Annotated in this window: 49 protein-coding genes (1 of these 49 only partly in view); 27 read left to right on the forward strand and 22 right to left on the reverse strand. The window is 60.5% G+C overall.

The genetic code is table 11. From position 1 onward, the window contains the following. A partial coding sequence (locus AC24GY_RS27020; RefSeq protein ID WP_487689371.1) for a hypothetical protein occupies window positions 1–314 on the forward strand: 314 nt, incomplete at its 5' end. Window positions 315–951: 637 nt separating this feature from the next. Here AC24GY_RS27020 and AC24GY_RS27025 read toward each other — a convergent pair. The 5 genes from AC24GY_RS27025 to AC24GY_RS27045 all read right to left on the reverse strand — a co-directional run bounded on the left by AC24GY_RS27025 (window position 952) and on the right by AC24GY_RS27045 (window position 5,276). After that, complete coding sequence (locus AC24GY_RS27025; RefSeq protein WP_487689373.1) at window positions 952–1,488, reverse strand: glycerophosphodiester phosphodiesterase; 537 nt, start codon at window positions 1,486–1,488, stop codon at window positions 952–954. Between the two features lie 721 nt (window positions 1,489–2,209). Further along, window positions 2,210–2,569, reverse strand: a complete 360-nt coding sequence (locus AC24GY_RS27030; RefSeq protein WP_487689375.1) for a DUF2200 domain-containing protein — start codon at window positions 2,567–2,569, stop codon at window positions 2,210–2,212. A 153-nt stretch (window positions 2,570–2,722) separates the two neighbouring features. After that, entirely contained in the window at window positions 2,723–3,427 is a 705-nt protein-coding gene (locus tag AC24GY_RS27035; protein ID WP_487689377.1) for a hypothetical protein, read from the reverse strand. Window positions 3,428–3,564: 137 nt separating this feature from the next. Next, window positions 3,565–4,428, reverse strand: a complete 864-nt coding sequence (locus AC24GY_RS27040) for a sugar phosphate isomerase/epimerase family protein (protein WP_487689379.1) — start codon at window positions 4,426–4,428, stop codon at window positions 3,565–3,567. Window positions 4,429–4,652: 224 nt separating this feature from the next. Further along, window positions 4,653–5,276 carry a hypothetical protein gene (locus AC24GY_RS27045; protein WP_487689381.1) on the reverse strand — a complete coding sequence of 208 codons (624 nt, stop codon included), beginning with the start codon at window positions 5,274–5,276 and terminating at the stop codon, window positions 4,653–4,655. 124 nt (window positions 5,277–5,400) lie between these two features. Here AC24GY_RS27045 and AC24GY_RS27050 point away from each other — a divergent pair, with 124 nt between their 5' ends. From AC24GY_RS27050 to AC24GY_RS27070, 5 genes are all read left to right on the forward strand, one after another. Continuing rightward, window positions 5,401–6,030 carry a PEP-CTERM sorting domain-containing protein gene (locus AC24GY_RS27050; RefSeq protein ID WP_487689383.1) on the forward strand — a complete coding sequence of 210 codons (630 nt, stop codon included), beginning with the start codon at window positions 5,401–5,403 and terminating at the stop codon, window positions 6,028–6,030. A gap of 43 nt (window positions 6,031–6,073) precedes the next feature. After that, window positions 6,074–7,570 (forward strand): NUDIX domain-containing protein, encoded by a 1,497-nt coding sequence (locus AC24GY_RS27055; protein ID WP_487689385.1) that lies wholly within the window; start codon window positions 6,074–6,076, stop codon window positions 7,568–7,570. Window positions 7,571–7,667: 97 nt separating this feature from the next. Continuing rightward, the gene (locus AC24GY_RS27060) at window positions 7,668–7,916 is read left to right on the forward strand and encodes a hypothetical protein (RefSeq protein ID WP_487689387.1); all 249 of its coding nucleotides are present in this window, start codon (window positions 7,668–7,670) and stop codon (window positions 7,914–7,916) included. A gap of 209 nt (window positions 7,917–8,125) precedes the next feature. Beyond that, entirely contained in the window at window positions 8,126–8,443 is a 318-nt protein-coding gene (locus AC24GY_RS27065; protein WP_487689389.1) for a hypothetical protein, read from the forward strand. A gap of 46 nt (window positions 8,444–8,489) precedes the next feature. Next, on the forward strand, window positions 8,490–9,434 hold the full coding sequence (locus AC24GY_RS27070) for a peptidylprolyl isomerase (RefSeq protein WP_487689391.1): 945 nt from the start codon (window positions 8,490–8,492) through the stop codon (window positions 9,432–9,434). 346 nt (window positions 9,435–9,780) lie between these two features. On the opposite strand, the gene AC24GY_RS27075 is transcribed toward AC24GY_RS27070, so the two are convergent. After that, window positions 9,781–11,310, reverse strand: a complete 1,530-nt coding sequence (locus AC24GY_RS27075) for an outer membrane protein assembly factor BamB family protein (protein WP_487689393.1) — start codon at window positions 11,308–11,310, stop codon at window positions 9,781–9,783. A 101-nt stretch (window positions 11,311–11,411) separates the two neighbouring features. On the opposite strand from AC24GY_RS27075, the gene AC24GY_RS27080 reads away from it, so the two are divergent. Then, on the forward strand, window positions 11,412–12,410 hold the full coding sequence (locus AC24GY_RS27080) for a hypothetical protein (protein ID WP_487689395.1): 999 nt from the start codon (window positions 11,412–11,414) through the stop codon (window positions 12,408–12,410). A gap of 244 nt (window positions 12,411–12,654) precedes the next feature. Next, entirely contained in the window at window positions 12,655–12,894 is a 240-nt protein-coding gene (locus AC24GY_RS27085) for a pilus assembly protein HicB (RefSeq protein ID WP_487689397.1), read from the forward strand. Window positions 12,895–13,144: 250 nt separating this feature from the next. Here the strand turns inward: AC24GY_RS27085 and AC24GY_RS27090 are convergent, their stop codons facing one another. The 6 genes from AC24GY_RS27090 to AC24GY_RS27115 form a co-directional block, all read right to left on the reverse strand. Beyond that, entirely contained in the window at window positions 13,145–13,921 is a 777-nt protein-coding gene (locus AC24GY_RS27090; protein ID WP_487689399.1) for a transporter substrate-binding domain-containing protein, read from the reverse strand. Between the two features lie 8 nt (window positions 13,922–13,929). After that, window positions 13,930–15,882 (reverse strand): NAD(+) synthase, encoded by a 1,953-nt coding sequence (locus AC24GY_RS27095; RefSeq protein ID WP_487689401.1) that lies wholly within the window; start codon window positions 15,880–15,882, stop codon window positions 13,930–13,932. Window positions 15,883–16,097: 215 nt separating this feature from the next. After that, on the reverse strand, window positions 16,098–16,514 hold the full coding sequence (locus tag AC24GY_RS27100) for a thiol-disulfide oxidoreductase DCC family protein (protein ID WP_487689403.1): 417 nt from the start codon (window positions 16,512–16,514) through the stop codon (window positions 16,098–16,100). Window positions 16,515–16,516: 2 nt separating this feature from the next. After that, window positions 16,517–17,167 carry a DUF1361 domain-containing protein gene (locus AC24GY_RS27105; RefSeq protein ID WP_487689405.1) on the reverse strand — a complete coding sequence of 217 codons (651 nt, stop codon included), beginning with the start codon at window positions 17,165–17,167 and terminating at the stop codon, window positions 16,517–16,519. Window positions 17,168–17,411: 244 nt separating this feature from the next. Then, entirely contained in the window at window positions 17,412–18,485 is a 1,074-nt protein-coding gene (gene rlmN, locus AC24GY_RS27110) for a dual-specificity RNA methyltransferase RlmN (protein ID WP_487689407.1), read from the reverse strand. Then, window positions 18,485–19,135, reverse strand: coding sequence for an MBL fold metallo-hydrolase (locus AC24GY_RS27115; protein ID WP_487689409.1), 651 nt, complete (start codon window positions 19,133–19,135; stop codon window positions 18,485–18,487). The genes rlmN and AC24GY_RS27115 overlap by 1 nt, the downstream gene beginning before the upstream one ends. 74 nt (window positions 19,136–19,209) lie before the next feature. Here AC24GY_RS27115 and AC24GY_RS27120 point away from each other — a divergent pair, with 74 nt between their 5' ends. From AC24GY_RS27120 to AC24GY_RS27130, 3 genes are all read left to right on the forward strand, one after another. Further along, a complete protein-coding gene (locus AC24GY_RS27120) occupies window positions 19,210–21,582 on the forward strand; it encodes a carboxy terminal-processing peptidase (RefSeq protein WP_487689411.1) in 2,373 nt (790 codons plus the stop codon). 53 nt (window positions 21,583–21,635) lie between these two features. Beyond that, window positions 21,636–22,112, forward strand: coding sequence for a MogA/MoaB family molybdenum cofactor biosynthesis protein (locus AC24GY_RS27125; protein ID WP_487689413.1), 477 nt, complete (start codon window positions 21,636–21,638; stop codon window positions 22,110–22,112). A 261-nt stretch (window positions 22,113–22,373) separates the two neighbouring features. Then, window positions 22,374–23,753 (forward strand): Gfo/Idh/MocA family protein, encoded by a 1,380-nt coding sequence (locus AC24GY_RS27130; RefSeq protein WP_422320966.1) that lies wholly within the window; start codon window positions 22,374–22,376, stop codon window positions 23,751–23,753. 138 nt (window positions 23,754–23,891) lie between these two features. Here the strand turns inward: AC24GY_RS27130 and AC24GY_RS27135 are convergent, their stop codons facing one another. Next, complete coding sequence (locus AC24GY_RS27135) at window positions 23,892–25,310, reverse strand: DUF1501 domain-containing protein (RefSeq protein WP_487689414.1); 1,419 nt, start codon at window positions 25,308–25,310, stop codon at window positions 23,892–23,894. Between the two features lie 140 nt (window positions 25,311–25,450). Between AC24GY_RS27135 and AC24GY_RS27140 the strand changes: the two genes are divergently transcribed. After that, window positions 25,451–25,846: a Uma2 family endonuclease gene (locus AC24GY_RS27140; protein ID WP_487689416.1), complete on the forward strand. Its 396-nt coding sequence runs from the start codon at window positions 25,451–25,453 to the stop codon at window positions 25,844–25,846. Between the two features lie 47 nt (window positions 25,847–25,893). On the opposite strand, the gene AC24GY_RS27145 is transcribed toward AC24GY_RS27140, so the two are convergent. Together AC24GY_RS27145 and AC24GY_RS27150 are read right to left on the reverse strand one after the other, a co-directional pair. Then, the gene (locus AC24GY_RS27145; RefSeq protein WP_487689418.1) at window positions 25,894–29,598 is read right to left on the reverse strand and encodes a DUF1553 domain-containing protein; all 3,705 of its coding nucleotides are present in this window, start codon (window positions 29,596–29,598) and stop codon (window positions 25,894–25,896) included. After that, complete coding sequence (locus AC24GY_RS27150) at window positions 29,595–30,380, reverse strand: IclR family transcriptional regulator (protein WP_487689420.1); 786 nt, start codon at window positions 30,378–30,380, stop codon at window positions 29,595–29,597. Before AC24GY_RS27150 ends, AC24GY_RS27145 begins: the two co-directional genes overlap by 4 nt. Before the next feature lie 103 nt (window positions 30,381–30,483). Here AC24GY_RS27150 and queF point away from each other — a divergent pair, with 103 nt between their 5' ends. Together queF and queC are read left to right on the forward strand one after the other, a co-directional pair. Beyond that, complete coding sequence (gene queF, locus AC24GY_RS27155; RefSeq protein WP_487689422.1) at window positions 30,484–30,915, forward strand: preQ(1) synthase; 432 nt, start codon at window positions 30,484–30,486, stop codon at window positions 30,913–30,915. After that, window positions 30,912–31,574 carry a 7-cyano-7-deazaguanine synthase QueC gene (gene queC / locus AC24GY_RS27160; RefSeq protein ID WP_487689424.1) on the forward strand — a complete coding sequence of 221 codons (663 nt, stop codon included), beginning with the start codon at window positions 30,912–30,914 and terminating at the stop codon, window positions 31,572–31,574. The genes queF and queC overlap by 4 nt, the downstream gene beginning before the upstream one ends. Here the strand turns inward: queC and AC24GY_RS27165 are convergent. Continuing rightward, the gene (locus AC24GY_RS27165; RefSeq protein WP_487689426.1) at window positions 31,556–33,028 is read right to left on the reverse strand and encodes a sigma-54-dependent transcriptional regulator; all 1,473 of its coding nucleotides are present in this window, start codon (window positions 33,026–33,028) and stop codon (window positions 31,556–31,558) included. The two genes, queC and AC24GY_RS27165, sit on opposite strands and share 19 nt — an antisense overlap. Window positions 33,029–33,145: 117 nt before the next feature. On the opposite strand from AC24GY_RS27165, the gene AC24GY_RS27170 reads away from it, so the two are divergent. The 4 genes from AC24GY_RS27170 (at window position 33,146) to AC24GY_RS27185 (ending at window position 39,697) form a co-directional block, all read left to right on the forward strand. Then, complete coding sequence (locus AC24GY_RS27170) at window positions 33,146–33,742, forward strand: TetR/AcrR family transcriptional regulator (protein ID WP_422320973.1); 597 nt, start codon at window positions 33,146–33,148, stop codon at window positions 33,740–33,742. 69 nt (window positions 33,743–33,811) lie between these two features. After that, window positions 33,812–34,966: an efflux RND transporter periplasmic adaptor subunit gene (locus tag AC24GY_RS27175; RefSeq protein WP_487689428.1), complete on the forward strand. Its 1,155-nt coding sequence runs from the start codon at window positions 33,812–33,814 to the stop codon at window positions 34,964–34,966. 31 nt (window positions 34,967–34,997) lie between these two features. Further along, window positions 34,998–38,177 (forward strand): efflux RND transporter permease subunit, encoded by a 3,180-nt coding sequence (locus tag AC24GY_RS27180; RefSeq protein ID WP_487689430.1) that lies wholly within the window; start codon window positions 34,998–35,000, stop codon window positions 38,175–38,177. A gap of 8 nt (window positions 38,178–38,185) precedes the next feature. After that, complete coding sequence (locus AC24GY_RS27185; RefSeq protein ID WP_422320976.1) at window positions 38,186–39,697, forward strand: efflux transporter outer membrane subunit; 1,512 nt, start codon at window positions 38,186–38,188, stop codon at window positions 39,695–39,697. 82 nt (window positions 39,698–39,779) lie between these two features. Here AC24GY_RS27185 and AC24GY_RS27190 read toward each other — a convergent pair whose 3' ends face one another. Genes AC24GY_RS27190 through AC24GY_RS27205 form a run of 4 tightly spaced genes read right to left on the reverse strand, consistent with a single transcriptional unit; the run spans window position 39,780 to window position 44,867 of the window. Continuing rightward, complete coding sequence (locus tag AC24GY_RS27190) at window positions 39,780–41,615, reverse strand: DUF4340 domain-containing protein (RefSeq protein WP_487689433.1); 1,836 nt, start codon at window positions 41,613–41,615, stop codon at window positions 39,780–39,782. Window positions 41,616–41,631: 16 nt separating this feature from the next. After that, window positions 41,632–43,128, reverse strand: a complete 1,497-nt coding sequence (locus AC24GY_RS27195) for a DUF7088 domain-containing protein (protein WP_487689435.1) — start codon at window positions 43,126–43,128, stop codon at window positions 41,632–41,634. Window positions 43,129–43,146: 18 nt separating this feature from the next. Continuing rightward, window positions 43,147–43,905 (reverse strand): ABC transporter permease, encoded by a 759-nt coding sequence (locus tag AC24GY_RS27200; protein ID WP_487689437.1) that lies wholly within the window; start codon window positions 43,903–43,905, stop codon window positions 43,147–43,149. Further along, the gene (locus AC24GY_RS27205; RefSeq protein WP_487689439.1) at window positions 43,902–44,867 is read right to left on the reverse strand and encodes an ABC transporter ATP-binding protein; all 966 of its coding nucleotides are present in this window, start codon (window positions 44,865–44,867) and stop codon (window positions 43,902–43,904) included. Before AC24GY_RS27205 ends, AC24GY_RS27200 begins: the two co-directional genes overlap by 4 nt. Window positions 44,868–45,123: 256 nt before the next feature. Between AC24GY_RS27205 and AC24GY_RS27210 the strand changes: the two genes are divergently transcribed. After that, complete coding sequence (locus AC24GY_RS27210) at window positions 45,124–45,381, forward strand: hypothetical protein (RefSeq protein ID WP_487689441.1); 258 nt, start codon at window positions 45,124–45,126, stop codon at window positions 45,379–45,381. 341 nt (window positions 45,382–45,722) lie between these two features. Further along, window positions 45,723–46,130 (forward strand): type II toxin-antitoxin system VapC family toxin, encoded by a 408-nt coding sequence (locus AC24GY_RS27215; protein WP_487689443.1) that lies wholly within the window; start codon window positions 45,723–45,725, stop codon window positions 46,128–46,130. A gap of 97 nt (window positions 46,131–46,227) precedes the next feature. Here the strand turns inward: AC24GY_RS27215 and AC24GY_RS27220 are convergent, their stop codons facing one another. Next, complete coding sequence (locus AC24GY_RS27220; protein ID WP_487689445.1) at window positions 46,228–47,652, reverse strand: sulfatase family protein; 1,425 nt, start codon at window positions 47,650–47,652, stop codon at window positions 46,228–46,230. Between the two features lie 210 nt (window positions 47,653–47,862). Between AC24GY_RS27220 and nusA the strand changes: the two genes are divergently transcribed. From nusA to rbfA, 3 genes are all read left to right on the forward strand, one after another. Continuing rightward, entirely contained in the window at window positions 47,863–49,128 is a 1,266-nt protein-coding gene (nusA, locus tag AC24GY_RS27225; protein WP_422321583.1) for a transcription termination factor NusA, read from the forward strand. A gap of 89 nt (window positions 49,129–49,217) precedes the next feature. Then, window positions 49,218–51,464: a translation initiation factor IF-2 gene (infB, locus tag AC24GY_RS27230; RefSeq protein ID WP_487689447.1), complete on the forward strand. Its 2,247-nt coding sequence runs from the start codon at window positions 49,218–49,220 to the stop codon at window positions 51,462–51,464. An 89-nt stretch (window positions 51,465–51,553) separates the two neighbouring features. After that, window positions 51,554–51,952, forward strand: coding sequence for a 30S ribosome-binding factor RbfA (gene rbfA, locus AC24GY_RS27235; RefSeq protein WP_487689449.1), 399 nt, complete (start codon window positions 51,554–51,556; stop codon window positions 51,950–51,952). A gap of 459 nt (window positions 51,953–52,411) precedes the next feature. Here rbfA and AC24GY_RS27240 read toward each other — a convergent pair whose 3' ends face one another. Continuing rightward, window positions 52,412–53,365: a hypothetical protein gene (locus AC24GY_RS27240; protein ID WP_487689451.1), complete on the reverse strand. Its 954-nt coding sequence runs from the start codon at window positions 53,363–53,365 to the stop codon at window positions 52,412–52,414. A gap of 211 nt (window positions 53,366–53,576) precedes the next feature. On the opposite strand from AC24GY_RS27240, the gene AC24GY_RS27245 reads away from it, so the two are divergent. From AC24GY_RS27245 to AC24GY_RS27260, 4 genes are all read left to right on the forward strand, one after another. Beyond that, a complete protein-coding gene (locus AC24GY_RS27245) occupies window positions 53,577–53,990 on the forward strand; it encodes a hypothetical protein (RefSeq protein ID WP_487689453.1) in 414 nt (137 codons plus the stop codon). Between the two features lie 173 nt (window positions 53,991–54,163). Beyond that, window positions 54,164–55,300 (forward strand): hypothetical protein, encoded by a 1,137-nt coding sequence (locus AC24GY_RS27250; RefSeq protein WP_487689455.1) that lies wholly within the window; start codon window positions 54,164–54,166, stop codon window positions 55,298–55,300. 342 nt (window positions 55,301–55,642) lie between these two features. Then, complete coding sequence (locus tag AC24GY_RS27255; RefSeq protein ID WP_487689459.1) at window positions 55,643–56,416, forward strand: SDR family NAD(P)-dependent oxidoreductase; 774 nt, start codon at window positions 55,643–55,645, stop codon at window positions 56,414–56,416. A 112-nt stretch (window positions 56,417–56,528) separates the two neighbouring features. Beyond that, window positions 56,529–56,844: the 5' end (the start) of a sialidase family protein gene (locus AC24GY_RS27260; protein ID WP_487689462.1), read on the forward strand. 749 nt of this gene lie beyond the right edge of the window; the window shows 316 of its 1,065 coding nt (coding positions 1–316); the start codon lies at window positions 56,529–56,531; its stop codon lies beyond the right edge, outside the window.

Below are 56,844 nucleotides of genomic sequence, written 5' to 3' on the forward strand. Positions count from 1 at the left end.
GTGCTCTCCGAAGCTATCTTAAACAAGGTTGGGGTGTCCAACCTTTTTGGAACGCGATGGAAAATCGCGAAAACAGGAGCGGGAAGCCGGCCCCCCACGTGGAGAAAATGCAACAAACTCCACTAAAACAACGCCTGGGTATACGCGCGCGGTGGGAGGCGGTGGTCTGGGCGGGCTGGCCAGCCTCAGGAGATATTGAATGGCTCTGGACGCTGTGCGCGCATCATGGTTCCAGACTCACTCATTGGAAAGAGGTGCTGTGGCGCTTTTTGTTTCATCAACAGCAGGCTGGGCTGGCAAATTCTTTTTCGTGAGAACGTTCATGAACTGTTCGCCGCCTTCATCGGTGAGGTTGAGTTCCGATGTGAGCTTGCGCATCACTTCAACGGCTTCCTCAGGCAACCCCAAGTCCACGTATCCCTCCATCGCGTCACACTTCCTTTGGAATTCTCCGAGAGTTATTGGGGGGGAGAGACTGTTGCTTGGCTGGTTGGGGCTTATCATGAATAAGCCTTCGGATTACGCCCAAAGAACGGTCGTATCATTTAGCTTAAGTGCGGGCTAAATTACTGTTAAGTCCACATAAAGATCTGCACTTCGCTGCTGGAGAGCCTTCACGAGCCAGCGTGTCAGCACCGCATGGTTGATTATGCAGTGAGAAGAGCGGCGGCGGGGCTGGGAGCCGATGCTCCGACGCCGCTTTCGCAGGCCGGAGGGCAGGGTAAGGCCGGAGAATACTCTACAGCCCGCGAAAGCGGTAGCTCCGATGCAGGCTGGCGCCGTGCATCTGCGCGACCGCATTGATTGATTCGCTGCGCTCACCCTTCGGGCAGCCTGCGGCTGTCTGCCTCCGCTGCGCTTCGGTTCCAAAACGCTGCCGCGCGGCACAAGAGGCCGACCGTCTAAACCCGCGAAACTCCGCCTTCCCCTTCATGCCCTGCCTTGTTGATCCTATCGCAAATTCATGAAGGCCCCGTCCACCCCCAGCTCCTGCACGCTTCGCCTGGAGCGCAGCTCCCACACACAGCTTGCGAAGACTTCATAGCCTCGCTGCTGCAAGGCTTTCACGAGCCAGCGTGTCAGCACCACTTGGTTGATCATGCAGCAGTCCCAAGGCTGCTGCTTCCACAAAGCTCCAAGGGCCGGGAGCAGCCCAAAGCGAGCCATGCGCACGTCCGGCATCAACTGCCGCATCCTTCGCAAAACGCCGCTCCGGTGCGAAGCAAAGACCACCTTCTCCCAAGGGAGATGAGGTGCCAGATACTCGGCCACGCAGATGAGATCTGCCTCGGTATAATTGCCCTTGAGGTGGGCGATGAGTCGCATGTGGGGTCCGAGTTCCGCCAGGCACTCGCGCAGCTCGGATTTCGAGTTCCACCCATGATGCGCGCAGTGGAATTCGCCGTTCGGAGTGCGGACTACGTCCAGTTCCACAAAGTCTGCTTGATGCTGTGCGGCGAGGCGCACCCCGGCAGGGGTGTTTTGCATTCCCTTTCCCATGCCTCCTCGGTGCGCGATGGTTTTCATGGGTCAGTGTGAATGGTGGTGTGTCTCATCGGTCTCGCCTTGAGAGCACCCCCCAAAGAAAGGCAATGCTTAGATTCAAACGATGGACTGCTTTTGTAGCGCTAGTACCACATTCTCATGTTTGCAAAAATCAGATGGTAAGCCACCGTCAAAGCCAGCGGAATCGCAATCCCGCCAGCAATCAAGACATTGTACGACCTCCAGCCACGAAGTGTTCCGAGACTGACAAGAGCCATGGCGACAGCCACCAGTTGAACAGGAATCAACTGCTCCGTGGAATGCCGCGGGGAGCAATGGAAAATGCCTAGTGACACTATTGGAATGGCAAGCGACACCGACGATAGAACATGGACGCCAAGGGATGAGTGATGCGGAGGTGTCATCACCTGCCTGCACAACCACCAGCGAAGCATCCCCACCATGACTGCACTCGCGGGTATGATCAGCCACCATCTCTGCACAGCCCATGAAATCCAGATGCTGAAAGCAAAACCGATCAACGAACTCACGAGCCACACAGCAGCGGACTTGCGACTAAGGGGGAGGCTTGGTGCTGAATCGCTCATTGGTGCTGTTGGTTGGGCAAACAGGCGATTTATAGGCAGAAGAGTTTTGATGTCAGCACCTTTGTCTCTGACCGGAATGTTGCTTTAAGGCTGGTGCCTGCAGCCCCTGGCATCTTTTACTCTGCTTTCCTCATGATGGTGGTCAGGGATTTGCCTTTTGCCAGTTCATCGATCAACTTGTCCAGGTAGCGGATCTCGCGCATTGTCGGATCTTCGATGTTCTCCACTCGGATTCCGCAAATGCTTCCCGTGATCAAGGATCTGGCGGGATTGAGCCGGGGGGCTTCCGTGAAGAAGGTCTCGTAATCAGTTCCCTTCGTCACGAGGCCCTGCAACGATTTGGGATCGTAGCCGGTCAGCCAGTGGATGATCGAATCAACTTCCGCCTGGGTTCTTCCCTTCCTCTCTGCTTTGGCAACGAGGCAGGCATAGACCTTTGCGAAGCTCATGGTGAAGACTTTGGGTTTCTGGGTCATGGGGCTGGAGGGAAATGAGCCGAGGAAAGGAGGGCGGATTTGTTGCTCATGGTTATGATTTAGATCGAAAGGTCCCATGGCTTGTCAAAATGACCGGAACTTTTTCTGACTGGCGAGACAGCCGGTGGCATTTATGACTGAGCACTTTTTTGACTAGCGCAGTAGTTCAAGACGTTTCCTCGCCTCGGGATCAAGCGGAGGCGGTGAGAGCCGAATTTTAGGTGGATCCTCGTGAAGCGGTTCAGGCTTGGCTGCTGTCCACTGTGAAGGATTGATGAAGCCCTCAAACTCGTTGGAATAAGTCACGTCTGACTGTTTGCTGACTAATTTATAACGCATTTTGGTCTTGAGGGATCCTGCAAAGGCAGGAGCTGCAAATGTCCAACAGTGTTTGTCTGGCAAGAAGACCTGATGATAACTGTTGCCACAGTCGCTGTGAGACAGGCGCTCAATTGGTTTCCAAACACGTTCGGGTGTTTGCGCTTCGCAGATAATGTTAACTCGGGAATCCTGAGCCCTGAATGACATTTCTTTGCCAGTACGATTGACGAGCACAAGCTGGAACCCCCGAAGCATAGGCCCCGCTTGGTACTGCCGATATGGAACCTGCTTATCCGTCAGGGCGATGAGAGACAGAGCGTTTGGAGCGCCCAAGTTTTCTTTCTCAATACCTTTAGGCATGTTGTCAGACTTATAAAAGCCCCCCAAGTCTGACGGATCTGTTCTGCTTCCTGCCAAATATACGCTTTCGCCAATCCAGAAAACCGACAGCGGTTTCAGGTCCTCCGCGCGGCAGCCAACTGAAATAAACAGGAATGCAAATGCAACGCACTTGAGTTTGAAGGAAGTTCGGCTCATTGCTGGATTGCTTTATGCACAAGTAGTTTAGCAAACCTGGCCATCGATGTGCAAGAGCATAAACATGCACAATGAAAAACGCCTTCTCCTTTCCAGGAGAAGGCGTCGAGTGAATCGAAAGATTCGTGCGGCCTAACTTACGCCACGATCGGCTGCAGATTGGCTTTGCACCATTCGCCGTTCTGCTTGGTCACGCCATCGGGGTCATCGACGGCGACGTGGGCTTCGTCTTCGCAGATGATCCAGCCGGAGTAATTGCGGGAGACGAGCCACTCGGTGATCTTGTGGAAGTCGAGCTTGCCGGTGCCCATCTGGGCCCAGGGCTCGGCGCCGTTGCCGGAGAAGTCCTTGTAATGGATGTGGTTCACGAGGTGCTGCCACTTGTTGAGGGTGGCGATGACGTCCATGCCGCCACGGATGATGTGGCCCACGTCAGGAGTCCAGCCGGTGACTTTGGGGTCGAGGCTGCTGAGGACGACGTCGTAGTCTTCCTGGGTGCGAACGAGGGAAGCGGGCGGGGAGTTCGGGTGGTAGGAGCACTTGAGGCCGAGATCGGCGGCGCGTTTGGAGACGGCGTTGACGTTCTTGGCGATGTTGAGGCGGCGGCTCTGGAGGTTGTCTTTGCGGCCGCTTGGGAGCGTGACCGTGCCGAGCATGGAGCCGGGGAAGTGCTTGAGGAAATTGAGGGTGAAGTCGGCGGCTTCCTTTTCATTCGGGGCTTCGGTTTCACCGTCCCAGGCGCAGACGAGGGCGAGGCCGGCGAGCTGGACGTTGTACTTCTGCAGCACGTCCTTGAGCTTGATGGGGTCGATGAAGTCGCCTAGCCAGTACTTGGAGCAGCCGAGGGCGCTCTGGGAGATCTCCAGCACCATCGGCTCGATGCCGGTGAAGCCTGCTTCTGAGGCGACCTTGATCATGTGGTCGAGCTTGTTGTCGTAGCCTTTGCCGGTGCCCTGCATGAACCAGGTGTAGACTTCGGAACCGAATTGGATTTTGCCCATGGTGTGAGTGTGGTTGTGGGTTTGCTGTGGAGAAATCACGACGGCCAGTGCGACCGGTGGAGCGGCATTGGAGCGAACGAGCGTGAACTGTAAAGCGGCAAAATGCTGTGGGAGTCTACAGATCAGATCAACACCGCAGAGATGGGAACGCCGCAGAGTTCTTCTGAAACAACCTCTGCGGCGTTCCAGCCTTTGCGGTGTAAATCTCAATGTTTTCCAGGGAGCTACGGCTTCTCCGGTGGCGGTGGCAGGCCGGCGGGAATGGTGGGCTTGTCGCGGTCGCGGATGTCGTTGGAGATCTCGGCGATGACGTTGGTACTTTCGCGGCGTTTGGTTTTGGTGAGCGAGAGCGGGATGCGCAGGCTGCTGCGTGTGAGGCCGCTGCGGCGGCTGACGACGACTTCGGCGTCCAGGACGATGTCGTGCTGCTTTTGGGCATCGAGGCTGACGTAGGGGCCCAGGAGCAGGCTGGCGCGGGTGGAGCCGGGGGTTTGGGTGGGCTGGAATTCGGCCCGGCCGGCAAAGCCACGGGGCTCCATGGGGGCATTGAAGCCGTCCGCAGAGCTGAGGCGCATGCTTTTGACTTCAAACCACTGCTGATCCCCGGGCTGACCAAAGGCGTGCAGGCGCATCTGGTAGGGGCTCACTTCGGACACCAGGGCACCGCCGACGACCATGGCGCTGAGGGCCACGCCGGATTCTGTGGCCTTGGGGATGAACTCCACCCTGAAGGCGCTGCCGCCTGCCGTGGGTGCCGGGGCGCTGGACTGGTAGTCGTAATGCGTGGTGAAAACGTGGACGCAGGAGGTCTGCCAGAGAAGGGTCAGCAAGGAGAGCAGGGGACGCATGCTGTCCAAAATGCAGGGGCGGGAGGCGGGAAGCGAGCCTGAAATGGGAGGGCGGAAACTTCACGTTAGGAAAACAATCACTAGAATTGACAATATTAACAATGTTTAATATAATTACAATAACATGCCGGTTTCTCGCATTCTCGCCCTCCTTGCTGCTCTTGCCCTGCCATTCGGCTCGGTGCAGGCGCTGACTTGGGACGAGACGATCGATGGGGAGCTTTCTGGCGATGGCAATGCGCCGACGCTCATTGGCACCCTGGACTCGGGGGTCAATTTGTTTTCCGGCACCATGGGGTCGTTGGGAGGCACTGGGCCGCTGGATGCGGACGTCTGGAACTTTACCATCGCCGCAGGCTACTACCTGACGGGGATCAATCTGGTGGATTATTCGGCCCAGAGCGGCAGCCCAAGCAACGCATCCTTCATGGCGATCGCCAATGGCGGATCGATCAACATGAGCGATCCATCGAACCACCTGAGCAATGCGCTGTGGGGCTACGGGCAGGATGGCTTTGGGAACACCTACGTCGATCTGCTGGCATTGTTGGATGCGGGGCCGGACTTCGGCGGCATCGGCTTCGATGGGCCGCTGCCTTCGGGAAACTACACCTTTTGGATCCAGGAAGGGTCTGACCAGATCAACTACGGCATTGAATTTGTGACCTCACCTGTGCCGGTGCCGGAGCCGGGCAGCCTGCTCCTGCTGGGGGTGGCTGGGTTGTGGTCGCTGCGTCGCCGTCGGCTGCGGTGAATGGTTTGCAAAGAGGCGTGGCCGCAGCTAAGGCGGGCGGCACATGATTCGGAATCTCTTGTTCGACTGGTCCGGGACGCTGGTGGATGACCTGCCTGGCGTGGTGGGTGCTGTGAATGGCATGCTGCGTGCCGCTGGTGCTGTGGAAATGACGCGGGAGGAGTTCAAGGGGCGCTTTCGCCTGCCGTACACCGAGTTTTTCGCGGAGGTGCTGCCCGGTCTGGAGGTGGAGCGTCTGCAGGAGCTCTATCTGGAACATTTCACCCATGCGCATGCGGACATCGAGATCCTGCCTCATGCGCGGGAGTTCATCCAGTTCGCCGCTGCCACGGGCCGGCGACTGGTGGTGCTGAGCAGTGCGCCGCTGCCGCATGTGATGGCTCAGGCGGAGGCGCTGGGCGTACGGGATGCCTTTGAAGTCATGCGTTGTGGCGTCATCGACAAGCGCACGGAAATCCACACGCTGCTGGCAGAGCTGGACATGGCTGCCGCAGAGACGGCCTTCATCGGCGACATGCGGCATGACATTGATGCCGGCCATGCCGCCGGGGTGGTGACCATCGCTACCTGCACGGGGTATGAGAGCGCCGAGACGCTCATGACCGCCGCGCCGGACATGCTGGTGCCGGATCTCTCGCGCCTGCCAGCGCTGCTGGGGCCTCTGACGGGGGGAGATGGCGCCTACCCGGTGTCCACCGTGGGCGCGCTCATTTTGAACTCGAAAGAGGAGATGCTGCTCATCCGCACGCACAAGTGGAGTCACCGCTGGGGCATCCCCGGGGGGAAGATCAAACGCGGTGAGTCCTGCGAAGAGGCGCTGGTGCGCGAGATCCTGGAGGAAACGGCGCTCACGTTAAAAGACATCGAATTCGTCATGGTGCAGGACTGCATCGAGCCCGTGGAGTTTCAGCGTTCTGCGCACTTTCTGCTGCTGAACTACATCGCCCGCTGTGCGGAGGCGGAGCCGCAGGTGGTGCTGAACGAGGAGGCGCAGGCCTTTCAGTGGCTGCCGCTGGCCGAGGCCCTGCAGATGGACCTGAACATTCCCACCCGCATCCTGCTGGATGAATGCCTGCGCAAGGGGCTGCTGGGTGGAGCGACGAAGGAAGCGCCCAAGACTCCCACACCTGCGGGGACTTCCGCATTGTCAGATCCCAAGCCCCGGCTAAAAACTCCCCACCTCATGCTTCCCCCTGACGAAATCCGCATTGCCGCCCTGCGACTGACCACGCACATCGGTGTTCCCGAAGCTGAGCGGGCTGAGGCGCAGGTGCTGGTGGCGGACGTCACCCTGCGCATCCGCAGGCGGTTCGAGGCGATGAACGACGACATCGCTTCCACGATCGACTACGCCGCCGTCGCCGCACGGCTGCAGGCCCTGGCGGCGGAGCGGCCCCGCAGGCTGATCGAAACCCTCGCTGCGGAGATGGCGGCCTGCGTGCTGGAGGAGTTTCAGGCCATCGGGGTGACTCTGGAATTGCGCAAACGCATCCTGCCTGACACCGACCATGTGGCCGTGCGCCTGGTGCGTGGCGAGTGAACGAAATGGCGGGGGCGGCGTCCAAGACTCCCGATCTCGCCGGTCAGGGCCAGCCTGTCCGGTGCATGTGCTGTGAAGCATTCCATCCTGCCAACCCATGAAATATCTGCGCCTCCTCGTTGCCGCTTTGCTTGCCACCACGCTGCTCAGCTCCTGTAGTTTTGAGCATGCAGATTCACGTCTGCCCACGGTTTCCCAGCAGGATGCCTATGATGTGAGCTGGGGCCTGACACCACGCAAAGCACGGGGGAACCCGAAGATGCGCTACCAATACAATGCCCGTGCCGAGCAGTCCGCCGCGACCCTGAGCGTGGATCCGGCGGCAGCTGCGGCCGACAGGGGCTAGTCGCGGAGAACATGGAAATCATTGCGGCCTCGACGGCTGCGAGCGAACTGCGCCAACACGTCTTGCATGGCACCGATCCGTGGGGGAGGGAGGTATGCGCCTGGAGACTGAACGAAATGCAGGGTGTCAGCGTCGAAGACTTCGATCTTGCCAGCTAGAGACAGCCCGCCTAGTATCGGATCCCGTTAAGAATTCAATTTCGCCAAACAATGACATCTCTGCGCTACCTCTTTGCCGCTCTGCTTGCCTCAACCCTTCTCGTCTCCTGCGGTTCCTTTGAGCATGTTGACTCCCGTCATCCCACGGTGGCGCAGCAGGATGCCTTCGATGTGAGCTGGGGGCTGCCTCCCCGCAAATCGCGCGGCAATCCGAAGATGCGCTACCAGTACAATGCGAACGCCCGGTCCGAACAGCCCGCCGCGCCCATGAGTCTTGAGCCCGCAGCACCTGCACCGGCACTGGCCCCCGCGCCTGCGCCAAGCCGCGCCGCACCTGCCAGCCCTGCGGTTCCCTCCACTCTTCGCTAGTCGCGGCATGGCAATTGCTTTTTCCTGTTTTAAAACCGCACGACACGTGAAGACCCCGCTTCTGACCTTCCTCCTGGCCTTTGGATGCCACGCCGCATTGACTGCCCAGCAGATCAAGGCCCCCGACTCCCTCCGGTCCAGTACGGTCCCGGTGGTGCCGGCCCCTGCCAAGACTCCCTCCACCGAGGAAATCGACAAGCTGGCCGAGGAAGCCCAGAAGGCGCTCTTCAAGTCTGTGGACAAGTCTGGCGGCGGCGCCACCGCCACCCCTGGCAAAACGGACGTCACTCAATACACCCCCTACGCAACCTCCACCCCGACGCGTCTTCCTGCCCAGCGGCTGGAAGACCCTGCGCTGTGGGCCAAGGATTCCGTGCGCAAGATCGCAGTCATGGAAGTGTCTTTCGGCGGCACACGTGAAACGGTCATGATCGAGCTGTTTCCGAACGACGCGCCGCAGACGGTGAACAATTTCATCGACCACTGTGACAGTGGCGTCTACAACGGCCTGGCCTTCCACCGTGCCATCGAAGGCTTTCTGGTGCAGACCGGTGATCCGCTGACTTCAGATGAGTCCTCACGTGCCAAGTGGGGTACGGGAGGCGAGGAAAAAACGATTCCCGCCGAGATCAAACGGCCGCACCGTGTCGGAGCCGTGGCGATGGCCCGCCGCTCTGACAAGGTCAATCCTGAGCGCCGTTCGAATGGCTCGCAGTTCTACGTGACCCTGGGCAATTACGGCGTGCTGGAAGGCAAATACACCGTCTTTGGCCAGGTGGTGTCCGGCTTGGAGACCCTCAAGCGCATCTCCCTCATGCCGGTGGATGCCAACGACTGCCCGGTGGCCCGAATCGAGATCAAATCCATGAAGGTCATCACGCAAAAGGGCCCCATGCAGGTGCCGGCCATCGCTTCGGGTGAAGGCACTCGCTACGTCAAGCCGGATGCGGCGCGCGGCATGGTGAGCCGTTTCTTCCACCGCGTGTGGTGAGAGCTGGGTGGTGTTTTTGATGTGTGGCTGGTGGCGCGGAGGTGCGCAGCGCTTTTGGACTGCGGCTGCGCAACCCTGAAAGGGTGAAACTGCCGCTTTCGAACGTCTCGTGGCGCGCGTGCGCTGATCAGTTGGCGGAAGTTCACCGGCTCCCGCCTTTGGATAAGCAGTGGTATAGCGTGTGCCGGTCTGCACGTCGAAAGCGGTAGCTGCGTTCGTGCCTCACTTCGCGACCGCAGTCCATATGGGAGGCGAAGTGGGGCGCTTGGTCCGCCAAGCGCCGTTGAGTGTCGCCGCGCGCTGCCTTTTGGAAATTCGTTTTGGGAAACGTTATGAAGCCGCGGCTCTACTTCGCAGGCAGCTCAAAGCAGACCGCTTCACGGTCGTTGCGCAGCAGCAGCCAGCGGCCTGCCAGGGTCGGTGGGTTCCAGGTCTTGGCTTTCAGGGCTTCCAGGCGTGACACTTCCTCCAGCTTGGCAGGGTTGGCTTTGACCAGGGCGACGAAACCCTTCTCCGCCTGCACGAGCATGAGGCTCTCACCTAGGCGAATCTGCTGGCCGAAGCCGTAGCGCCCCTCGCGCCAGCCGCGCTCACCGGTGGACAGATCCACGCAGCAGAAGGTGCCTTCATCCAGCGCGTAGGCATGGGTGCCGAACACGCTGGCGCTGCTGAACTTCGTGCGCGGCGCGCTGGCGGCCCAGATGGAGGACACGGTGAGCTTGCCATCGGCAGCAGCCTTGATCTCCAGCAGGTTGCTTTTCAGGCCATAGCTGGTGGTGACCAAGATGCGCTCCGGCGTCACCTGCACAGGCTGGCAGACTTTGGGGAAAAAGCCCGGCCAGTCAAACTTCCACAGCACGGTGCCGCTGGCGGGATCATGCCCGGTCACGGAGTTGCTGTTCACGCTGGCGATCTGCTCTCGTCCGGCCAGCGTCATCAGCACCAGAGAGCTGTAGCTGCCGCCGTCATCTCCGGCCTTCCATGCCAATTGTCCGTCCTTGCTTTTGTAAGCGATGAGCGTGGCACCGTTGTCGCCGCCGCTGCAGACGATGGTGTCTCCGACGATCAAGGGCGCGGCACTCTTGCCCCACTCCGGGTTTTTGGTGGTGCCACCGTCCTTGAGGACGTCTTTGCTCCAGCGGAGTTTTCCAGTGGTGAGGTCCAGGCAGTTGAGCAAGCCCTTGGAGCCCATGGTGAAGACCAAATTTTGTGCCGCATCCACGGTGGGGGTGGAGCGCGGGCCGATGCCGCCCATCGGCTCATCAAAGCGTGTCTTGTCGGCATGCGCCCACAGCAGCTTGCCGGTGGCGAGGTCATAGCAGGTCACGTATTCTTCTTCCCCCCGCTGCTCCTGCGTCAGTGCGCGTCCGCCTGCCACAGAAAAGCCCGCCCAGCCGTCTCCCACCTTGATGCGCCAGACTTCGCGCGGCGGGTGCGCTTTCCAGTCGGTCTGCCAGTCTGGTTCCGGCAGCACGCCATCGCCTTTGGTCCCGAGGAAGCGCGGCATGTCCGCCACTCCTGCGGGTGTGGCTGAGGGAACCGCTGCGGCGTCTGCACCGCTGTGGAGTTCCGGCAGCACCTCCGCCTTCTGCCAGCGCCAGGCCAGGCTTGGAAAGGCGGAGCCGTCGGCAGAGCCATCGTAGCGGATCAGATACTTAAACGCCGCCATGACGGCAAGGACTCCCAGGATGAACACGCCCAGCCGCTTCAGCCGCACCCTGCGCAGGTGCAGCGCCCACCAGAGACCGAAGAGGATCAGCCACAGCGGGATGAGAATCATGAGGCCGCCCGAGCGAAAGACGTGATCCGTGGCCCAGAGCCAGGCCAGCAATCCGCCAAACAGCAGGGTGAGAAAAAGAGGGAATTTGGGGATCATGGGAGTGAGAGTCGCGTCATTCTACGTCTGGCGCAGGTCATTGGAAATGGCTGGCGTTATTTGGCGTATGTCTCATCCTCCGTCAGTTCCAACCAACTCTCATGAAACAGTTTCTCCTCTCTTTGCTTGCCGCTTCCGGCCTGATGGCCGCCGATCACGTCGTCTATGAACCCGCCGGTGCGGCGAAAGGAAAGCACATCGTGCTCCTTTCCGGAGATGAGGAGTACCGCAGCGAGGAGTCCATGCCCATGCTCGGCAAGATTCTCAGCCAGCGCCACGGCTTCAAATGCACGGTGCTCTTCAGCCTTGGCGAGGACGGCACGATCGTCCCCACCAACGGTGCCAGCCTGAGCCATCCTGAGGCGCTGGATTCCGCCGATGCCATCGTGATGCTGCTGCGCTTCCGCCACTGGGATGAGGCCACCAGCAAGAAGTTTGAGGCCGCCGTGAACCGTGGCGTGCCGATCATCGCCCTGCGCACCAGCACCCATGCCTTCAGCGGCTACGCGAAGGACAGCCCTTTTGCCGTGTGGAACTGGAACAATGCCACGGGAGGATGGGGCAAGAAATTCCTCGGCGAGACCTGGGTGAGCCACTGGGGCAAGCACAAGTTTGAAGCCACCAAGGGCATCATCGAAGCCGCGAACGCGAACCATCCCGTGCTGCGCGGTGTGAGCGATCTCTTCGGCAACACCGACGTCTATGAAGCCGCCCCGCCTGCCGATGCCGTCATTCTCGCCCGTGGTCAGATCCTGCAGGGCATGACCGCTGACACGCCACCGGCGAGCTACAAGAAAGCCACTGCCGCCAAGGTGGAGCAGGACGTAAACACCCCCATGATGCCCGTGGCCTGGCTGCGCGTGGTGAAGAATGATGCCGGCACCGAAAACAAAATCCTCGCCACCACCATGGGCGCCGCAACTGACCTCACCAACGAAGGCCTGCGCCGTCTCGTCGTGAACGGCGTCTTCTGGGGCCTCGGACAGGAAGTGCCGGAGAAGGCGGATGTTTCCATCGTCGGCGACTACCAGCCCACGATGTACGGCTTCGGCGGATTCAAAAAGGGCGTGAAGCCGGAGAACTTTGAGCTGGCGAAGTAGCTGTGTGGCAGGTTCAATTCGGCGCACCTTAGGGCATATTAAATCATTTTGTATCCAAGCAACCTGGGCGGCCAAAGCGGTTCTCCCTCTCCCCCAAGGGCACCTTGGTTTTTGTCATAATTTCGACGGGGAGAGGGGATTCGATTTGGGGCCGCGCGATGTTATGAGCTTGAAAGGCAATAACCAGTTTCGTTGGTTGCCCACACGATTGCACCAGGTCTCAAGAAGTGATTTACTGTTCTATATGAAAGCCGCAGACCGCTATCATCACTTCGTCCGCTGGTCGGAGGAGGATCAGCTTTATATTGGCTATTGTCCGGATCTCTATGTGGGCGGTGTTTGTCACGGCGCAAACGATGAGCAGGTCTATGCCGAACTGTGCCGCATCCTGCGTGATGAAGTGGCGCACCGTCAGGAGCAGGGAGAGGCTTTGCCTGCGCCATCGGTGCGTATCACGCGCGACGTGGAACTGGTGGCGGCTTGATTCAATTCTGCCCGGGCTTCGATTAAGCCCGGTGGTTTTTGGAGTGCGGCTGCGATTAGCTGCCGCTTTCGAGCGTCTCGTGACATGCGTATGCAGAAGAGCCTGCGAGTAACCACCGGCTCCCGCTTTCAAATGTCTCGCGGGGCGCGCAAGTCATCCATCCCGTCGAAAGCGGTAGCTGCGTTCGTTCCTCACTGCGCGACCGCACTCCAAAAAAGGCTGCGATGCGCTATGGGCCGGCTGGTCACAGTCACTTCAGCTCAAACACAAACGGCAGGCCCTGCGCGTTCATCATGGCTTTTTCCTTGGCCATGAAGCGCTCGGCCAGCTGGGTGAAGCTGCCGTCGCTGCGCATGCGGGCGAGGACTTCGTTGACCTTGGTCTTCAGTTCCTCATTGCCCTTCTTCAGGCCCACAGCCCAGACTTCCTCACGCAGCGGAGCGAGCAGTGCTCGCGTGGTTTCAGGGTGCTTGGCGTGATGGTTCATGATGGAGAGCTGATCGTAGATCCACGCATCGACGCTCGCGTTCACCACCTCCATCACGCAGGACACATCCGCATCCAGGGCGATGATTTTGGCGTCCTTGAGATTTTCCCGCGCCCAGGTTTCACCGGTGGTCCCGAGGCGGACGACGATCTTGCGGTCCGGAGTTTTCAGATCGGCGGCGCTTTGCACCGTGGAACCTTTGGCGACCAGAATCGCCAGGCCCGTCTTCACATACGGCTCGGAGAAATCGATGGACTGGCGTCGCTCCGGCGTGGCGGTCATGGACGAAAGCACGAGGTCGACGGAGCCAGTGCGCAGAGCGGTGATGAGGCCGTCGAAGTTGATGTTGCGAAACTCCACCTCTTTGCCCAAGGCCTTGCCGATCTCGCGCCCCACCTCGATGTCCACGCCACTGATCTGGCCGGCGGCATCGACGAACTCAAACGGCGGGTAGGTGGCGTCCGTGCCGATGATGAGCTTGTTGCTGCGCGTGCAGGCGCAGAGGGTGAGAAGCAGACTGAGGGCGAGGTAGCGAAGCATGGGATCAATCAGGAGTTTAAATCACCGGCGTAATCGCTCGGCATGCGCCAGTCGCCGCGCGGAGAGAGGGCCACGGAGCCGACCTTGGGGCCGTCCGGAACGCTGGAGCGCTTGAACTGGTTTTGGGCGAAACGTTTGAAGAAGACAGCGAGCCATTTGGCGATGGTTTCATCGTCGTATTTGCCCGCAAAGGCCTGGGCTGCCAGCCAGCGGATTTTTTCGGCGTTGCTGCCATGCCGCACGAAGTGAAACAGGAAGAAGTCATGCAGCTCATAAGGCCCGACGGTGTCCTCGGTCTTCTGCTGCAGCGATTCATCCGCCGCGAGGGGCAGCAGCTCGGGGGAGATGGGCGTGTCGGCGATGTCCAGGAGGATGGTGCCTGCTTTCTCGGCAAAGGGGCCGGCGGCGCACCATTCGATGAGGTAACGAACCAGCGTCTTCGGCACGCCTGAGTTCACGTGATACATGGACATGTGGTCGCCATTGAAGGTGCACCAGCCCAGTGCGGCTTCGGAGAGATCTCCCGTGCCGACAACGATGCCGCCGGTCTTGTTGGCGAGGTCCATGAGGATTTGAGTGCGCTCGCGGGCCTGCGAGTTCTCGTAAGTCGCGTCGTGCTGGGTGGCCGAATGACCGATGTCGGCGAAGTGCTGATGCACGGCGTCGTTGATGGAAATGGTGCGCAGTTCGATGTTCAGCGCCTCGGCCAGTTGCTCGGCATTGCCCTTGGTTCGGGTGGTGGTGCCAAAGCCGGGCATCGTGACTGTCAGTGCGGCAGTCGTCGGCATGCCCGCGCGTTTCAGCGCTTCCAGCATGACCAGCAGCGCGAGGGTGGAATCGAGGCCGCCGGAGAGTCCGAGCACCGCTGTTTTGGCGTGTGCTTGTTTCAATCGACGAGCGAGGCCTGTGGCCTGAATAGCAAAAATTTCCTCGCACACTGCGGCACGATCCACTTTGGCCGAAGGCACGAAGGGATGTGCCGAGACGGGGCGGAGAAGTCTGTCATCGCCACCGAGGGCTGCGCCGAGACTGAAGGTCAGGCGGCGGAAGCCGACGCTGCCGGCTTCATCGCGGAAGGCGGAACTCTTCAGACGGTCATGCGCCAGATGCTGCAGATCGACATCGGTAACGATGGCGCGCGTCTCGAAGGAGAAGCGTTCGGTTTCACCGAGGAGGACACCGTTTTCAGCCACGATGCCGTGACCCGAATAAACCACATCTGTGGTCGATTCACCTGCGCCTGCTCCGGCGTAGACATACGCCGCCAGGCAGCGTGCCGCCTGCTGCGCCACGAGGTGGCGGCGGTAGGGGGCCTTGCCGAGAACTTCGGTGCTGGCGGAGGGATTGGCCAGCAGCGTGGCTCCTGCGAGCGCCAGAGGGCCCGAGGGCGGACTCACCGTCCACAAGTCCTCGCAGATTTCGATGCCGAGGACGAAGCCCGGAACATCCAGCACCTCAAACACCAGTTTCGTGCCGATGGCCACTTCCTCGTCATTCAAGCGCAGCGTGGAAACGTTCAGCGTGTGCGCAGGTGAGAACCAGCGGCGTTCGTAAAACTCGGACGAATTGGGCAGGAAGGTCTTGGGGACCAGTCCGAGGAGTCGGCCTTTGGCTAGCACTGCGGCCATGTTGTAGAGGCGGTCCTGCACGCGGAGAGGCAGGCCCACGACCAATACGCAGGGCAGATCCAGTGTGGCGTGAACCAGTTCGGCGAGACCCTTCACGCTCGCATCCAGCAGGGCGGTGGTGTGAAACAGATCCGCGCAGGAGTAGCCGGTGAGGCTCAGCTCAGGAAAGACGGCGAGACGGCAGCCGCGCTGCGCCAGCGTACGTGCTTCATGGGCGATGATCGCGACGTTCTTCGCCACATCTCCCAGCACCAGTTCCGGGGACACGGCGGCGACACGTACAAAGCCTAGACGTTCGCGGGTGGTGATCGGGGTAGGGGATGCTTGCGGCATGGTGGAACCTAGCACGGAGGGTTTGGGGTGTGCGAGGAGTAAGTGCGACAGACACTCTTGTCTGTCGATGCCCAGCGCTTTGTTGAAATTCATCGGTTGCAAGTTGTCCTGCCGTGTCGCTCCAGCAGGCTAACGCTTTCGTCGATAGATTTCGATTGGGTGCAGGCCTGGGGGATTGCGAGAGCGCTGATCGACAGGCAGGAGTGCCTGTCGTACTACTCCAGCATGCGCGCCTTCAGCTCCGGCGTGGGCATCATGCAGGAGTCATCTTTGCCGAACCAGCGGTAGCGGTTGCGGGCGATGAAGTAGTAGGAGGCGTCGCGGAGAGCACGTGGCAGGATTTTGAAAAGGAGCGCGAATTTCCACAGGCCGCCGAGCGTGCGGGCGATTTCGAGGGCGGCGTCGCTGGCTTTGAATGCGCCGAGCGGGGTGATGAAAAGCATGGCGTTGGGCGCAGCGGGATCGAGGCCGTGCTGCGCGTAGAGCTGGCTGCCAAGCGGGCTTTGGATGGGCGCGAATTTGATCTTGCCTGCAGGATCACGCTTCACGATGAAGCGCACGCTGGCATCGCAGAGATGGCAGACGCCATCAAAGAGAAGCAGGTGGTCGCGGCTGGGATCGTAGTGGGACACGGCTAGTCGAGCTTACGACTGTCCGGAGCGGTTGGCGCTGAGGAAAACCAGAAGAGGTAAGAGAGGATGAGCATGGTGCCGAAACCGAGAGTGAAGCCCCAGGTGCGGGTGTGGTCCATGGGGTGGAAAATGTAGGCGGCGATGCGGCTGAGCAGGGAGACGGGGCGGTGAACGAGGTCCCAGCTGTTCCAGCGGTCAAAGCGGCCGAGGTAAATGCCGAAGCCGCTCAGGGCGAGTGAGCAGACGCTGACGCACCATGCCGTGGCATGGGAATACTTTCGCGTAAACCAAAGCTGGACCATGTGCAGGGACTGAAATCCGAACCAGAGCGCAACGAGGGCAAAAGAGAGCAGCATGAGGAGATCGAGCCACTTGGGGACGTGAGCGTTGTGCTCATTGAGATGCATCAGGTCGGTGAGGACGTAGGGTGCATTTGGGAAGAAGAGCAGCCAGACCGCGAGCAGTGGCACTGCCAGCACGAGGCGATTGATCTGGCGCAGGCCAAGGCTGAGGCCAAGCGGAATGGCTGCCAGGAAGAGATTCCACAGCATGAAGGCGTAGTAGCTATGTCCAGCGAGGTGCATGCGCAGGTTCAGCAGGATGCAGCACCACAGGCAGGCGAGGAGGTTCAGCAGAAAGACGCGGTTGGACATGGCTGGCGCAACGATACGCTTCATTCCGCAATCACGGCAAGTGGCGCGCGATTTATGGAGATGAATTCACGTGGGGTTCACGGGAAGTTCATGGAGTGCCTATGAGGTTCTTGAGTGCAAACTACGCGACAGCGTTTTGGAGTGCGCCGGCCCTCCGGCGCTTTTGAACGTCCATTGGCCCGCGAAAAGCTCCAGAGGACTGGAGCACTCCAAAACGCTGTCGCGCGTTAAGCGCACCGCATTCTTAAACTGCCGCCTTACGCCGATTCTTCGCCGCCTTGAGCTGGCCGCAGCCTGCGGCCACATCGATGCCGCGACGCTGGCGGATGGTGCAGGGGAATCCGGCGTCTTGAAGGATGCGGTGGAAGGTGTCGGCTGAGCTGTCGCTGCTTTCGTTGCCGGCGTAGCCGTCGGTGTGATTCAGCGGGATGAGATTGATGTGGGCGTCCAGACCGTGGAGGAGTTCGGCAATGCGGCGTGCGTGCTCGGGCGTGTCATTGATGCCTTCGATCAAGGTCCAGGCGAAGAAGATGCGGCGGCCGGTCTGCGCATTGTAGCTGCGGCAGGCGGCGATGAGATCAGCCAGCGGCCAGCGCTGGTTGGCGGGGATCAGTTTGGCGCGCTCCTCCTCCGTGGCGGCGTGCAGGCTGACGGCGAGATTGTAGGGCCGGTTTTCCGCCGCCATGCGCAGGATGCCGGGTACGACGCCCACAGTGGAGACGCTGATCTTGCTGGGGCCGATGTTCAGCCCACGGGTGTCGCAGATGATGTCGAGGGCGGTCATCACGGCATCGTAGTTGTGCAGGGGCTCGCCCATGCCCATGAAGACGAGATTGCGCAGGCCTTTCTTCTCGCCTTTGGCGCGCACGGCGCGCTGCGCATGCAGCACCTGGGCCACGATTTCGCCGGGGCGCAGATGGCGCACAAAACCCATCTGGCCGGTGGCGCAGAAGACGCAGCCCATGGCGCAGCCTGCCTGGGTGCTGACGCAGGCGGTGTGGCGGCCGGGGTAGCCCATGATGACGGTCTCGATCTCCTGCGCATCGGCCATGCGGAGGAGAAATTTGTGCGTCAGGCCATCGCTGCTGGGCGTGTCCAAAGAGGCGGGTGGCACGTCGAGCGTCCACGAGCCGTCACTGAGCACCTGGGTGAGCCATTTGCGCAGAGGGGGCAGGAGGTCCTCACGTGAGAGGGGATCCGCCATCGCCTTGAAGTGGAGGGTGTTCCAAAGAGTGCCTGCATGCGCCGGACGCAGACCTGCGGCCACGATGACCTCGCGCAGCTGGTCAAAGGTCAGGTCATGGAATGATTGTGGCATCAGGTGAGGTAGGGGTTTTCGCGCTTCTCACGGCCGATGGTGGTGTCATCGCCATGGCCGGGGTAGACGCGGGTGGCATCGGGCAGGACAAAGAGCTTCTTAATGATGCCGCTGAGCAGAAGAGATCCGGAGCCATTGGGGAAGTCGGTGCGCCCGACGCTGTCCAGGAAGAGCACGTCACCACCGAAAAGCAGGTTTTGGGATGGGAGGTGAAAGCAGAGGCTGTCCGGAGAATGACCGGGGACGTGGTAGAGATTCCACGTCTCGCCGAGGACTTCGATCTGGCTTTGTCCTTCGAGGACCTCATCCACCGCAAATGGGGGGACTGAGAAGGGACTGCCCGTCACGGCTCCGTAGAGAATCTCCAGCGTCAGTTCGCGTGAATTGGGGGCAAAGGAGTACACCTTGCAGCCGTGCTCCGCCTTCACAGCAGCGGCATCCAGCACGTGATCGAAGTGCTGATGCGTGAGGAAGAGGACATCCACCTTCACTTTTTGCTGCTTAAGCCATGTGCCTATTCCATCCGGTGCATCCACAAGAATGGTGCCGCCGGGCAGGGTGAGCAGATGGCCGTTCGTGGCGGCGATGCCGCCGGTGTAGGTGGTGATTTCAGACATGGAGATGGCGAAAGACGGGAAAGAGGTGGACATTTCAACCCAGAAAAGGCAAAATCTGAACGCAAAACGCACCGCGAGGTTCGTTATAGATCTGGACGACCCCCACCATGACTCGCTTTTTACTCACCCCCGTCGCAGCTGCGGCTACCGCCCTCGCGCTCCTTATTCCCTCGGCGCAAGCGGAGACCAATTTTGGCCAGGTGGCCATGCATGTGGCCTACATGCTGCAAAACCACCACTACTCGAAGCAGGACTTCGACGACAAGGTGTCCGGCGAGATGCTTCACAACTATCTGAACATGCTCGACTTCAAGCACATCTTCTTCACCGAGCAGGATGTCGCGGGCTTCAAGGACAAGTATGAGACGACGCTGGATGACCATGTGCTGATGCGCAACATCAGCCCCGCCATCGAGATCTATGACGTTTACAAGGAGCGGGTGAAGGAGCGCGTGGACTTCCTCAAGACGGCGCTGGAGAGCAACAAGTTCACCTTTGACTCGAAGCGGACCATTGAGATCAAGCGCGACAAGGCGCCATGGCCGAAGGACAAGGCCGCCCAGGACAAGCTGTGGCTCGACATCATCGAGGACAATCTGCTGGCCGAGCGCATCGCCGATGAAACGCGTGAGCGTGATGAAAAGAAAAAGGCTGAAAAAGCTGCCGCCAAGAAAGCTGGCACCGCCGAGGTGAAGACCGAAGCCGCGCCTGAAGCCGGCAAAGTGGCACCGCCTGAGAAGCCTGCCGCCGATGCTCCCAAAATCGCCGCCAAGAAGGAAAAAGACGACAAGGATCTGACTCCGAAGGAGCGCGTGCTCAAGGATTACACCCGTCTGCTGGAAAGCATCGACGAGAACGACACCAAGGACGTGGTGAACTTCTTCCTTTCCAGTCTGGCCACCGCCTATGACCCGCACACCGAGTACATGAGCACGGATGAGAGCGACAACTTCAAGATCCACATGCAGCACAAGCTCGTCGGCATCGGCGCGCTGCTCGGCCAGAAGGATGACGGCGCAGAAATCCAGGGCATCGTCGTCGGTGGTCCGGCTGACAAGCAGGGCCAGCTCAAGCTGAACGACCGCATCATCGCCGTCGCTCAGGGTGATGACGAATTCGTCGATGTGAAGTATCTCAAGCTGCAGAAGATCGTCGACATGATCCGCGGTGAGAAGAACACCACCGTCCGTATCAAGATCGTCCCCGCTGACGATCCCTCCGGCAACCGCATCATCGCCATCGTGCGTGATGAAGTGCCGCTCAAAGAGAAGCTCGCCAATGCCGAACTTCTCGTCACCCCTCCAGACCTCGGCAAGACGCTCAAGGTCGGCTGGATCAACCTTTCCAATTTCTATGCGGACATGGAAAACAACACGGTCAGCACCAGCGTGGACGTGGAGCGCCTGCTGCGCCGTCTGATGAAGGAAAAGATCGACGGCCTCGTGCTGGACCTGCGCGACAACGGCGGTGGTTCCCTGGACGAAGCCATCAAGCTCACCGGTCTCTTCATTCCTGCCGGCCCTGTGGTGCAGGCCAAGGACTGGCGCGGCAGCATCACCTGGCGTGACTGCGAAAATGAAAAGCCTGTGTATGACGGCCCCATGATCGTCCTCATCAACAAGGCCAGCGCCTCTGCGTCTGAGATTTTGGCGGCGGCATTGCAGGACTACCGTCGTGCGCTCATCGTGGGCGACAAGTCCTCCTTCGGCAAGGGCACCGTGCAGACCATCCTCCCGGTCGAGCGTTACATGCCTTTCTTCAGCGACAAAAAAGGTGCTGGCGACCTCAAGGTGACGATCCAGAAGTTCTACCGCATCGCCGGTGGTTCCACCCAGCTCAAAGGTGTTGAGTCCGACATTCCTCTGCCTTCGATCCGCGACGTGCTGGACATCGGCGAATCCTCCGCTGAAAACCCGCTGCCCTACGACACCATCCCGCCGCGCAAGTACCCCCTCTTCCGCAAGGATCCGTTCCCGATCGAAGAGATCAACGCACGTGTTAAGAGCCGTGTCGTAGCCAGTCCTGAGTTCCAAAACGTGGTCGAAGAGTCCACGCGTCTGAAGGATAAAATCGACCACAACACGGTCTCTTTGAATCTGCAGGAGCGTGAGAAGGAGCGTCTCGACACCGAAGCACGTCGTGACAAGCAGACCGAAGACCGTGCCAAGCGCACCAAGGAAGTGGCTGAGCGAATCAAAGACAACGGCTTCAAGACTTATCACCTCACGCTGGACAACGTGGACAAGCCTGACCTGGTGCCCGAGTCTGCCTTCAGCAAGGAAATGAACTCCGGCATGCGCACAGCCTCCAAGGATGACGACAGCGGCAATGACGAAGCCAAGTTCCCCTACGGTGTCGAGCCTGTGAAACTGGAAACCATCCACATTCTGCGTGACCTCCTTGAGCTTGACCACAAGCCCACCACAGCGGCCAAAACCGAGGACAAAGCACAGGTCGGCACCAAGCCTCAGGCTCAGTAATGAGCGCCTAAGGCCCGGGTTCTTTACCACATTCCACTGGCAGTACGCATCGTATGCAGGTCGGTATCATCACTGTCTCTGACCGTGCCAGTCAGGGTGTCTATGAGGATCTTGGCGGTCCGGCCCTGAGGCAGGCTGCGGAAGGCTATGGCTGGGGGGTCGCTGCTGAGGCGATCATACCCGATGACCTTCTGCGGATTCAGGAGGCGATTCGTTCCTTCTCAGCGCAGGGCTGCGCGCTCATCCTTACCACAGGTGGAACGGGCATCGCCGAACGTGATGTCACCCCCGAGGCCATTCGTGGCATCATGCGTGTGGAGATCCCCGGCTTTGGGGAGCTGATGCGCATGAAATCGCTGGAACTGACCCCGAACGCCATTCTTTCCCGCAGCCTCGCGGCGGTGGTGGAACGCAGCCTCGTCATCGCCCTGCCAGGAAAACCGCAGGGAGCTGTGGATTGCCTCAGCTTTGTGCTCGGTGCCATTCCGCACACCGTGAAGCTGGCGCAGCGGGTGCCGACGAGTTGCTAAAGTACGACAGACACTCTTGTCTGTCGATCAGCGCTCCCTCTAACCCCCTGATGCGCACCTGAGTTCAAAGCGTCCGAGGAATGCGTCAGCCTGCTGGAAAGGCATGACAGATGGCTTGCACACTATGTTTCCTAGCGGGAGCGCTGATCGACAGACAAGAGTGTCTGTCGTACCAAAGCTGTGTCGCGCCGACTCCGCATTTGCGGCTGGACTTGCTGTCGGAGACTCGATTAAATCTCCGCAGTCAGCCAAACCACTCCCATGAAACGCATTCCTGTTTCCTCCCGCCGCCAGTTCCTCACGAAGTCTGCCGCCGCCATCGGCTTTCCTACCATCATTCCGGCCAGTGTCATTGGACAGAATGCGCCTTCCAGCAAGATTACCATGGCCGTCTTTGGCTGGGGCATGATGGGGCCGGGCAACACCGCCAAATTTCTCCAAGAGCAGGACTGCCAGATTGTGGCCGCATGTGACATCGACAAACGCAATCTGCAGAAGGCGCTGGACACCATCAACGGCGCTTACAAGAACCAGGACTGCAAGCCCTACCACGACTACCGCGAGGTGATGGCCCGCAAGGACATCGACACCGTCATGCTGGCGCTGCCTGACAACTGGCATGCGCTCACCGCCATTGAAGCCGCAAAGAACGGCAAGGACATCTATGGTGAGAAGCCGCTGGCGCGCACCATCGCCGAGCAGCAGGCCATCGTGAAGGCGGTGCAGAAGCACGGCCGCATCTGGCAGACGGGTTCCTGGCAGCGCAGTGAGGACAATTTCCGCATCGGTGCGGAGATCGTCCGCAACGGTCTGATTGGCAAATTGAAGGAAGTGCATGTGGGCCTTCCAAGCGGGCACAACGACTTTGCCGGCACCAAGGACAAGCGCAGCGTCACGCCTCCTCCTGCCGAACTCGATTACGAGATGTGGATCGGCCCTGCGACAATGCAGGACTACATCGAGTGCCGCATTCACAAAAACTGGCGCTGGGATTACAACATCGGCGGCGGCCAGCTGCTCGACTGGATTGGGCACCATTGCGACATCGCCCACTGGGGCATGAACATGGACAGCAGCGGTCCAAATGAAGTAAGCCCCATCCAGGTGGACATGCCGCCACGCACCGACATCTGGAACACCGCCACCAAGTACCGCGCCGAGGCCAAGTATGCTGGCGACATCACCATGACCATTGCAGGCGGACACGACGACATCAAGATGGGCACCAAGTGGATCGGCGCTGACGGCTGGGTCTATGTGAATCGCGGCGGTGCGTATGACTGCTCAAACCCGGCGCTCAAACAGCTCGTTAAAAAGCGGAAGGATGAGAAGGACCCCAAGAGTGAGATCATCGAAGTGGCGAAAGCTCCGAAGCTGGGGGACGACATCATCAAGACACGTCTCTACGAAACCAAGGGACACCATCGCAATTTCCTCGACTGCGTGAAGAGCCGCCAGCCTACGGTGACGCCCGTGGAAACCGCGCACCGCAGCGCCAGCCCCGGCCACCTTGCGCTTATCTCCTTCCTCACCAACCGTTCCATCAAATGGGATCCCGTGAAGGAGGAGATCATTGGTGACGCGGATGCCAGCAAGCTTCTTGGCCGTGAGTATCGTGGGCCGTGGAAGTTGGAGGTGTAGGCTTGGAATTGTAGGGCGCTTGGTCCTCCAAGCGCCGTCGTTCGCAAGCTCCTAGGCTTTGTATTCGTTGCAAGGCTCTCAAGGTTGTGCGTGGACTCACGCGGCGGGCTGAGGCAGCCCGGCCCTACCTCCTGCTGCTTACGCGATCACATCGCGCAGCACGTTACCGTGTACATCGGTGAGGCGCAGATCACGACCACTGAAGCGGTAGGTGAGCTGTTCGTGATCAATGCCCATCAAATGCAATACGGTGGCCCACATGTCATAGACGCTGGTGATGTTTTCGACGGCGTTGTAGCCGAAGTCATCGGTGGCACCGTACACATGACCTCCTTTGACACCGCCGCCGGCCATCCAGACGGTGAAGCCGTAGGGGTTGTGGTCGCGGCCGTTGGAACCCTGCGCAAAGGGAGTGCGGCCAAATTCACCGCCCCAGACAACGAGGGTGCTGTCCAGCAGGCCGCGTGAGCGGAGGTCTTTGATGAGTGCAGCGATGGGCTGGTCGATCTGATTCGCCATCTTGCCGTGGCCTTCCACGATGGCGCTGTGGTGATCCCAGGGGTTGGCGCCGTTGCCGCCACCGACGTTGTAAGCGAGGGTGCTGAGCTCGATGAAGCGCACACCGCGTTCGACGAGCCTGCGCGCGAGCAGGCACTGGCGTGCGTAGGCGGCTTTTTTTGGCTCCGGGTCATCAAGGCCGTAGAGCTTCTTGGTCGCTTCAGTTTCGCCGGAGATGTCGCAGAGATCGGGCACGGCGGACTGCATGCGCCAGGCCATCTCGTAGTTGGAGATGGCGGCCTCCACGTGCATGTCGTGCTGTGTGGTGCTGACGAAGCGGCGGTCCATCGCGCCGATGAAATCGAGCTGCCTGCGCTGCATGTCCTGCGGCTGGCGCGGGCGGATGTTGACGACGGCTTCGGCTTCATCTGCCTTCACAATGCTGGCCTGATGCTGCGCGGGCAGGAAGCCATTGCTGAACAAGCCCACGCCACCATGTGGGGTGGATGCACCGCCGCTTTGCAGCACGATGTAGCCGGGCAGATCGCGCGACTCGGTGCCGAGGCCGTAGCTCGTCCATGCACCGGCGCTGGGGAAGCCGAGGAAGGGAAAGCCGGTGTGCATGAAGAAGTTCCCCTGCGCATGCTCGCTGAACTTCGCCGTCATGCTGCGGATCATGCAGAGCTCATCCGCCACGCCGCCGACCTGGGGAAACAAATCGCTCACCTCCAAGCCTGACGGTCCACGACGTTTGAACTCCCAGTGCGAGGGCTGCACCGTGCCGTTGTTGTTGAACTGCGTCTTCTTCACCGCACCGGGCATCGGCTGGCCGGCAAACTTCGTCAGCATCGGCTTGTGATCGAAGGAATCGACATGCGACACGCCTCCACTCATGTAGAGAAAGATCACGCTGCGTGCCTTCGGAGCGAATTTTTTCGCACGATGAACAAGCGGCATGTCTGCAAGCGCCTGCTCCTGCATGAGGCCTGCAAGGGCGGCCATGCCGAAGCCGGTGGAGGCGCGGGAGAGAAGCTGGCGGCGGGAAAGGGGGGCGTTCATGAAAGCGAGAAATGAATGTTGCGAGAAATCGGGGGCGAGGTCATCTCTGAGCCATGCGCACGTGGAAAGAAATTTGCGAAGACCGCACTCTGCAGGACTTGCCGTACAAGATTGAAACAAACCGGTTCAATCAAATCGTCATGAGCTCCACTGCCAACTGGCAGGGTGGTTTTCAGTCTGAAATCGCTCGCAAACTTGCCGATGCTCTGCCTGGAGGGCGTGTGATCACCGAGTGTGCTGTTGAAACCTCCGACGGTGTTAAAGTTCCTGATGTCGCATGGGTTTCCACTGACCGTCTCCAACCCCATCGTCGATCTGCTTCGATGCCCATTGCACCCGAGATTTGCGTCGAGATCAGATCCTACTCGAACAGCGTTGTCGAGATGATGGGCAAGATGCAGCTCTACTTTGCACGCGGCGCGGAGGAGGTGTGGTTTTGTGACGAGGATGGAAACATGCTGTTTTACCGGCATGATGAGCCTGCTGCGACGACTTCGAAGCTCTGCCCGGATTTTCCGGTGAAGTTCGAGTGGTGATGCGTTTCGATGGAGTCTTGACGCTGCCTCGGATTTTGAAGGCGCTTTCATTGCAGGTAGATGAACTCCTTCAGGTTGATGAGTGACTGCGCGAGGCTGGTCCACGCTTGGAGTTCGGGATCGTCGCTGGCGGTTGCGCGGAGGGATTCGAGCTGGGTGGACTGCTGCTTGCGCTTGGTGTTGAGCTTGGAGAGTTGAACGCGCTGCTCGGCGGTGAGGGTGGCGATGATGTCGGCCTCGGTGATGTTGCTGGCCTCGATGCGGGCAGTCTGGGCAATTTCTTCGGGAGTCAGAGCACGATCATAAAGGCGGGCGCGGAAGATGCGGCCGGTCAGGCCTTTGTTGCCTGCGGGAGGGCCGTGACGGCAGCCGAGGAGGACTTGGGAGGCTTCGGCTTCAAAGACTGCTGCGGGGGCTTTGCGGTAGGTGCGGCCGTAGGGTTTGCCATCGCGGTAGCCGCTGATTGTGCCATCGGGCTGATACACGACTGCGACATGCACAGGGCGGGTGGTAGCCTCGGTTTCGGCCGTGCCTTCAAAGAGTTCGCTGCGGTCAAAGAAGTTGCTGCCGGCGACCCAGTGCTGCGGGGTCTTTTCGGCGAAGACGATGGAATCAAACTGTCCGCCGTCTTTGTGCTGCACGGTGACGACACCGCCGCCGCGCTGGGCGAGGTTGTCGAGCATGACCCAGGCTTCGAGGGTTTTGGTTTTGATGGGTTTCGGCAACGAGCCTGATTTGGCCATCGACTTGCCATCGAGAACGAGCGCGCCTTTTTCGATGTGGGCGGTGCCGACGAGTTCGAGATTCATGCTGCCCTTAGTGTCTTTGGCATCCTTGTCAAAGGTCCACTCGGCCAGCGGTTCTGGAGTGTTGACGGGGGCGGCGGGGAGTTTGCGTTCGGCCTGCAGCTTGATGCGTGCGGGATCGAGGATGGCGGTGATCTGCCGGTTCAAGGTGGCGAGTTCCTGCTCCTGAACGGCAAGCTCCTGGGAGCGTGCGTTGTTTTCCTGCTGCAAGGACGTGAGGTAGGCGAGGCTTTGCTGCACTTCGTCCGCTGTGGCTTCGCGGGCGAAGGCTTCATGGAACATCTGTTTCACACGCTCTTCGGCTTCGACCTTGCTGGAGCGCAGCGCCCATTCACGGGACCAGCGGATGACGTTGTTGTCATTGAGCAGGGTGAGCGACTGCGCGGGGACGTTGGTGGTGTCGCGCTTGCCACGCGTGCTGAAGGGAACGGGCGAGTCGAAGGTGGTGAGGAAGGGGTCGAGTGAATTGCGAATCACTTTGACGTAGATGCTGCGGCGTGGTGTGCCGCTGCCAACTGAATCACCGTAAAGTTCGGGTTCGAGCTTGCCGGTCAGCGTGAGGATGGAGTCGCGAATGGCCTCGGCTTCGAGACGGTGGATGCTCCAATGGCTCAGCAGTTTGTTTTCCGGGTCTTTCTGCATGGCGATGTCTGCCGCCTGCGCGCTGCGCTGGAAGGCTTTGGAGCTCACGATGAGCTTCAGCATGGCTTTGATGGAGCCGCCGCTGTCGATGAAGCGCTGGGCGAGGAAATCGAGCAGTTCGGGATGCGTGGGCAGGTCGCCGAGCTTGCCGAAGTTATCGACGCTGGCGACGATGCCGCGACCGAAGACGTGATGCCAGAGGCGGTTGACGATGACGCGTGCGGTGAGCGGATTGTTTTTCATGTCCGCCATGTGCTCGGCCAGTTGCAAGCGACCGCTGCCCTTGGTGTTGAAGGGCGTGGGATCGAGGGCATCGAGGAAGCGGCGCGGAACGACTTCAGCGGGTTGTTTGTGATCGCCACGCACGAACAGCGGTGCGTCTTTGGCATCGGCCTCGATGACGCCGGGAACGCGGGTGGGCATGGGCAGCCTGGCTTCGATTTCGCGGTAGCGGGTCACCAGTTTGGCTGCTTCAGGAATGTCCTTCAAATGATTCGGCAGCATGCCGGCCTGAACGAGGCGGTTGAGCGCCTCGGCCTGGCTGTTGCTCAGTGTGCCCTTCTGCCATGCCTGAATGACTTCACCGGCGGAGAGCTGCGTGCGCACTTCGGCAGTGGGAGGATTTTTGTCTTTCGTGATGACGACATCGGTGAGGCCAAACCAGGAGCGTGCGTCCTTGTTGTATTCAGCCGGCATGTCGGCGGAGGTGATGATCTGGAGGAAGATTTCGTCGCCTTTCCAGAATTCGAGATCGAGCGAACGCCAGCCGAGCTTCTCGTCGCGGGGCTCGCTCAGAATCACGGCTTTGTGAATCGTGCCTGTGCGCGGGTAGTTTTCCACGACGTACTTGGCCTTCACTCCGCCATTGCCAGCCACGCGGAACCACAGCGTGCCGCCTTCGCATTTGAAGCGGTTTGAAAACACGACGGCGCGCTCCTTGGTGGTGAGCAGGTTGCTGAAATAACCACCGGGATAGATCTGTGAGACAATGCCCGTGCCTTCAAGAGCAACGGAGAACTCGCCCGCCTTGGTAAGGCTGACGCCGTTGGTGAACCACTGGTATTTGTCGAGGCCGGGATGCGCGGAGTCGGAGGTGTCGTAGGACACAGTCTTCGGCGCCACCTTCAGCCAGTGCGCGGCCACCGCGTCTTTGATCTGCTGCTTGAGCCTGGCGAGTTCTTCACGTTCGGCCTTGCCGGTGCCGGGTGCATTGACGTCGATGACAGCGGGGTGGGTGCTGGTGAAGATGCCGTAGAGCGAATAGAAGTCGGCCTGGGAGATGGCGTCGAACTTGTGATTGTGGCAGCGGGCGCAGCTCACGGTGAGGGACTGGAAGGCCTTGGTGACGGTGTCGATCTGGTTGTCCGTGAAGGTGACCATTTCATCGAGCGAATCGACCGGTGAGAAGCCGTGCAGCACCATGCGCAATTGCGCGATGCCAATGGCGCTTTCGTTGAGGCCGTTCTTGATGCGGGGCTTGGCAAGAAGATCTCCAGCGATGGCTTCCTTGAGGAGCTGCGGATAGGGCACGTCTTCATTGAAGGCGCGGATGAGGTAGTCGCGATACTGGTAGGCGTAGGGGATGGCGGGATCACCTTCGGAGCCGTAGCTTTCAGCGTAGCGCACCCAGTCCATGAAGTGGCGGGCCCATTGCTCGCCAAAGTGCGGGGACGCAAGCAGGTCGTCGATGCTCTGGTTTCCCGCAGGTGGAAGACCGGTGAGGACGTAACTCATGCGGCGGCGCAGTGTCTGCTCATCGGCGGGAGGCGCGGCGGGAATGCCTTGCTTGGTGAGTTCGGCGTCGATGTAGTCATCGATGGTTTTGTTCGCAGGCTGCTTGGAGACGGGGACAAAGGCCCACCACTGCTTGCGGCGTTCGATGATGCTCTTCCAGTCGGTCTCTTTGGCGATCTCCGCCTTGGAAGGTGGTGTGTCGCGTGGATCGGCTGCGCCTTCACGAATCCATTGTTCGAAGTCGGCGATGACTTTGTCGTCGAGCTTCGCTCCGGCTTTGGGCATCTTGATGTCTTCGTGCTGGTGCTTGATGGTTTGCACGAGCAGCGAGCCGTCGGGATCGCCGGGCTTGATGACATCGCCGGATTCACCACCGGCCTGCCAGCCGGGGCGGGAGTCGAGCACGAGGCCGCCTTTTTTCTTGGTGCCGGTGCTGTGGCATTCATAGCATTCCTGCGCGAGGATGGGGCGGATCTTGGCCTCGAAGAACTCGATCTGCGCAGGCGTGGGCGCTGCGAGAAGCCTGCCACCCAGAAGCACGGCGGCGGAGATGAAGAGAGACTTGTTCATGCCAGGAGCCTCCGGGTGATGGCGGCTGCGGCTTCGAGGCAGAGCTTGCCGGCCTTGTCGAACTGGTCGCGTTTCAGGCGGAAGGAAGGGGACATGACGGTGATGGCGGCAACGGGGTAATGGTACTCGTCCAGGATGGCGGCGGCGACACAATGGATGCCTTCGAGTCCTTCGGCGATGTCGGTGGCAAAGCCTCGCTTGCGTGTTTTGGCGAGGTCGGTTTCGAGTGATTCGGGCGTGGCAAGCGTGGTGGGCGTGTACTGCTTGAGCTGAACGGCGGCGAAGAATTTCTCAAGCTCCGCTGGCGGGAGGTGTGCAAGCACTGCCTTGCCGGGGGCGCAGGAATACATGGGCACCTGCAGGCCGACGGTGCTGCTGACCTTGATAGGCTGCGAGGAGATGCACTGCTCCAGCACGGTCATCTTGTGGTTCACGCTGGCGAGAATTTGAGTGGTTTCGCCGGTTTCATCGCGCAGCCATTTGAGGGATTCCAAGGCGCAGACGACGAGGCTTTTCTCGCGCACCACGGGACGGGAGAGGTCGAAGAGCTTGTTGGTGAGAACGAAGCGTTTGTCGTCTTCACGGCGCTGGAGGTAGCCACGGCTGTGCAGCGTGCCGGTGATGCGGAAGACGGAATTAACCGGCAGATCAAGCTCGCGGGCAATCTCCGTGAGACTGAGTCCGGCGCGGTGGCGTCCGAGGAGTTCGAGGATGGCGAGCGTGCGCTCCGTACCGGGGGCGAGCGTGTCGTCAGTGAGTGGGATGGCGGCTTCTTTGAGCATTCTGAATTTAGAAACGCTCCCACATTTGGAAAACTATCGCCCAATCTTGATCCGATGTTCATCGCGATTGCATTCTCCGCGCTCTCCCGCATTCTGCGGGGACATGAGTCAGGAAAAAGACCTCACATTGCTCGGACGTTCTGAAAACCGCCTCCCCGCTTCGCCGGATGTGGCGGTGCTGGAGACGTTTCCCAATCGCACGCCGGGACGGAACTACCGCATTCACCTCAGCGCGCCGGAATTCAGCTCGATTTGTCCCGTGACTGGGCAGCCGGACTCGGCGCATCTGGAGATTTACTACATCCCTGACGAGACGTGCGTGGAGACGAAGTCGTTGAAATTCTATCTGGCCTCCTATCGCAATCATGCGTCCTTCAATGAGGCGATCGTAAACCGCGTGCTGGATGACATCGTGAAAGCGTGTGCGCCGAAGCAGGTGGTGGTGCGTGGCAAGTTTGGCGCGCGGGGTGGCATCCAGCTCACCTGCGAGGCGCGTTTTCCTGACATGGAAGAAACCCTGAGACTGCCCGAATGAAAACGGTCGTGCTGCTCTCTGGCGGGATGGATTCGGTGACGGCCCTCTACTGGGCGCGTCATGAGAATGAGGTCGTGGGAGCGGTGAGTTTTGACTACGGCGCCAAGCACAACCACCGCGAGATTCCGCTGGCTGCATGGCACTGTGCCCAGATGGGTGTAAAGCACGACATCATCGACCTCGGGTTCATGAACCAGCACTTTGCGTCCGACTTGCTGAAATCCGGCGGTACGATCCCCGAGGGGCACTATGCGGACGAGAACATGAAGAAGACCGTGGTGCCCTTTCGCAACGGAATCATGCTTTCGATCGCCTGCGGGCTGGCGGAAAGCTGCGGTGCCGAGGCCCTCGTCATTGCCGCGCATGCGGGGGACCACATGATCTATCCTGACTGCCGCGAGGATTTCATGCAGAGCATGGCTGCGGCGATGCGTGAGGGAACCTATGCGCGGATCGAACTGCTGCGACCCTTTATTCATCGCGACAAAGCGGGCATTGCCAAGCTGGGTGAAACTCTGGGGGTGGACTACGGCAAGACGTGGTCCTGCTACAAGGGCGGCGATTTGCACTGTGGAAAGTGCGGCACCTGTGTGGAGCGCATCGAGGCCTTTGTGCTCGCCGGCCTCCATGACCCGACGGTTTACGAGTCCGATGTCTGAGCCGGCGTGGTGACGCGGCGGCGGTGCGTGCGGACCATGTTGAGGTCCTTGAGCTTGCGCTGCAGGGTGCGGCGGCTCATGCCGAGCATCTCGGCGGCCACGGTGCGGTTGTTGCCGCTGCGTTGCAGGGCAGTGAGGATGAGGTGGTGCTCGGCCTCGGTGATGTCGAGATCGCTCTTCGGCTTGATCGTGGGATCAGTGCTGGCTCCAGCGGGTGCGGTGGCGGCGTCTTTGGCGGCGATCAAGGACGGGGCACGCAAGCCGATGCCCAGACCATGCGGATTGAGCAGGTAGGAGGGCAGATGCTTGAGCATGACGCGGTTGCTGTTGCTCATGACCACGCCGTGCTCGATGGCGGCACGCAGCTCGCGGATGTTGCCGGGCCAGTCGTAATTCATCATTGCCGGCAGGGCGTCTTCGCCGAGCGGCTTGTAGGTCTTGCCGTTGGCCTTGGCGAGTTCCTTGAGGAAGTGGTCCGCCAGCACGGAGATGTCGCTCTTGCGGGCGCGCAGCGGGGGGAGCTGGATGGTGACCACGCGCAGGCGCCAGTAGAGATCCTCACGGAATTTGCCTTCCTCCACCATCTTGGCGAGGTCGCGGTTCGTGGCGGCAATGACGCGGACGTCGATGGAGATCGGTTTGCTGCTGCCGACGCGCTCGATGGTCTGCTCGCCGAGGGCGCGCAGCAGTTTCACCTGGGTGCTGGCGTCGATCTCGCCGATTTCATCCAAAAAGAGAGTGCCGCCGTTGGCCTGCTCAAAGCGGCCGATGCGGCGCTCCTGGGCGCCGGTGAATGCGCCCTTCTCATGGCCGAAGAGTTCGCTTTCGAGGATCTGCGGGGAGAGCGCCGCGCAGTGCACGGAGACGATGTTCGCCTTGGGGCGGCCGCTGAGATTGTGAATGGCGCGGGCCACGAGTTCCTTGCCGGTGCCGCTTTCGCCTTCGATCAGCACCGTGGCGCGGGAAGGGGCCACCTGCTGGATGGTGTCGATGATGGGTTTCATCACCTCCGCCTGGCCGAGGATGCCTTCGATGGAAAATTTGCGTTCCACCTGCTGCTTCAGGGCGACGTTTTCATGCTCCAGCGAGCGGCTGCGGAGGGCGCGCTTGATGAGGATTTCCACCTCATCGAGGTTCAGCGGCTTGGTGACGAAATGGTAGGCACCCCGGCGCATGGCCTCCACGGCGGTGTCCACGCTGCCGTAGGCGGTCATCATGATGCAGACGGGTGGCTTGGGCAGGGCCAGGGCGGCATCCAGCAGCTTCATGCCGTCGTCCTCACCCAGACGCAAGTCGGTGAGCATGACGTCGATGTGGTCATTGCGGAGGTATTCCATCGCCTCGGCGGCGTTTGAGGCCACGTAGCAGTCGAAGTCATCCTCCAGCGAGAGGCGCAGGCCATCGCGGGTGTGCTTTTCGTCATCGACGATCAGAACTGTGGCTTGGTCGTTCATGAGTGAAGGAATGGCACACTATGGAAGGTGAAGGAGCAGGCGGCAATCAGGGAGGTGGAAAAATTGTTGACTGACCGTCTAGTCTATTCTAAGGCTCTGCTCATTACCTAAACTGCCATGGGACGCACCTCCACTGCCAAAGACCGCCTGATTGAAGCGATGATCGAACTGATCTGGGCGGGCAGCTATGGCAGCACCTCGGTGGATCACATTTGCGAAAGGGCAGGGGTGAAGAAGGGCAGCTTTTACCACTTCTTTGAGTCCAAAACTGAGCTGGCCCTGGCCGCGATCGACCACGGCTGGACCGAGCACCGCAAGGAGCTGGACCAGATCTTTTCCCCCGTGGTGCCGCCGGTGGAGCGCATCATGCACTGCTTCCGCAATTTCCGCCAGGAGCAGGAGGAGTTGTTTGAAAAGCATGGCCGCGTGCTGGGCTGCCCCATCCATTCCTTGGGGGCGGAGGTCAGCACCGTGGACGAGAAGTTGCGTGACAAACTGCAGGAAATCCTGAGCCAGTTCATCCGCTACTACGAGAGCGCCATCCGTGACGCGCAGGCGCAGGGCAGCATTGTTACGCATGATGCGATGGCTTTGGCACGGATCGTGTTTGCCTACAGCGAGGGGCTGCTGCTGCACGCCCGCATGTGGAATGACCTCGGCCGCCTGGATGAATTCGAGTCCGGGGCCAAGATCATTCTCGGCGTCAAAGGCTGATGTTATGCCTTTTTTTTGCTTTCAAATTAACCAACTGGTCAACTTCCCACCCCAAAACCAACGCGCCCCGTGAAACTCCAAACCCTCCTCCCATTCGTCCTGCTCCTCGCTGCCTGTGGCAAACCGCCTGCGGGCGGCCACGGCGGCGGTCAGATGCCTCCGGCCCCGGTGACGCTCGCACCGGTTGAGCAGAAAGAACTCGTCGAGTGGGAGGAGTTCACGGGGCGCGTCGAGCCGGTGGAGACGGTGGACCTGAAGCCCCGCGTGTCCGGCTACATCACCGAAGTCCACTTCCAGGCCGGGGCCTTGGTCAAGAAAGGGGATGTGCTCTTCACCATCGACCAGCGTCCGTTTGAGACGCGGCTGCGTGCCACGGGGGCCGAGGTGGCGCGGGCGGAGGCGAATGCCATGGCGATGAAGCGGGAGTTTGACCGCGTGCAGACCCTGCTGGCGGCGAAAGCCATCGCCCCAGAGCAGGCGGAGGCGCGTGAGTCGATGAACCTGCAGGCGAAAGCCGGGCTGGAGGCCGCCAAGGCAGCACAGCACAGCGCGGAGATCGAATTCGAACACAGCTCGGTCAAAGCACCGATCAGCGGTCGCATCAGCCGTGCGATCACCACCACGGGCAATTTCGTCACGGCGGGCACGACGCTGCTCACGACCATCGTCACCGTGGACCCTGTCTATGTGTATGCGGATATCGACGAAAACAGCCTGCTGAAGCTGCAAGAGATGCAACGCAGCAAGACGACCTTCACCAACGGCGACGGTCGTGTGCCGGTGGAGCTCCAGCTTTCCAATGAGAAGGACTTCCCGCACAAAGGGCACATTGAGTCCTATGACAACCGCCTGGATGCAGGCACGGGCAGCATGGTGCTGCGCGCCGAGTTTTCGAACACCGACAACATTCTCACCCCCGGTTTGTTTGCGCGCATCCGCATCCCGATGACGGGCAAGTACAAGGCGCTGCTGGTGGATGAAAAAAGCATCCTCACCGATCAGGCCAACAAGTTTGTGCTGGGGATCGATCAATCCAAAACGCCCGCGCTGTCGGTTTACAAGCCGATCGTGCTAGGGCCGAACATCGACGGCAAGCGCATCATTCGCAGCGGCCTGGTGGCAGGGGACAAGATCATCGTCAACGGGCAGGCGCGTCTGCCTCAGCCCGGCATGCCGGTGCAGCCCACGGAGGCCGCCCCAGCCAAGGAAACGGCGGCCAAGTAACCGCGAAGCGCCACAACCCCACCACGCTTCCATGAACATTTCCCGTTTCTTCATCACGCGCCCCATTTTTGCGGGCGTGCTGTCGCTGCTGATCTTCATCCTCGGCACCATCTCCCTGTTTCAACTGCCGATTTCCGAGTACCCCGAAGTCGCGCCGCCCACGGTCATCGTGACGGCGACGTACCCGGGTGCGAATCCGAAGACGATCGCTGAAACCGTGGCTTCGCCGCTGGAGCAGACGATCAACGGCATTGAAAACATGCTCTACATGTCGTCTCAAAGCACGGCGAACGGCGTGATGACGCTGACCGTCACCTTCAAGATCGGCACGGAGCTGGATCTGGCGCAGATGCAGGTGCAAAACCGCGTGGCCCAGGTGCTGCCCAAGCTGCCGGAGGAAGTGCGCCGCTTTGGGGTGACCACCGTGAAGTCGTCACCCAACATGACGCTGGTGGTGCATCTGCTGTCCCCCAATGAACGCTATGACGAGATCTACCTGCGCAACTACGCGACGCTCAATGTGAAGGATGAGCTCACGCGCCTTTCGGGCGTCGGCCAGGTGAACATCTTCGGCGGTGGCGACTATGCGATGCGCGTGTGGATTGATCCTGACAAGGCGGCGGCGCGCGGCCTGACCTCCGGCGACATCGTGAATGCGATCCGCGAGCAGAACATCCAGGTGGCGGCAGGCACCATCGGCCAGCAGCCGACCAAAGAAGCCTCGTTTGAACTGACGGTGAATGCCAAGGGGCGTCTCATCAGCGAGGAGGAGTTTGACCAGATCATTGTCAAAATCGGGCCGAATGGCGAAAAGCTCCGCCTGCGTGATGTGGCACGTGCTGAGATGGGATCGGGCGACTACTCGCTGCGCGCCCTGCTCAACAACAAGCGTGCCGTGGGCATGGGGGTGTTCCAGCTTCCAGGTGCGAACGCGCTGGCCGTCTCACAGGCGGTGCGTTCCTGCATGACGGAGCTGAAGAAGAAAATGCCCGAAGGCGTGGATTATGCGATCGCCTACGACCCGACGGTGTTCGTGGAGAAATCCATCGATGCGGTCATTCACACGCTCATCGAGGCGCTGCTGCTCGTCGTGCTCGTGGTGGTGCTCTTCCTGCAGACCTGGCGTGCGTCGATCATTCCGCTGGCAGCGGTGCCGGTGTCTCTTGTCGGAACCTTTGCGGTGATGCACGCGCTCGGCTTTTCCATCAACAACCTGTCTCTCTTCGGCCTGGTGCTGGCGATCGGGATCGTGGTGGATGATGCCATCGTGGTCGTCGAAAACGTCGAGCGAAACATCCGCAACGGCCTCAAGCCGCTGGCGGCGACGCAGCAGGCCATGACGGAGGTGACCGGGCCCATCATCGCCACGGCGCTGGTGCTGTGCGCGGTGTTCATTCCCACCGCCTTCATCAGCGGGCTGACTGGACAGTTCTACAAGCAGTTTGCCGTCACCATTGCCATCTCAACGGTCATCTCGGCCATCAATTCGCTCACGCTTTCCCCCGCGCTGTCCGCCTTGCTGCTGAAAGGTCATGGCGACAAACGGGACATTCTCACGAAGATCATTGATGCTCTGTTTGGCTGGTTCTTCCGGCCGTTCAACCGCTTCTTCGAGTGGTCGTCAAACATGTATGTCGGCATGGTGAAGCGCATCATCCGTTTCAGCGTCATCGCCGTCATCATCTATGGCGGGCTGGTGTGGGCGACGTGGAAAGGCTTTGAAATCGTGCCAGAGGGCTTTGTGCCCGGACAGGACAAGCAGTACCTCGTCGGTTTTGCGCAACTGCCAGATGGCGCTTCGCTGGACCGCACCGACGACGTCATGCGCCGCATGTCCCAGATCGCCATGGATGAGCCGGGCGTGAAGGACGCCATCGCCTTCCCTGGATTGTCGATTCAAGGTTTCACGATCAGCCCGAATGCCGGCATCGTGTTCGTCGGTCTCGACAATTTCGAAGACCGCACCAAGCCCGAACTGAGCGGCGCTGCGATTGCCAACACTCTCAATGGCAAATTCATGGCCATTCAAGATGCGATGGTCATGATGTTCCCGCCGCCGCCCGTCAACGGCATCGGCACCACGGGCGGATTCAAGCTCATGGTGGAGGACCGTGGCAACCAGGGTTACGCGGCGCTTTATCAGGCCACGCAGAAGCTCGTCGGCGCCTCCTATGGCACGCAGAAACTCACGCAGGTTTACTCCGGCTACACCGTCAACGTGCCGCAGATCGAGGCGGATGTGGATCGTGAGAAAGCGAAGATTCAGGGCGTGCCGCTGGCGAATCTCTTTGAGACCCTGCAGATCAATCTGGGCAGCCTGTATGTGAATGACTTCAACCGCTTTGGTCGCACGTATCAGGTGGTCGCGCAGGCGGAGCAGCAGTTCCGTGACAATCCCAGCGACATCACGCGGCTCAAGACGCGCAACGCCGCAGGTGACATGGTTTCTGTGGGCTCTCTGGTGAAAGTGAAGGAGGGCTTTGGCCCGGATCGCGTCACGCATTACAACGGTTACCTTGCGGCGGACTTGAACGGAGCACCGCTGCCGCCGCTGAGCTCCGGCCAGGCCGAGGAGCTTATTTCCAAGCTGGCCAAAGACGGCCTGCCGGGCGGATTTGAATTCGAGTGGACCGATCTTACCTACCAAAAGATCATCGCAGGAAACACGGCCATCTACATTTACCCGCTCTGCATCCTGCTGGTGTTCATGGTGCTGGCCGCTCAGTATGAAAGCCTGCGCCTGCCGCTGGCCATCATTCTGATCGTGCCGCTGTGCCTGCTGTTTGCGCTGGCCGGGGTGATGATCACCGGCGGTGACAACAACATCTTCACGCAGATCGGCTTCATCGTGCTGATCGGCCTCGCATGCAAAAACGCCATCCTGATCGTGGAGTTTGCGAAGGAGAAGTTTGATCATGGCCTCAGCCCCCTGGAGGCGGCCATTGAGTCCTGCCGCCTGCGTCTGCGTCCGATTTTGATGACGTCCATCGCCTTCATCGCGGGTGTGTATCCGCTGGTTGTTTCCACAGGTGCAGGTGCTGAAATGCGCCGCGCCATGGGCACTGCGGTGTTTGCCGGCATGATCGGGGTGACCTTCCTCGGCCTGTTCTTCACACCCGTGTTCTATGTCCTGGTGATGATGGGGCACAAGAAAAAGACCGCTGCTCCTGCCGCTGAGATTCCTGTCGACGCCCTTCCTGTCCCTCATTGATTCCTGTTATGCGCATCCTCTTCTCATTCCTTCTCGCGACCAGTGCCATCGCTCAAATCGGGCCGGACTACGAACGTCCCGAAACGGTGACACCACCGAACTACAAATCCGCCATCCGCTGGCGTGAAACACGTCCGCTGGACTCACTGCCCAAAGGCGACTGGTGGCGCGTGTTTGGCGATGCCCGGCTGAACGATCTCATGGCGCGCGCCACGGCTCACAATCAAACGTTGAAGGCCGCAGTCGCACGCTTTGACCAGGCGCGTGCCGGCACCGGCATCGCCCGTGCGGCGTTCTTTCCCAGTGCGGACATCAACTCCGTAATCACCACGCAGCGAACCTCGCCGAACATGCCGAGCGCCTTTCCGCTGGGAGGCCTGCATTATGTGGGGCCGAGCTACAATGTGCCGCTCGACTTCAGCTGGGAGCTGGATCTGTGGGGCAAGATCCGCCGTCAGGTGGAAAGCGCGCGTGCGGATGCCTCCGCCGCCGCCAGCTTGATGCAAAATGTGCTGCTCGGCATGCATGCCGATGTCGCCACGAATTACTTCCGCATCCGCGCTCTGGATGGTGAACTGCAGACCGTGCGTGCGGCCGTCGGCTGGCGCAGGCAGGCGCTGGACATCGCACGTGCCCGAGTGAAGGCCGGTGCAGGCAGCGAACTGGAGCAGGCGCAGGCAGAGACGGAAGTGGCCACCGCCGAGGCGGAAGTGAGCGCGCTGCAGAATCAGCGCGACCAGCTTGAAAACGGCATCGCCCTGCTGACCGGCACGAATCCCAGCGCCTTCAAGCTCGGGGGCAACGCCAGCTTTCTGCCCACACCTCCGGCCATTCCCGTCGGAGCGCCCACTGACCTGCTGGAGCGCCGCCCCGATGTGGCCGCTGCCGAACGTGCGCTCGCTTCTGCCACGGCGCAGATTGGTGTGGTGAAAGGGAACTTCTTTCCCAGCATCAAGCTGATCGGACACGGCGGCTATCTCAGCGGTGACTCGGCCAATCTCTTCGAGGTCAGCAGCCTCAATTGGAACGTGGGGCCCAGCATCAGCGTGCCGTTGCTGTCCGGCGGCAAGAACCGGGCTGCTGCGGAGCGCAGCCGTGCTGCGCATGATGAGGCGCTGGCGAACTACCGGCAGGCCGTGCTTGTCTCCTTCAGCGACGTGGAAAACGCCCTGGCCGCGCTGCGCAATCTCAGCACTCAAGCCGAGGCGCAGCACCGTGCGCGTGACAGCGCTCAAAAAGCCGCCGAGATCGCGCATGCACGCTATGAAGCGGGCACGAGCCCCTATCTGGATGTGATCGAGGCGAACCGCTCGCTGCTTGCCACCCAGCGTGCCTGCGCCACGCTGGCCGGACAGCGCTTGATCGCCAGCGTCAGCTTGATCAAGGCGCTCGGCGGCGGCTGGGATCAAAGCCTTCCTGTCACGGTTCCCGTCGCCACGGCAGACCCTGCGGCCCGTGGTTCAACCGCCGAGAAGAAAGGTTTCTTCACCAAGGTGAAGGGGTGGTTCAAGAAGGATTGAACCCTTGTTCGAAAGCACCGCTTTTGATCCATGCTGAGCGCTCGTCCACTTCACTGGGTGGACTGAGCGCTTTGACGTGAAACTACTTAGCCTGCTTGGGCTTGAAGATGTTGATGCCGGCGATTTGCAGCAGGGCGTTGTTGGTGATGTAGAAAATGTCGGGATCGTTTTTGATCTGGCCAAAGTAGAAGGCCGTGCTGGCATTCGGCTGGGTCGGGGAGAAGAGGATTTCAATCTCACGCACGGGGCCGTCGAGACGGCCAGGTTCGCCGAGGACGATCTGAATGGTGAGGAAGGGAGTTTTCAAGGCCTGCAGCGCATCGCTGCGGTCTGCGGCCCAATCCTGCACGGTGAAGCGTGAGAGGCCGGCGGCGAGCTGGTCGGCTTTGACGCGGTCGAGTTCGGCGGTGATGTCATGGCCGCCGCGTGAGGCTTTCCATTCGGCGGTGACGGGGTTGTAGTCGAGGATCGTGGGGGCAAAGGCACCTTGAGCCATGGTGATTTTACGCAGGGCGAAGGTGGTGAAGCGCAGGGCTCCGAGGCCTTTCCATTTGATGCCATCGGTGGGCAGGGAAGGCAGCAGGGAGGCATCAATGCGGTAGATGAAGGGCTCGCTGTCGTATTTGGCAAAGAACTGCGTGCTTTCTGCATTGTGGCCAAACATGAGCTTCACCGGCTTTTCACGCTGCGGAGTCCAGGTGACGGTCTGGAAGGGATCGTCCAGGCCAAAGGGAGTCAGGTCTGCGGCGGAGTCTGCGGCGAACTGGAGGATTTCATAGCTGTTGAGCGCGTCCAGGCAGCGTGAGACGCGTTCGCCGTTGGCGGGGTCCCATTTGCCATGGCGCTGCAGGTACCAGGAGCCGCCTTCGTTGCGCAGATTGATCTCCGGGTGGGTCTTGCTGGTGATGGTGATGAAGTCCAGGTGCTCGCCGTCGATCTGCGCCAGCAGGTGGTCGCGCAGGGCATTGGGACCGACCCAGAGGCCAAGGAGGTTTTTGGCGACGACCGTGAAGGCAGGTTTGCGATAGGCGGTGGTGGCGGTGGTGACCGCCTGTTTCTCATCGGCAGGTTTCTTGACGGTGAACTCGTAGGATTTGCCGCGTGTCTTGGACTCCACGGTGACTTTGATTTCATCGGCATGGGCGGTCTGCGCGTCTTCCTTGGCCGTGGCGGTGACATCCTTGGCCTCGGTGATTTCGATGTTCAGAATGGTGGAGAGCAGTTCGGTGATGCGCTCTTTGCTGCCGCGTGTTTTGAGCGGTTTTTCGAGCAGCCAGGGGGTGTGCTCATTTTCACGGCTGAGTACGATCTGCCCGGAGGGCTGGCTCAGGGTGATGCTGGTGATGACTTCCGCAGGCAGACGCAGAAGCTTGGGGTCGCGCCAGGAGGCGGCGGGAATCTGCAGGACCATCGGCGCTTCACTTTTGGCGAGGTACCACGCGATATCTTTGTGGGCGGGGTCTGGAATGCCGATGTAGAGGCTGTTTTCGACGGCGCCAGGTGAGCCGAACGAGCATTCATAAAGCGGCACATCTCCGGCGAGGAGGCGCACTTTGAAGCGGGGTTTGTCCAGACCGGTTTTCTGCCATTCGGTCTCATCAAATTCCTCCTGATGGACTCGCTGGATCCATTCGACACCATGGAGGGTGAGAATGAGCGCGGCGACTTTCTGGGGATCGGCCAGATCTTCATAGGGCGCCTCGATCCGCCAGGCATTGCCGTCACGCACGAGGGTGAGCGGCACGTTTTCAGCGGTGAGGATTTCGATGCGGGTGACTTTCTCCCGTTCGAAGCGGGTGGGGCCACGTCTGACTTCACGCTTGTCTATGGCGGAGGGGAAGTAACGCTCGATGCCAAGGATGATCGCGCCCATGGCGGCCACGAGCAGAAAGAGAAGAAGAGTGGTGCGTGCGCTCATGCGTCAAAGTCGGTGCTCATGCGGCCCGCCTGCTGGCCCAGACCATGAAACCAAAGCCGAGCACGGCGCCCGGCAGGGTGATGGAAGTGATCCAGAAGATCAGCTCATGCTGCTTGGTGGTGAGCTGAATGCGGTAGGAGTGTTTGGATTTGGCGGGGATGCCGATGAAGCTTTCGCGGTTCATCAGCCAGTTCAGCCCGGCGGAGGCGAAGTCACGGCTGACGGCGAGCATGGTCTGCTTGTCGAGCAGGGTGGCGTTGGAAACCACGACCATGCGCGAGCTGTCCGCACGCAGGGTTTCGTCACCCACGGCGCCGCGCTCGATGCTGGCTGCCACATAGATGGGCGGCAGAGTGTCCTCCTCGTCGGCGATGGGGAGTTCCTCCAGAAACTGCTTTTCACCCCAGTAGCGCGGTGCGGCAAGGATCAGCGGCTTGACACTGATGGACTGCTCCTTGAGGGAGGTGTTCTCCGGGATGATTTCCAGGGATTCCGTCTGCCCGGCCAGCGTGATGGCGGAGGAGCTCAGATGGCGAATGAAGGGCACCTCCTTGATGAATTCGCCCAGCACGGTGAATTCCTTCTTGGGGCCGGTGCTGGTGCTCTCCGCCATCAGAACGCGGTCGCCACGGGGATGCAGGCCGTTGGCTGTGAGGAAGGCGTTGAGGCGTGCGGTTTCACCGCCGGGATCGAGCATGATGAAAATGCCGGCCCGCTTGGACTGCCAGTAATTGTTGAGCATGACGATCTCACGTTCGGAAAAGTCGTAGCGTGAGCCCAGGATCATCAGGCCGTCGGCGTCCGTGGGAATGTGGGCGACTTCGGAGAGATTCACCTGAACGACTTCGAAGTTCTGCTGCCTGCCAAGATCGATGGCGGCGTTGTAGGAGTCACTCTGCCCCAAACCCGAGCGGCTGCCTTTGCCGACGACGTAATAGAAACGCCGCACACGGCCTTCCACGACGGAGATGAGGGCGGATGAGATGGCGTCTTCACCACGAAATTCGATGATCTGCTTGTTGGTGCTGGTGCCCTTTTCCCGAACGACGAGCTCCTCCTCGGTGATGAAGCGCTTGTTGGCGCCGCACCGGATGAGCACGCCGTTTTGAGCGAGCGAGAGGCCGGTGTCTGCCTTGAGCTGCTCGGCGCGCTCTATGTCGCGCACGGGATCAATGGAGCGCACCTTGATGCGCTGCCTGCCGTGCAGGTGGTATTCCTCCAGGAGGGACTGCACTTCGCCATACACCTTGGAATCACGGCCAAAGACGATGTTGATCTGAACATCGCGAGAGAGGCTGTCCAGGTATTTTCGGGTGGCGGGGCTGAGGGTGTAGTCCTGGCTGGCACTGAGATCCCAGCGCCAGTAGTGGTAGTAGTTGAGGCGGTTGACACCCGCAAACAACGCCAGTGCCAGGAGGACTTGCAGGGCGACATTCAGGCCGATGCCATAACGCTTCGGCATGGGTTTGGTGGCGGCGCTGGCTGGCGGGTTGTTCTGTTCGGAATCCGGCATGGTGTTGGAATTATCGGCTCACGGGCGCCAGCGGCGGAACTCAACCACGTGGTGGGTGAAGGAGAGGAAAAGCAGCGACATGCTGAAGTAATAAATGATGGGCCGGCTGTCGATGAGGCCGGCGGTGAAGATGCGGATATGCTCCGTGGCGGCGAAGTAATTGACGATGTCCACGATGGTGTCGGAAATCTTGCGGCCCACGACCATGATGAAGATGCCCAGCAGGAAATGCATCAGGCTCAGGGTGAAGGAGATGATGGCGGCGACGATCTGATTCGTGGTCAGAGAGGAGGCAAAGCAGCCGACTGCGAGATTGAACATGCCCATCACCACCAGGATGAGATACGCGCCGCCGACGGCACCCGCAGGCAGCTCCACCTGGCCGGCGGAGATCCAGTGGGCAAACTTGAAATTGAACAGGCTGGGCAGCCACAGCACGCAGTACACGATGACGGCGGCCAGATACTTGGAGCCGACCACCTGCCAGGCACGCACCGGGGCGGTGAAGAGGGTCTCCAGCGTGCCCATCTTTTTCTCCTCAGCAAAGAGGCGCATGGTCAGCAGCGGGAAGATGAAGAAGTAGGACAGCCAGAACCACATGGCGTGAAAGGTCCAGCTCACGATGGAGCCTTCGCTTGGCGCGCTTTCCAGCACGGAGAGCGCGGCACGGAAGGCGAAACCATTCAGCACCATGACCAGCGCCAGCACCACGTAGGCCACGGGGGAGACGAAGAAGGAGTGCAGTTCTTTCTTGAGCAGAATCCAGAATATCCTCATAGGACGTGGGTGGGAATGTCGGTGGGGGTGCCCGCGTTCATGGAAAGTTCGACAAAGACATCCTCCAGGGTGGGAAGCTGGCGGTGCATCTCGCGGATGCGCCATTTTTCCTTCAAGGCGAGTTCCATCACTTGATCGCGCACGTCGTGATCGGGTTCCACCCGCAGGGTGAAGCGCCGCCAAGGATGAACGACCAAGTCTTCTTCAGTGGCCTTGCGCACGGCGTTGATGGCGGAGAGTTTTTCGGCCAGATTGCCGGTGCCTTCGATTTCCAAATGCAGCAGCGTGGTGGACCGCAGCTGACGCGTGAGGTTCGCCGGGGTGTCATTGGCGCGGATGCGGCCCTGATGGATCATGATCACGCGATCGCAGGTCTGCTCCACTTCATGCAGGATGTGCGTGGAAAGCAGCACGGTGTGCTTGGACTTCAGATTGCGCAGCAGATCGCGCACATGGCGGATCTGCACGGGGTCGAGGCCGTTGGTGGGCTCGTCGAGGATGAGCAGCTTGGGCTTGTGCACCAGGGCGTCTGCCAGCGCCACACGCTGGCGGTAGCCTTTGGAGAGATTGCCGATGAGGCGCTTCCGCATGTCGGTGACGCCGGTGAGCTCCATGACTTCACCGATGCGGCGGCGCATGGTCAGGCCGGAGAGCCCTTTGAGCTCGGCGCGGAATTTCAGGTACTCCTTGACCCGCATGTCCGTGTAGAGCGGGGCATTTTCCGGCATGTAGCCCACGGACTGGCGCACCTGGATGGACTGGTGAAAGACATCAAAGCCTCCCACGATGGCCCGTCCCGAGGTGGCCGGCATGTAGCCGCTGAGGATGCGCATCGTGGTGGATTTTCCAGCTCCGTTCGGGCCCAGAAAGCCCACGATCTCCCCCGGTTCCACCTGGAAGGAGATGTTGTTCACCGCAGTGCGTCCGGCATACTGCTTGGTGAGTTCCTGAACATCAATCATGACTGGGAGGGAAAGGGGAGTGGCTGGGTTATGGTTAAGAGGGTAAATTTAAGCCTATGCTCGCCTGAATGACAATTCGCAATGAGGCATTCGCAAAAATGAATGAGGGGAGGGGTATCGACTGGATCCCTTACCGCCTCGCCACGCCCACTCGGGGATCAAGATGATCCCATGGCGGGGGCCGTGGGCGTCAAGCTGTGGAATTGGGATTGGAATCCGGAGTGTCTGAGGTATGCTCAAGCAGGAAATCCTCGTCATGACCATCACCAAACAGATTCCTGCCGAACAGATGCGCAGCCTTGATTTACATCAAGGCGACAGTCTGCGTATCGTGGCTGAAATGGGTTCCACCTTGCTGATTCAGATTGTGAAAGCTGCAGCACAGCCCCCGAAGACGAGCAAGGGTGGGGCGGGGGCTTGGGCACGCAAGTACGCAGGTGCGGCAAAAGGCCAGGATGCACAGACAACGGAAGAGGTGCGCATGGCGCATTTTCAGGAAAAGTACGGGGTCTAGGCGGTGTCTTCGCAAATGGAAGATGGCACTCTGGAGGAAAGATGCTGGGGATGATGGCAGGTCGTGAGGGCGGGGATTTTTGAAAAGGGGGAGTGCAGAGGCAGGCAGCCCACGCTGGGACAAAGAATTCTAGGGACGCGCACAACGCGTCCCTACCAGCCCTTCGCGCGTGCGGAGCTTCAGGGAAGGTAGGGAACCGCTGTGCGGGTCCGTGATTTCGGGTCTGTTGCGTCGCAGGCGCTCAAAAAGCTGCGCCGTCCTTGCTGCGGTCAACAGCAGGGTTTGTCCCGACGGCATGGGACTCCTTTGATTTGCAAAGACACCGCCAAACCTGAGATCGCATGCGCGTTTTTCTCGATACCAATATCCTTCTGGACATTGTCGTGCAGAGGCTGCCGTTTTACACTGCTAGCCAGGCAGTTCTGGATGAATGCGATCAACGTGGGTTTGAGATTTTTGTGGCCTGGCACTGGATTGCGACTGTTTTCTACATCACTGCCAGGAAGCGCGGTGAGGTTTATGCTTTGGAGATGATTCGTGCCCTCCTCACCTGGGCTAGTGTGGCCACCGTGGGGCAGGACGATGCCAGGGAGGCGCTTGGATATGGCATCACCGATTACGAAGATGCCTTGATTGCCGCTGCGGCAGCGGCCAGCGGCGTGGACTGGCTGGTTACCCGAGATGAGGCCGGCTTCTTGAAAGGGCCGGTGCCTCCGATCCACCCCGACGCTTTTCTTCAAAAGCTGTAGTTGGCCCCTCGTGGATTGTGAACCCTATGCCTCAGAATATCGACGTTTGATGAAAGGTGCAGATGGGGGCGATGCAGGGTTCGAGCTGGCGTTTCGTTCACTTCCCCGCTTCCCGTGTCCCGCTGCCTTTGGGCTGCTTCATGAGGCTGTCTCCGAGTTCGGCGCGGATGGTTTCGGCGTGCTTTTGCATGCGGGCCACTTCGTCTGGGTTTTGGGCTGCGACGTTCTTGGATTCGCTGAGGTCGCCGTAGAGGTCGTAGAGCTCGGGCTGCTCGATCTTCACGGGCTTGTAGTTGACCGGCTTGCCGCCGGTGGCCTTGGGGATGTCCGTGGGCAGGCTGCGGTAGGTGTGGGGGAGCTGCAGCTTCCAGCGGCCGTCTCCGCTGCTGATGGCCTGGAGCTGATTTTGCTCGTAGTAGAAGGCGTAGAAATCGTGCGGGTTTTTGGCATCCGGTGCGCCGGAGACGATGGGCCAGCAGTTGAGGCCGTCGATCTTGTGCTCAGGCAGTTTCGCATCAATGACGTGGGCGATGGTGGGCAGGAGATCGATGGTCATCATCATGGTGTCGGTGGTGGTGCCGGCGGGGATTTTCCCGGGCCATTTCATGATGCCGCTCACGCGGGTGCCGCCCTCCCAGCAGGTGCCTTTGCCCTCGCGCAGCGGGCCTGCGCTGCCGGCATGGTCGCCGTAGCTGAGCCAGGGGCCGTTGTCGGAGGTGAAGATGACCCAGGTGTTGTCTTCGAGGCCGTTTTTCTTCAGCGTCTCCATGATCTGGCCCACGGACCAGTCCACCTCCATCATGACATCTCCAAACAAGCCTTTGCCGGACTTGCCCTTGAACTTGTCGCTCACAAACAGGGGCACATGCACCATGCTGTGGGCGAGGTAGAGGAAGAAGGGTTTGTCCTTGTTTTTCTCAATGAACTGCACGCCCCGGGTGGTGTAGTCGGTGGTGAGGTGGGTCTGATCCTCAGGCGTGACATCGGCATCCACGACCTGGTCATTTTCGACCATGGGCAGCTTGGGAAAAGCCTTCTTGGCCTGCGGATGAAAGGGCCACATGTCGTTCGAGTAGGGGAGGCCGTAGTATTGGTCGAAGCCGTGCTGAGTGGGGAGAAACTGGGGCAGGGAACCGAGGTGCCATTTGCCCACGGCGGCGGTGGCATAGCCCTTTTGTTTCACCAGCTCCGCCAGGGTCGTTTCGTCGGCGCTGATGCCATGCTTGGCACTCGGGCCCAGGGCGCCGTGGATGCCCACGCGGTTCGGGTAGCAGCCGGTGAGCAGGGCGGTGCGGGAGGCGCTGCACACGGGCTGGGCGACGTGAAAATTGGTGAATTTGCGGCCATCGGCGGCCAGCTTGTCGATGTTCGGGGTCTGGTAGCCCTGCGCGCCGAAGCAGCTGACATCAGCATAACCCATATCATCCATAAAAATTACGACGATATTGGGTTGGGAGGACGCCGAAGAGGCCGCTTGCGGGGCAAGAATCAGGGCCAGGATGGCAGAAAGCAGGGGGCGCATGTTTGAAATGGGTTGGGAGTGAAGGGTGTGGGAATAAATCGGCCCTCATGAAAACGCCTGAGAAAACTGCGCACTTCCACACAATTTTTCTGCTTGCTGATTCCTAGCCCTCCTTTATGATCCGCGTCCTTCCCGGACAGAATTAGCGTTTTCACGGCGAGAGTGGGGTCCTCCCCGCTCTTTTTTGTCTGGTGAAAACACGAATTTCATATGATCAGCGAACTCAAAGCCCTCTTCGACTATTACGAGAAAGAGAAAGGAATCGACCGAAACAAAATGGTCGAGGCCCTGTCACAGGCATTGCTCGCCGCCTCCAAGAAAAGCATCGGTCCCGCCCGGGAACTGCGCATCGACATTGATCCTGACAAAGGAACCATCAAAGCCTTCGCCAAACTGATCGCGGTGGAGACTGTCACCAACCGCTGGGAGGAGCTTCCGCTCGAAACGGCCAAGCGCTTCAAGAAGAGCGCCGTGCTGGGGGATGAGATCGAAGTCGAAGTCACGCCCAACAACATGGGCCGCATCGCCGCGCAGACGGCCAAGCAGACGATGCTGCAGCGCCTCCGCATGGCGGAGAAAGAAAACCTGTACGAAGAATTCAAGGACCGCACCGGTGACGTCGTCAGCGGCGTGGTGCGCCGCTTTGAAAAGTCCGACGTGATCGTGGACCTCGGCAAGTTTGAAGGCGTGATGACCTCCAAGGAGCGTGTGTCCACCGAGGACTACACCCCCGGCGACCGCATGCGCTTCTATGTGAAAGCCGTGGAAAAGGACAGCGGCCGCGGCCCTGAGATCATCCTTTCCCGTGCGCATCCGAATTTCGTGCGCCGCCTGTTTGAATTTGAAGTCAGCGAAATCGGTGACCGCACCGTGGAGATCGCCAGCATCGCCCGTGAAGCCGGCTACCGCACCAAGGTGGCCGTGCACAGCGCCGATGAAAAGGTGGACCCCGTGGGTGCCTGCGTCGGTCTGCGTGGCGCACGCGTAAAGAATATTGTTCGAGAGCTGAACAACGAGAAGGTGGACATCATCCGGTGGAAAGCGGATCCCGCCGAGTTCGTGCGTGAAGCCCTCAAGCCGATCAAGGTCCTCTCCATTTCCGTGAACACGGACAAGAAGGAAGCCCGCCTCACCGTCAGCGACGAAGACCTCTCGAAGGCCATCGGTCGCCGCGGCCAGAATGCGCGCCTGACTTCGCGCCTCGTGGGCATGGATCTCGTCATCGAGAAGGATGAACACGCCGCCGAGGTCTTCGAAGGCCAGATGGGCAGCGCGGTGCATCATCTCGTGGACGCCCTTGGCATCACCGAGGATGTGGCCCGCCAGCTGACCCAAGGCGGCATGGGTGATCTCAAAACTCTGGCCACCGGGGTGGATGTCTCTGACATCGCCGAGGTGCTGGATGGCGACCAAGCCCTGGCCCAGCAGATTTTCGACAAAGCCGCAGCACATGCTTCCTCTCCTTCCAAGGAGTAGCCCCTGTGCCGCCATGACAACGATTTCAAACCAACCCCCAACTCACGACCAGCCAGCCTCCCACGCCGCTCGCCCGATCTCATTCTCTCATGCCCAGCAAACCCTCCTCCGCCAAAAAGAGCAAGTCCCCCACCGACGAAGTCGTTGAGGCGGCTGTGCCTGCCGATAGCGCCACTCCCAAAAAAGAAGCCAAAGGGAAGGTGCTGTCGTTGATTGAGGAAAAGAAGCCCCGGAGCAGAGGGCCGGTCAGAGGGGGCAATGCCTTGCCGCCCCTGGGAGCCAAAAAAGTAGAGGAACCCGCGCCCGCGCCACAGCCCGTCGTCCCCGCCAAACCCACGCTGGACGAGCGCAAAGCCGCCGCGCTGAACCTCTTTGAGGATGATGAAAAGCCGAAGGTGCGCCGCCGCCCGGTGGATGAAAACGCCCAGCACAACGCGCTGCCGCCCATCTCCCTGCTGAACGACCCCACTCCGCCGAAGCCGATCGTCCCGATCGTGCATGCCCCTCCTGCCGAGGTGGTGGTGCCGGAGTTTGAGGTCAGTGAGAGCGGTGAAAAAATCATCCACCTGAAGCCACCGATCGTGGTGAAGGATCTGGCGGACAAGATGGGCCTCAAGCCCTTCAAGATCATTTCCGAGCTCATCGCGTTCAAGGTTTTCGCCAGCGCGGACAAGGCCATCGACATCGAGATCGCCGAGAAAATCTGTGAGAAGCACGGCTTCAAGCTGGAGCGCGACAAGCGCGAAAAAGGCGGCGGCGTCCACAAGGTGGAAGAAGTCATCGTCGAGCCTGTGGCCCAGGTCGTTGAAGAGGTGGAGGAGGACAAACTGGAGCTCCGCGCCCCGATCATCACCTTCATGGGTCACGTTGACCATGGCAAGACCTCCCTCCTGGATGCTCTGCGCAAGACGCAGGTCACCTCCGGTGAAGCAGGCGGCATCACGCAGCACATCGGCGCCTACTGCATCTGGCACAACGGCAAGCCCATCACCTTCATCGACACCCCCGGCCATGCCGCCTTCTCGGCCATGCGCGCCCGTGGTGCCAAAGTCACGGACATCGTGGTGCTCGTCATCGCTGCAGACGACGGCATCATGCCGCAGACCAAAGAAGCGCTCAGCCATGCGAAAGCCGCTGGCGTGCAGCTCATGGTCGCGCTGAACAAATGTGACCTTCCTACTGCTAACGTGCTGCGCGTGAAAAGCCAGCTGCAGGACATCGGACTCGCGCCGGTGGACTGGGGTGGTGAGATCGAAGTCATGGAAGTCTCCGCGAAGACCGGGCTCGGACTCGACAACCTGCTCGAAACCATGTCCCTCCAGGCTGAAGTGCTGGAGCTCAAGGCGGACCCCAAGGCGTCCCCTCGTGCCACGGTCATCGAATCCTCCATGGTGGCCGGCAAAGGCCCTGTGGCCACGGTCATCGTCGGCCAGGGCACGCTCAAAGTCGGCCAGGCCTTCATCTGCGGCCCGCTCTGGGGCAAGGTCAAGGCGATCATCAATGACCGCGGCGAGTCCATCAAGGAAGTGCTTCCGGGCATGCCCTGCGAAGTCATCGGCTTCAGCGACATGCCGCACGTGGGCGACGAAGTCGTCGTCATGAACAGCGAGCGCGACGTGAAGAAGCTCAGCGAAGAGCGCCTGGAGGAGATCCGCCAGAAGAAGCTCAACGTGCCGCGCCGCTCCACCCTGGAGCATCTCTTTGCCAGCATCGAGGACAGCAACAAGAAGGCCCTCAAAATTGTCCTCAAGTGCGACGTGCAGGGCTCCGTGGAAGCGGTGGCCAAGTGCCTCACCGACATCAAGAGCGACAAGTGCAACCTCGACATCCTGCATCAGGAAGTCGGCGCCATCAACGAGTCCGACGTCCTGCTGGCCAGCGCCTCGGACGCCATCATCATCGGCTTCAACGTCAAGGTGGAGAACAAGGCCCTCACCGTGGCGAAGCGCGAGACGGTGCAGATCAAGCTCTACTCCATCATCTACGAACTCATCGATCAGGTGAAGGAAGCCATGGCCGGATTGCTCGATCCGATCACCCGCGAGAAGGTCATCGGCCACGCCCGCGTGAAGCAGGTCTTCAAGGTCAACAAGGGCTTCGTCGGCGGCTCCGTCGTCACCGACGGTGTCATGAACCGCAAGCAGCGCGCCCGCGTGCTGCGTGGCGGCCAGGCTGTGTATGACGGCGGCTTTGAAACGCTGCGCCGCTTCACGGACGAAGTCAACGAAGTGCGCAACGGCATGGAGTGCGGCATCAAGCTCTCCGGCTTCAGCGACTACGAAGAAAACGACGTCATCGAGTGCTACGAACTCGAAAAAATCGCCCAAACTCTCTGATCCAGCCCGTCGTATCAGGTTTCAGGTCATGAGCGTGCCATTCACGCTTCTGACCGGAACCTGAAACCTGCCCCCTTTCAACTGCCCCTATGTCCCTCCGAGTCGATAAAGTACGCGAGCTCATTCGTCGTGAGCTCAGCACCATCCTCGAGAAGGATTTCCGCAACGAAGGCTGCCTCGTGACCATTCACGACGTCAGCCCCACGCCGGACATGCGGCAGTGCTTTGTGTATGTGGGTGTCATCGGCAAGCCGCACCAGCAGGACGCGGCCCTGGCCAAGCTCGTGAAGGCTCGTGGGTTCATCCAGCGGGATCTGTACAAGCGCGTCAAACTGCGCAGCAGCCCCCAGCTTTTCTTCCGCCTCGACAAATCCGTCGAGCGTGGCGTGCCGCTGCTGAACATCATCGACAATCTCCCCCCGCCGCTGCCGGATCTTCCGGTGGAAGGTGAGGAAGGCGCAGCGCCGCCCGCCAGCCCTGCCAAGTAACCCAACGTACGGCCAGAGCGCCGTGCAGTGTTCGTAGGATGGGTGTGGCGACAGCCCGCCCGTCCACCAGCGTATGGCAACGCGCTGTGGCGTACGAACATCCTCGTAATCGGGCGGTTTGGCGAAGCGCGTGGAGGAGCATTTGCAGCCCTCGACGCCAAACACACCCAACCTACGGCCAGAGCTCTGCGCAACGTTCGTAGGATGGGTGTGGCGACAGCCCGCCCGTCCACCAGCGTATGGCAACGCGCTGTGGCGTACGAACATCCTCGAAGTCGGGCGGTTTGGCGAAGCATGCGGTGGAGCATTTGCAGCCCTCGACGCCAAACACACCCAACCTACAGCCAGAGTGCTGGATCTTCCGCTGGAAGGGGAGAGGAAAGGCCGAAGCAAGCCGATGGCAGCCTCTGGCTTCATCAGTCCGGGCTTGTTTTCGAAAGGCCCTGCACACGCTGCTATCTAGCGCGCCTGACGTTTCCTATGCTGACTTTGCATCCTGGCCAGTTGTTCCTGGAGGTGTTGATCGTCGATCATGGGCAGGCCGGCAAAGATCTTTTCCGCCAGAGGATTGTCTGACATGGTGATAGCCCACAGTGCGGAGATAGCATTGATGTAGGCAGCGGAACCCGGTTGCTTGAGGTATTGCGCCAGCAGGGCTGACTTGGCGGCAGTCCATTCCGGCAGATCCAAGAGCCAGGGATAACGAAGGCAGGTGCCTCTGAGGCTGTCGGTTTGAGCCCGAGCCAGGACGGCCCAGATTTCCTGAGTGAGGTGGGGATCTATGTGCACGCGATCCAGCATCTCCATGAGGGTGGTGTTGAGGACCTTTTCATCTTTCTCCTGCAGCGATTGGAGAAACGCCGCACGGTCCAGCAGCAGACCCTGGGCGAACTTGAGGGCCTCGGTACGGGTGCGCTCCGACTTCGCCGTGCGCAGTTTTTCCAAGACGGGGATCAGACGTGTTCTGACGTCGTGAGTGACGACTCCTTTGACGGCTGCCAGGCGGCGCGTGCTGTCGGTGTCCTCGTCTTTGTTCGGGCTGTTGATGGCCTGATGCGCGAGCTTTCGCAGCGCCCAGTAGGCAGCATCGTCGGAGCCGCTTTGCATCGCTTCTTCGATGAAGTCGATGGAGTACCAGGCGTGGAGGGCTTGCAAAGCCGCTGCACGGGTCGGGTCGGTGTAACTGTAGCAGGAGCTGGTGCCCATGCTGTCCAGCACCTCCGGCGGAAAGCTGGAGATCAGCTGCTCCAGCGCCGCCAGACCTTTGCCGGTGGTCGTCAAAGTCCGTGTCGCCTCCTCCATCACGCGGCGCGGCTCTCCTTCGATGGCAGGATCGGAGATGATATGAATCACGGAAGCATCAGCCTGGGCGGCTATGAGCCAGGGGAGGCATATGAGAACGAGCAGTTTCATGAGGCGGATCGTATTTGGGATCGTTCAATCAGGATGGAGATGGGAGGAATGCGAGGGCTTAATGGCCGGCACCCTGTCTGACGCACCAGGAGAGTGCGGTCTTGGGGTGGCTCCAAGGATGGGCTTTTTTTTCTGCACCCGCCTGACAGTCTGAACTGGATTGCCGGTGAAATCATTGACACGCCTTCCGCCGGTCCGGTATAAGCGGGGCATGGCCAGCAGCATTCGCCTTCCATCCACGGGTGCTTCGTACCGCCTCACGGCCATGCTGTCGGGTTCTGGGGCAGGCTTCAGCATGGGCCTCATCCTGTGCCTGTGCGGGGGCTTGATCGCTTGCTTTGCGCTGCTCAGCGCGCAGATGCGGCAGCCTGCGCCGGTGGTGGCAGTCGCCCCGGTGTCTGCTGCGGACAAGGCCTTCAATGCGAGGTATTACCCGCTTGTCGATTGTTGGCTGTTTCGGATGCCGCCAGGGAAGTATGTCTATGCTCTACCCGATGTCACCCTCCCGGAGCCGATCCCTGATGACCTCCCCACGGGAGATCCTTGCCCCAAGACTCTGCTCTACCCCAGGACACCCGCAGTCGCTCCTGCGGCTGATGCCCAAGGTGCCGCTGAAGTCCGGTGACAGCGGAGTGCTTGCGCCTGGATTGTGTTTTATGCTGTGAATATTGCGCGCTGCTGGGGCATGAGCTTCAGGGGCAGGGGGTGAACGGCCATTTGGTATGACAGACCTGCCCGGCTGCCTACGATCCTTCCCCCCTCCATCACTTTTCGACTCCCGTCTTTTTCACACTGCGCATGCCGGTTCCTCCCACGACTCATCCAGGGCTCGCCCGCTGGACCAATCTCTTCAGTCTTTTGGTGATCGGCATCGGGGGCGCGGCCATCGCCGGATGGATCTTTGATGTGTCTTTGCTCAAGCGCATCGTGCCGGGAAGCATCGCCATGAAGTTCAATGCGGCGCTGGTGTTCCTCCTTGCGGGGCTCTCCCTGCGCGGCGCGGCGGCCTGCCGCAGCCTGTGCTGCCGGCGGATGGGGCAGATCTGCGCGGGCCTCGTCATCCTGACCGGCGGGCTCACGCTGGTGGAGCACATCTCCGGGCTGGATCTTGGCATCGACAATCTGCTGATCCAGGAGCAAGCGCGTGAGACGAGCAAGTACACCCCGGGCCGCATGTCATCGCAGACGGCCGTGAGTTTTGTGTTCTTTGGCGTGGCGCTCCTGCTTTCCGCCGGCCGCAGGCGTGGCTGGTGGAATGTGGTATCCCGTGCGCTGCTGGTCTGCGTGGCCTTCCTTGCCCTGGCGAATCTGGTGGGGCACCTCTTTGGCTTCGTGTTTCAAGTGGGCATCAGCCAGATCACCGGCATGGCCATTCATACCTCGCTGGGGTTTCTGCTGCTGTGCGCGGGCCTGTACTGCGCCAGGCACGAGGCCGGTGATGCGAAGGACATATTGTTCAGCGAGACCACGGGCGGCATCATGGCGCGGCGGCTGCTGCCGGCGGCCATCCTGCTGCCGCTGCTGCTCGGCTGGCTCAGGATGGGCGGGAGGAAGGCAGGCCTGTATGATTCGCCCGCCGGGGCGGCGTTCTTCGTCGTCTGCACCCTGGTCTTTTTCACCGTGCTGGTCCTTGCCACAGCGCGCCAGCTGCACCTCCAGGACCTCGCGCGGCGTGAGGCCGTGGAGGCGCGTGATCGCACGATCGCGGAGCTGCAGCGTGCGCTGGATGAAGTCCGCACCCTGCAGGGACTGCTGCCCATGTGCGCCTGGTGCAAGAAGGTCCGCGACGATCAGGGCTACTGGGACGATGTGGCCTCCTACATCGCCAAACACACCGAGGCCAGCGTGTCCCACGGCATCTGCCCCGAGTGCAGCAAGGAGCATTTTCCCGCGACGCAGCCCGCCGTCCCTTCACCGGACGCAGCATCTACATAGGTTTCACCGTGCTGAGTTTGCTGCCCCAGCGCGGGAGAACCGGGGGATAAGAGATCTTGGTCAAGGCGGGCCATTGGGGGCTGAGCGAACGCGGCAGCGTTTTGGACTGCGGTCGCGCAGATGCAAGGCGCAAGCTTGCATCGGAGCTACCGCTTTCGCGAGGTGCAGAGGGTTCTCCTTTCTTGCAGTGCCGTCCGGCCTGCGAAAGCGGCGTCGCGCCCAGGCTTGCCGCGCGCACTCCAAAACGCTGCCGCGTTCGCGCACGCCACTCCCCCCATCCCATCCTTTCTGATCTTTTATCTGGCATTTGCGCCGGCAGGAGTCAGCTATCGCCCACCGCCTATGCCTGCCCAATACGCCCGTTATCCTTCGCTTGTGGACCGCACTGTTTTCATCACGGGCGGTGCGGATGGCATCGGCAGCGCGCTGGTGGAGCAGTTTGCGCGGCAGGGCAGCCGGGTGGCGTTTGTGGACAAAAATGTGCCGTATGCGCAGGCGACGATCCAGCGCTGCACGGACGCGGGCGTGGCGCATGCGCCGTTGTTTTATGAGGTCGATCTGCTGGACATCGCTGCGCTGAAGGTGGCCTGCGCAGAGGCGGTGCGGGATCTCGGCAGCGTGACCGTCCTCGTGAACAACGCCGCCAACGACGACCGCCACGCATGGCAGGACGTGACGCCCGAGTATTTTGACAACCGGATCCACACCAACCTGCGGCACTACTTCTTCGCCATCCAGGCCCTGGCGCCGCAGATGATCGCCGCTGCGCACGGCTCCGTGATCAACATCGGCTCCAGCAGCTACATGATGCAGGAGGATTTCTTTCCCGGCTACGCCATCGCCAAGTCAGCGGTGGAGGGCATCACGCGCACCATGGCCCGCACCTTCGGCCCCCATGGCGTGCGGGTGAATACCGTGCTGCCCGGCTGGGTGCCCACGGAGCGGCAGCTCACCAAATGGTGGTCTCCCGAAGGCGAAGCGGGCACGATGAGAGATCAGGCGATCAAGCGTCGCATCCTGCCGGAGGAATTCGCGCAGATGGTCCTCTTCCTGGCGGCGGACGATGGCGCCGCCTGCACCGCGCAGCAGTTCATGGTGGATGGTGGTAGGTTTTAAGAGTGCGTGTTTTTTCCGCCAAACGTCGGGTGCTGAAAATGAACGGCGGCGACTTTCACTTTTCGGGCGGTGATCCTGCATGAAACCGCAGGGCTGCGTGCGTACTGTCCGCATGCCAAACATCCCGTCTTTCCTCCTCACCACACTCGCCCTTCTGCTGCTTGGCTCCGCTCACGCTGCCGATGCACCGCCGCAGGTCACCGTCAGCAACATCCGCCGCATCTTCCACAATGGGGAGCACAATGCCTTCACGGATCTCGTGCGCTTTCGCGGCCAGCTCTACCTCTGCTTCCGCAGCTGCCCGGACGGCCACATGGTTTTCAACACCGCCTCCGCCATCGTCATGCGCAGCACGGATGACGGCGCCACGTGGACGCAGGTGCACCGCTTTGCCGTGAAGGACCGCGACACGCGTGATCCCCACTTCC

The sequence above is a fragment of the Prosthecobacter sp. Pr1 genome (assembly GCF_057652315.1).

Excerpts from the sequence above, each read along its gene's own strand:
- AC24GY_RS27025 (WP_487689373.1), bottom strand. The coding sequence starts at position 1,488 with ATGCAAAACACCCCTGCCGGGGTGCGCCTCGCCGCACAGCATCAAGCA.
- AC24GY_RS27030 (WP_487689375.1), bottom strand. The coding sequence starts at position 2,569 with ATGACCCAGAAACCCAAAGTCTTCACCATGAGCTTCGCAAAGGTCTAT.
- AC24GY_RS27035 (WP_487689377.1), bottom strand. The coding sequence starts at position 3,427 with ATGAGCCGAACTTCCTTCAAACTCAAGTGCGTTGCATTTGCATTCCTG.
- AC24GY_RS27040 (WP_487689379.1), bottom strand. The coding sequence starts at position 4,428 with ATGGGCAAAATCCAATTCGGTTCCGAAGTCTACACCTGGTTCATGCAG.
- AC24GY_RS27045 (WP_487689381.1), bottom strand. The coding sequence starts at position 5,276 with ATGCGTCCCCTGCTCTCCTTGCTGACCCTTCTCTGGCAGACCTCCTGC.
- AC24GY_RS27050 (WP_487689383.1), top strand. The coding sequence starts at position 5,401 with ATGCCGGTTTCTCGCATTCTCGCCCTCCTTGCTGCTCTTGCCCTGCCA.
- AC24GY_RS27055 (WP_487689385.1), top strand. The coding sequence starts at position 6,074 with ATGATTCGGAATCTCTTGTTCGACTGGTCCGGGACGCTGGTGGATGAC.
- AC24GY_RS27060 (WP_487689387.1), top strand. The coding sequence starts at position 7,668 with ATGAAATATCTGCGCCTCCTCGTTGCCGCTTTGCTTGCCACCACGCTG.
- AC24GY_RS27065 (WP_487689389.1), top strand. The coding sequence starts at position 8,126 with ATGACATCTCTGCGCTACCTCTTTGCCGCTCTGCTTGCCTCAACCCTT.
- AC24GY_RS27075 (WP_487689393.1), bottom strand. The coding sequence starts at position 11,310 with ATGATCCCCAAATTCCCTCTTTTTCTCACCCTGCTGTTTGGCGGATTG.
- AC24GY_RS27080 (WP_487689395.1), top strand. The coding sequence starts at position 11,412 with ATGAAACAGTTTCTCCTCTCTTTGCTTGCCGCTTCCGGCCTGATGGCC.
- AC24GY_RS27085 (WP_487689397.1), top strand. The coding sequence starts at position 12,655 with ATGAAAGCCGCAGACCGCTATCATCACTTCGTCCGCTGGTCGGAGGAG.
- AC24GY_RS27090 (WP_487689399.1), bottom strand. The coding sequence starts at position 13,921 with ATGCTTCGCTACCTCGCCCTCAGTCTGCTTCTCACCCTCTGCGCCTGC.
- AC24GY_RS27095 (WP_487689401.1), bottom strand. The coding sequence starts at position 15,882 with ATGCCGCAAGCATCCCCTACCCCGATCACCACCCGCGAACGTCTAGGC.
- AC24GY_RS27105 (WP_487689405.1), bottom strand. The coding sequence starts at position 17,167 with ATGTCCAACCGCGTCTTTCTGCTGAACCTCCTCGCCTGCCTGTGGTGC.
- rlmN (WP_487689407.1), bottom strand. The coding sequence starts at position 18,485 with ATGCCACAATCATTCCATGACCTGACCTTTGACCAGCTGCGCGAGGTC.
- AC24GY_RS27115 (WP_487689409.1), bottom strand. The coding sequence starts at position 19,135 with ATGTCCACCTCTTTCCCGTCTTTCGCCATCTCCATGTCTGAAATCACC.
- AC24GY_RS27120 (WP_487689411.1), top strand. The coding sequence starts at position 19,210 with ATGACTCGCTTTTTACTCACCCCCGTCGCAGCTGCGGCTACCGCCCTC.
- AC24GY_RS27125 (WP_487689413.1), top strand. The coding sequence starts at position 21,636 with ATGCAGGTCGGTATCATCACTGTCTCTGACCGTGCCAGTCAGGGTGTC.
- AC24GY_RS27130 (WP_422320966.1), top strand. The coding sequence starts at position 22,374 with ATGAAACGCATTCCTGTTTCCTCCCGCCGCCAGTTCCTCACGAAGTCT.
- AC24GY_RS27135 (WP_487689414.1), bottom strand. The coding sequence starts at position 25,310 with ATGAACGCCCCCCTTTCCCGCCGCCAGCTTCTCTCCCGCGCCTCCACC.
- AC24GY_RS27140 (WP_487689416.1), top strand. The coding sequence starts at position 25,451 with ATGAGCTCCACTGCCAACTGGCAGGGTGGTTTTCAGTCTGAAATCGCT.
- AC24GY_RS27145 (WP_487689418.1), bottom strand. The coding sequence starts at position 29,598 with ATGAACAAGTCTCTCTTCATCTCCGCCGCCGTGCTTCTGGGTGGCAGG.
- AC24GY_RS27150 (WP_487689420.1), bottom strand. The coding sequence starts at position 30,380 with ATGCTCAAAGAAGCCGCCATCCCACTCACTGACGACACGCTCGCCCCC.
- queF (WP_487689422.1), top strand. The coding sequence starts at position 30,484 with ATGAGTCAGGAAAAAGACCTCACATTGCTCGGACGTTCTGAAAACCGC.
- queC (WP_487689424.1), top strand. The coding sequence starts at position 30,912 with ATGAAAACGGTCGTGCTGCTCTCTGGCGGGATGGATTCGGTGACGGCC.
- AC24GY_RS27165 (WP_487689426.1), bottom strand. The coding sequence starts at position 33,028 with ATGAACGACCAAGCCACAGTTCTGATCGTCGATGACGAAAAGCACACC.
- AC24GY_RS27170 (WP_422320973.1), top strand. The coding sequence starts at position 33,146 with ATGGGACGCACCTCCACTGCCAAAGACCGCCTGATTGAAGCGATGATC.
- AC24GY_RS27180 (WP_487689430.1), top strand. The coding sequence starts at position 34,998 with ATGAACATTTCCCGTTTCTTCATCACGCGCCCCATTTTTGCGGGCGTG.
- AC24GY_RS27185 (WP_422320976.1), top strand. The coding sequence starts at position 38,186 with ATGCGCATCCTCTTCTCATTCCTTCTCGCGACCAGTGCCATCGCTCAA.
- AC24GY_RS27190 (WP_487689433.1), bottom strand. The coding sequence starts at position 41,615 with ATGAGCGCACGCACCACTCTTCTTCTCTTTCTGCTCGTGGCCGCCATG.
- AC24GY_RS27195 (WP_487689435.1), bottom strand. The coding sequence starts at position 43,128 with ATGCCGGATTCCGAACAGAACAACCCGCCAGCCAGCGCCGCCACCAAA.
- AC24GY_RS27200 (WP_487689437.1), bottom strand. The coding sequence starts at position 43,905 with ATGAGGATATTCTGGATTCTGCTCAAGAAAGAACTGCACTCCTTCTTC.
- AC24GY_RS27205 (WP_487689439.1), bottom strand. The coding sequence starts at position 44,867 with ATGATTGATGTTCAGGAACTCACCAAGCAGTATGCCGGACGCACTGCG.
- AC24GY_RS27210 (WP_487689441.1), top strand. The coding sequence starts at position 45,124 with ATGACCATCACCAAACAGATTCCTGCCGAACAGATGCGCAGCCTTGAT.
- AC24GY_RS27215 (WP_487689443.1), top strand. The coding sequence starts at position 45,723 with ATGCGCGTTTTTCTCGATACCAATATCCTTCTGGACATTGTCGTGCAG.
- AC24GY_RS27220 (WP_487689445.1), bottom strand. The coding sequence starts at position 47,652 with ATGCGCCCCCTGCTTTCTGCCATCCTGGCCCTGATTCTTGCCCCGCAA.
- nusA (WP_422321583.1), top strand. The coding sequence starts at position 47,863 with ATGATCAGCGAACTCAAAGCCCTCTTCGACTATTACGAGAAAGAGAAA.
- infB (WP_487689447.1), top strand. The coding sequence starts at position 49,218 with ATGCCCAGCAAACCCTCCTCCGCCAAAAAGAGCAAGTCCCCCACCGAC.
- rbfA (WP_487689449.1), top strand. The coding sequence starts at position 51,554 with ATGTCCCTCCGAGTCGATAAAGTACGCGAGCTCATTCGTCGTGAGCTC.
- AC24GY_RS27240 (WP_487689451.1), bottom strand. The coding sequence starts at position 53,365 with ATGAAACTGCTCGTTCTCATATGCCTCCCCTGGCTCATAGCCGCCCAG.
- AC24GY_RS27245 (WP_487689453.1), top strand. The coding sequence starts at position 53,577 with ATGGCCAGCAGCATTCGCCTTCCATCCACGGGTGCTTCGTACCGCCTC.
- AC24GY_RS27250 (WP_487689455.1), top strand. The coding sequence starts at position 54,164 with ATGCCGGTTCCTCCCACGACTCATCCAGGGCTCGCCCGCTGGACCAAT.
- AC24GY_RS27255 (WP_487689459.1), top strand. The coding sequence starts at position 55,643 with ATGCCTGCCCAATACGCCCGTTATCCTTCGCTTGTGGACCGCACTGTT.